The following is a 57,671-nucleotide window of genomic DNA, read 5'->3' as shown; positions in this document are numbered from 1 at the left end:
GTCCGCGTGGGTCACCTGGCGAAGGTTCCCGGACTGCGCGCGCTCGGCGTGGAGCCGTTGACCGCGGCGTTCTCGCCGGACCGCCTGCGCGCCCTGATCGCTGGCCGGCGCGCAACGCTCAAGGCGTTCTTGCTGCGTCAGGACTTGATCGCCGGCATCGGCAACATCTACGCCGACGAGATTCTATTTCAGGCGCGCCTGCACCCCGCGCGGATGCTGCGCACGCTGCGCCCGCCTCAGATTCGCGCCCTCCATCGCTCGATTCGCGCGGCGCTCCGCCGGGGGATCGCGGCGCTCTCGCGCCGCGGCGCGCCGGCCGGCGATCTTGTCGAAGCCCGAAGGCGGGGAGGGACCTGCCCCCGCTGCGGCGGTCTCCTGCGAACCGCGAAGATCGGCGGGCGGACGGCCTACTTCTGTCCGCGCTGCCAGCGCTGAGCGCCGGCGGGCGAGAGAGAGGGGCGGCCGCTCGGGCCGCCCCTCAATTTGTCCCAAGGACCGCTCGGCCCGTCTAGTGCCCGTGGAACAGATTCAGCGCCGATCCCTTCCGGAACCACTCCAGCTGCGAGGTGCTGTACGAGTGGTTGAGCCAGAGCGTCTCGGTCGTACCGTCGGCGTGACGGATCCGGCACTCCACCGGCTTGCCCGCCGCCATGGCCTCCAGACCGACCAGGCTCACGCGATCGTCCTCGCGGAAACGGTCGTAGTCGCCCGGCTCGGCCAGCGTGAGGGCCAGTACGCCCTGCTTCTTGAGGTTCGACTCATGAATGCGCGCGAAGGTGCGTGCGATCACGGCCGCGGCCCCCAAAAGGCGCGGCGACAGCGCCGCGTGCTCGCGGCTGCTACCCTCGCCGTAGTTGGAGTCGCCGATCACGACCCAGCGGAGCCCGCGCGCATTGTAGTCGCGCGCCACCGCGGAGACCGGCTGGCCGGCCTCCGCGGTGATGAGGTTGCGGACTTTGCCCGCCTCACCGGTGAAGGCGTTGATCGCGCCTGAGAACACGTTGTCGCTGAACTTGTCGAGATGGCCCCGGTAGCGCAGCCACGGGCCGGCCGGGGAGATGGCGTCGGTCGTGGTCTTGCCCTTCGCCTTTAATAGAATAGGCATGTCCGCAAAATCTTTCCCGTCCCACGCCGGCCAGGGTTCCATGAGCTGCAGGCGTTCGCTCTTCGGGTCGACCTTCAGCTCCACCGGGCTGCCATCGGCGGGCGGCGCCACGTAGGTGATGCGGCCGGGGTCGAAAGGCGTGGACGGCACCTCGGGCGCCGGGGCCGGGGCGCGCAGCCGGAAGGGCTTCCCGTCCGCGCCGGTCAGGGTGTCCGTGAGAGGATTGAACGACAGCCGGCCGGCGAGCGCGAACGCCGTGACCAGCTCCGGACTGCCGATGAAATTCATCGTCGTGGGTTGCCCGTCGTTGCGGCGGGGGAAGTTGCGATTATAGGAGGTCACGATCGTGTTCGGGACCGTCGCTTCCGCGCTGGCCCGCCGCCACTGTCCGATGCACGGGCCGCAGGCGTTCGCGAGGACCGTTGCCTTGATCTCGGTCAGTGAATGCATCTGGCCGTCGCGCTCGATCGTCGCCCGGACCTGTTCGGAGCCGGGCGTCACGAGGAACGGTACGGCCGCTTTGAGTCCGTGCGCGCGCGCCTGCTCCGCCACGTCGGCCGCGCGGCTCATGTCCTCGTAGGACGAGTTCGTGCAGCTGCCGATGAGCGCCGCGGAGATCTTGTCGAGGAACTCGTTCTTGGTGTCCCGGACTTCGGCGGCGAGCTTGGAGACCGGCCGCGCCCGATCCGGCGAGTGCGGTCCGACGACGTAGGGCTCGAGCGCCGACAGGTCGAGCCGGACCACCCGGTCGTAGTAGCGCTCGGGGTCGGCTTCCACTTCCGTGTCCGGTGCCAGCAGATGCTGATGCGTGCGGGCGGGGTCGACGAGCTCCGCGCGGCCGGTGGCCCGCAGATACGTCGCCATCCGCTCGTCGTACGGAAACATCGACGTCGTCGCGCCGAGCTCCGCTCCCATGTTTGTGATCGTGGCCTTGCCGGTCGCGCTGATCGTGCGCGCGCCGGGGCCGATGTACTCGACGATCGCGTTGGTACCGCCCGCGACGGTGAGCTGGCCCGCGACGTAGAGGATCACGTCCTTCGGCGCCGTCCAGCCGCTCATTTCACCGGTCAGGTAGACGGCGATGTGCTTCGGGTAGAGTACCTCCCACGGCAGGCCGGCCATCACCTCGACGGCGTCCGCGCCGCCCACACCCACCGCGCAGGCGCCAAGCCCGCCGGCGTTCGGAGTGTGCGAGTCGGTGCCGATGATCAGCTCGCCGGGAAACGAGTAGTGTTCGAGAACGACTTGGTGGATGATGCCGGCGCCCGGCCCCCAGAACCCCGCACCGTACTTCGCCGCCGCGGACCGGAGAAAGTCGTAGACCTCCGAGTTTTCAGCGATGGAGGCCTGGAGATCCGCCCGGCCTTCGACCCGGGCCTGAATCAGATGGTCGCAGTGGATCGTGGTCGGCACGGCCACGGCGCTGCGGCGTGTCTGCATGAACTGCAGCATCGCCGTCTGCCCCAGTACATCCTGAAGGACGACGCGGTCGGGCCGCAGCAGTAGGTAGCTGTGGCCCGGCCGCATCTCCTGCGAGTCGGGATCGTCGAGATGGCCGAGCAGCACCTTATCCGCCAGCGTGAGCGGCCGGCCGAGGCGGCGCCGGACCACGCCGAGCGTCCGTTCCATGCGTGCGTAGACCGCGGCCGCCATCGCGGCGGTCGACTCGATCGTGACCATGCGGAAAGCCCCCCAGATGGGATCCGAACCCAACAGAGCATAGCACTCTGCGCGCGGGGCGTCACCGCGGCCCCGTTCGCTCGTGTCTCGGCCGCATTCGCGGTCCTGCAGGGAGCCCCGCGTGATCGTCGAACGCGCTCGCCGTGAGCGAGCGCATCATCGCGCACGTCGACATGGACGCGTTCTTCGCGGCGATCGAGGTGCGCGACCGTCCCGAGTATCGCGGCCGGCCGGTCGTCGTCGGCGCCGGCCCGCATGCACGCGGCGTGGTGGCGGCCGCATCGTACGAAGCGCGGCGGTACGGCATTCACTCGGCGATGCCGTCGCGCCGCGCGTTCACGCTGTGTCCGAGCGCCGTTTTCCTCCCACCCGACATGGCGCGCTACCGGGCCGAATCGGCGCGGCTCTTTGATCTGCTCGAGACCTTCACGCCGCAGATCGAACCGATCTCGGTGGACGAAGCCTTTCTCGATCTGACCGGCTGCCCCGTGCCGGCCGCACCGGAGGATGCGCCGCACGGAGCGGCCGAGCAGACGGAGACAGGCGTGCGGTTCGGGCGCGCGATCCGGCGGCGGATCCGGGTGCGGCTCGGGCTGCCCGCGTCGGTCGGTGTCGCGCCGAACAAGTTTCTCGCGAAGGTCGCCTCGGAACTGGCGAAGCCCGACGGCGTGCGCCGGATCCCCGCGAGCGGCGTGCGGGCCGAGCTCGACCCGCTGCCGGTCGGCGTGCTGTGGGGCGTCGGGCCGGAGACGCGCGCGCGGCTCGAGGGCCGGGGCATCACGACGATCGGCGCGCTGCGGCGGACACCGGTCTCCGCGCTGCGGGCGATGCTGGGGTTTCCCGCCGAGCGGCTCGCGGCCCTCAGCCGCGGGGAGGACGACCGCCCCGTCGATCCGGGCGGCGAGGCGAAATCCATCGGCCGCGAAACGACCTTCGACCACGACACGCGCGACCGCGACCTGCTCGCGCGTACACTCCGCGCGGCGTGCGAGGACGTGGCCCACAGCCTGCGCGCCGAGGGCCTCGCGGGCCGCGTCGTCGTGCTCAAGGTGCGCTTCGAACCGTTCGACACCGTGACGCGGCGCCTCACGCTGCCCGCGGCGACGGACCACGGCGGCCGGATCTCGGAAGCGGTCACCGATCTTTGGAAGCGGCTCGGAACGTTGACGCGGCGCGTGCGTCTCGTCGGGGTGTCGGTCAGCGGCCTCGAGCGGCCCGCGGCGGCGCAGACCGATCTCTTCGGTGGGGCCGGCGCGGGGGGCGCGCGGGGGGCGGCCGAGCCGGCGCTCCGTAAGCCGGTGGATCACGTCGTCGATGCGATCAACGAGCGGTTCGGGGAGGGCACCGTCGGACCGGCGCGCGTGCTGGAGCCGGGCGCCGCTACCCCACGGGAGGACCGGAGGGCGCGGCGGCTGCCGCGGCGGCCAGCACCTCGTTCTTGAGCACGCCGATGAACGGCAGGTGGCGGTACCGCTCGCGATAGTCGAGGCCATAGCCGACCAGGAAGCGGTCCGGCACCTCAAAGCCGCGGTACCCGATGTCGAGCGTGTCGAGGATCCGGCGGTACGGCCGGTCGAGCAGCGTGCAGATGCGGAGGCTCGCGGGCGCGCGTGCCTGCAGGAGGCGCAGCAGGTAGCCCGCGGTCAGCCCCGTGTCGATGACGTCCTCGACGAGCACGACGTCGCGCCCGGTGATCTCCACGTCGAGGTCCTTGATCAGCCGCACAACGCCGCTTTGGGCTTTGGCGCCACCGTACGTGGTGATCGCCATGAAGTCGATCTCGACCGGCACGGCGAGCGCGCGCGTCAGGTCCGTGAGGAAGTACACCGCGCCCTTGAGGACCGACACGAGTAGGGGAGCGCGGTCTGCGTAGTCGCGGGAGATCGCCGCGGCGAGTTCGCGCACGCGGCGGGTGATTTGGTCTTCCGTGAACAGAACTTCCTGGATGTCGGCCTGAGGTCCGGTCACCGCGTCTACCGGGGCGCGAGCTGCGGTTCGCCGGCCGGCGCCAGCCCGTACTTCAGAAGCAACTGGCGGTAGTCGCGTCCGTAGAAGATCTTGACGTTGATGTGGGGGTAGAGCTCGCGCAACCGCCGCAGCTTGCGGTTTTTCTTGGTGACGAGGCTCTGCTTCAGCGTCGTCAGCTCGATATAAAGGTTGAGATCCGGGAGATAGAAGTCCGGATTGAAACTTTCGATTGCGCGGCCCCGGGCGTCCCAGCGGAGGGGGAAACTGCGGGGTTCGTATTCCCACCGGACCCCGTAAAAATCCAGTATTCGTGCGAACTCAGCCTCGCTGGCGTGGGCGAACCGCGGGTGCCCTTCGCCGGCGGGCAAACGGCTCCTCACCGAGCCCCGTGGTCCTCCCTGTCTTGGCGAGACCTCCGGCCGCCCTTCGGCGACCTCCTGCCGGCTACGTCGACCTTGAGCGATAGTATAGCCGCCGGTGTAAAATAAGGCAAGGAGAGGGTTTGGGGATCGGCGAACGTGTGTCCAACCCGAAGCATGTCCCTCTTGAGAGGGCCCGGACCGCGGCGTTCGCAAAACGCGAATGCGGCCGGCGGGCCGGGAGGCAGTGTGCGATGACGACACCCCCTGCGGGTGGCCGGCCGGAATCCACGGGATCCGAGCACGACGTTGAGCACTACATGCAACAGCTGCGCAGTGCCGACGTCACGCTTCGCAGTGATGCCGCCCACGCGCTCGGCAAGCTGGCCGACGAACGAGCGGTGCCGGGCCTGGCCGAGGCCCTCCACGATCAGGACGAGTATGTCCGGAAGAGCGCCATCATGGCGCTACGTCGCGTCGGCGGGCAGGCCGCGATGGAGGCGATGCGCCAGGCGCTCGGCGACCGGTCCGAGCAGGTCTGCGTGCAGGCGGTGAAGGGTCTCGGCGAGCTGCGTGACGCCGGCGCCGCGGAGGCGCTCATCAAGGTGCTCTCGCGCCGGGAGCGGTCGCTCGTGACCGCGGCGACGGACGCGCTGATCCGGATCGGGCCCGAGGCCGTCGGTCCGCTCATGGAGGCCTTCAAGGATCGGTACCTGCGGCGGCGGATCGGCGCGCAGGTCTGGCGGATCCTCACCGAGATGGGGCCGCGGAGCACCGACGCGCTGCTCGCGGCCCTCAACGACGAAAACTATTACGTCAAACTGACCGCGCTGACGATCCTCGGGCGCATCGGGGACAAGCGCGTCGTGGCGCCGATCATCAACGTGTTCTTGAGCGACCCGCGGCTCCAGGAGACCGCCGCGGGCACGATCGGCCGGCTGGAGGAACGGGTGGTGATCGCGCTCCCGCCGGGCGACCGCGAGGCGGGTTTGCCGCCCGAGGTCGTCCAGGCGCTGCAGCAGGGCGATCGCGACGCCGTGCTTCAGGCGCTCACCGGCGCCATGGAGAATCCGATCGGCAAAGTGCGGCGCTTCGCGCTCAAGGCGATGTTCGCGCTGCTGGGTGAGGCGTCGTTCGACAGGCTGCTCGGCTATCTCGCCGACGACGATCCCGACGTGAAGCGGCTCGTGGTGCGCCTCCTCGGGAAGTTGCGAGACAAGCGCGTGATCGAGCCGCTGATGGGCCTGCTGCTGAAAGACGGTGGCCAGGTGGAAGAAGCGGTGTGGGACACCCTCAAGGTGCTCACGAACCTGCACGAGTATGAAGAGTTGCGCAAGCGCGTCGCGCGGGAGAAGGCCGGAACTCGTCCGGCCGTGAAGACCTATAAGAAGAAAGATGTCTCTCCGGACTGGTGGCGCGACCAGGACTGACGCGCGGCCCGCGGGCGGCGGGGCTCCGCTTCACGTTCTTCTCACCAACGACGACGGAATCGCGTCGCCCGGGTTGCTCGCGTTGGCCCGGGCGATGAGCCGTGCGGCGTCGACGTTCGTCGTCGCGCCGGAGCACGAGCGCAGCGCCGCGAGCCACGCGATCACCCTCCACAAGCCGCTCCGCGCGACCCGCGTCGCGCTCGCCGGCCTCGACGTGCCGGCCTGGGCGACCAACGGCACGCCGGCCGACTGCGTGGCGCTCGGCATGCTCGAGTTGCTCGCTCAGCCGCCGGACGTCGTCGTCTCGGGCATCAACGTCGGCGCGAACCTCGGCATGGATCTCATCTACTCCGGCACCGTGTCCGGCGCGGTCGAAGGGGCGCTCTTCGGCGTCGCCGCCGTCGCGATGTCGGTCGCCGCGTTCCGCGACCTGTACTGGGAGCCGGCGGCGGACTTTGCGGTGCAGCTGGTCGCGCAGATTGCGCAGCACGGCCTGCCGTCCGATACCTTCCTGAACGTGAACGTCCCGAACCGCCCCGCGCTCGAGATCGGCGGGGTGGAGATCACGCGCCAGAGCACCCGCCGCTTCGCCAGCCGGCTCGAAAAGCGCGCCGATCCGCGCGGCCGCGATTACTACTGGCTGACCGGATCCGCGGAGGATGCGGAGAGCCCCGGGGGCACGGACGCCTGGGCGGTGGCGCAGGGGCGAATTTCGGTCACGCCGCTGCGGCTCAGCATGACCTACGAGGAGCTCGATCCGGTCCTCCGCTCCTGGAGGCTGGCGGTGCCGGGGCGCTGATGGGCATACGGATGCCGTGACCGGGGCGCGGACGTGGTGGCTGGGGGGCAATGGGAACCGGGCGGCGGACGCCGCCGGGGGCCCGATGGTCCGCTTCGCCTCGGTGCGCAAGACGTATCCGAACGGCGTCGAGGCGCTGCGCGATGTTTCGTTCGAGGTCGCACCGGGCGAATTCGTCTTCATCGTCGGGCCGACGGGGGTCGGCAAATCCACGCTGCTCAAGATGATCTACCGCGAGGAGCTACCGACCCGCGGGACGGTTCACGTCGGGGGCCGCGAAGTCACGCGGATGCCGGCGCGCGAGATCCCGTACCTGCGCCGGCGTGTCGGCGTCGTCTTTCAGGACTTCAGGCTGCTGCCGCGCAAGTCTGCCTGGGAAAACGTCGCGTTTGCGCTGGAGGTCACCGGCAGCGCGCCGCCCCACGCCGGCCGCCGGGTGACGGAACTCTTGGAACAGGTGGGGCTCGCCGCGCGGCCCGACGCGCTGCCGCGGGAGCTGTCCGCCGGCGAGCAGCAGCGCGTCAGCATCGCGCGCGCGCTCGTGCACCGGCCGCGCCTCCTGCTCGCGGATGAGCCGACCGGCAACCTCGATCCCGCCACCTCCTGGGAGATCGTGCAGTTGCTGCAGCGCATCAGCGCAGAGGGCACGACCGTGATCGTGACGACCCACGACCAGACGATCGTCGACCGCCTCCGGCGCCGGGTTATCGCCGTCGACCACGGCGCGATCGTTCGCGACGACGCCGAGGGTGCCTACGCCGGCCGTGGGGACTAGCCGGCGGAACGCGCCGGCCTCGCCCCGCGGGAGCGGGACCGGCCGCCGGCATGCTAAGGCGCCGCGGTCGGTGCGCCCGCTCGGCCTCCGCTATGCTCTCGCCGAGGGCGCCCAGGGCTTCTTCCGCAACGGGCTGATGAGCCTCGCGTCGGTCGTGATCACCGCGGTGACGCTCGTCGCGCTGGGAGGTGCGCTCGCGGTCGCGGGCGCGCTCAACCACGTGGCCGCCTCGCTCGAGCAGCAGCTCCAGGTCGTCGCGTACTTCCGCGTCGGGGTCACCACGGAGGAGGTCGCCGCGGCGCGCGGGCAGTTGGCGCGCGTTCCCGGCGTCGCGGGCATCGAGTACGTGTCCCCGGAGGCGGCACTGCGGCGCCTCGAGGCCCAGATTGGACCGCGGGCAAAGTTCCGGGATCTGCTCCAGCACAATCCGCTGCCGGGGTCCCTCGTCGTGACCGCGACGGCGAGCGACCAACTGCCGGTGATCGCGGCGGCGGCGCGGGATCTCCCCGGGGTCGAAGAGGTGCGCGACGGAGGCGAGGTGCTCGACCGGCTGCTCCGCGTGACCCGCGCCGTGCGCGTCGGCGGGACCGCGGCCGGCGTTCTGCTCGCGTGCGTGGCGCTCGTCGTGATCGCCGCGACGGTCCGGCTCACGGTGTTCGCGCGGCGCGCGGAGATCGAGGTGATGCGGCTCGTCGGCGCGACCGCGTGGTTCATCCGGTGGCCCTTCGTCGTCGAGGGCGCCGTGACGGGCGCGTGCGGCGCGGTGGCCGCCGCGGCCGCGGTGGCGGGAGGCTACGCGCTGATCGCCGGCGGCGCGACGCGGGCGCTGCCGTTCGTGCCCCTGCCGGGGGCGGGGGAGGTCGCGTTTGATGTCGTCTGGAAACTGCTCGTGTGGGGAGTAGTCATCGGCGTGACGGCGAGCCTGTTGGCCGTGCGCCGGTATGTACGCGTCTGAGAGTAGGAGGGGAGAGATTATGGCCAAAGCAGTGATGACGGCGCCGCGTGAAGACGCCTGGCAAGTCGCGCTCCGGCAGTTTCAGATCGCCGCGGACATGCTCGGCCTCAAGCGCGGCGTGCGGGAACTGCTCGCGCAGCCGAAGCGGGAATTGACCGTCAACTTTCCGGTCAAACTGGAGGACGGCTCCGTCCGGGTCTTCACGGGCTACCGCGTGCACCACACGACGGTCCCCGGACCCACGAAGGGCGGCATCCGCTACCATCCTGACGTGACGCTCAACGAGGTGCGGGCGCTCGCGATGTGGATGACGTGGAAATGCGCGGTCGTCGGGCTGCCCTACGGCGGCGCGAAGGGCGGCGTGATCTGCAATCCCAAGGAGTTGTCGCTGCAGGAGCTCGAGCATCTGACCCGGCGGTACGCTACCGAGATCTCGATGCTGATCGGGCCGGAGAGCGATATCCCCGCGCCCGACGTCGGCACCACGCCGCGCATCATGGCGTGGATCATGGACACCTACAGCATGCACCGCGGATACTCGGTCCCCGCGGTCGTGACCGGCAAGCCGCTCTCGATCGGCGGCTCGCAGGGCCGCGTCGAGGCAACGGGGCGCGGTTGCATGATCACCGCCCGCGAGGCGGCGAAGCACCTCGGGATGCCGCTGGCCGGCGCGCGCGTCGTCGTCCAGGGCTACGGCAACGTCGGCAGCATCGCGGCGATGCTGCTCCAGGAACAGGGCTGCAAGGTCGTCGCGGCCAGCGACAGCGGCGGCGGCGTCTACAACCCGAAGGGCATCGACCCGGCCGACCTGCTGCGCCACAAGGAGCATACCGGCAGCGTGACCGGCTACCGGGGCACGGACGCGATCACCAACGACGATCTCCTCGAGCTGCCGTGCGAAATTCTCGTGCCGAGCGCGCTGGAAGGCCAGATCACGAAGGACAACGCCGATCGGATCAAGGCCCGCATGGTCGTCGAGGGCGCAAACGGCCCCACCACGCCGGAGGCCGACGAGGTGCTGCGCGGCAAAAAAGTCTTCGTCGTCCCCGACATTCTGGCCAACGCGGGCGGCGTCGTCGTCTCCTACTTCGAGTGGGTCCAGGATCTGCAGTCGTTCTTCTGGACCGAAGAGGAGATCAACGAGCGGCTCGAGCGGATCATGGTGCGCAGCTTCCGCGAAGTGCTCGAGACGTCGCAGGAAAAGCAGGTCCACATGCGCACCGGCGCGCTGGTGCGCGCGGTGAGCCGCCTGAACGACGCGCTGTTGACGCGAGGAATTTACCCTTAGCGTTCCTTCGGTCGGCTTTTCTCGGGCTGTCCAGGTGGCGGCGGCCGCGCGACGCGCCGCGGCGACACCCACTTCTGCGGCGGGCGGCCCGCCGCTTCATCGCGGGCGAGCGCCTCGTCGAGGTGCTCGTCCTGCTTTGAGTTCCAGGAGGTTGCCCGACACGATGCGAATCGTACGGGCGTCCCTTTGCTCTGGGGGGGAAGCGACAGGGGAGGTGGGATCGTGAAACGGATTATCGCACTTGGCGCGATTCTGGCGGTTCTTGGATTCACCGCCGGCGCGGGCGGCCCGAGCGCCGGCGCGGCGACCCGGACGGTCAAGATCGGCGTGGATCTGCCGATGTCGGGCGGCGAGGCGCCGAACGGCGTGCCGACCAACAACGGCGTGCTGCTCGCGATCGACGAGGCCAACAAGGCCGGCGGGATGTACACGTTCCAAGAGGTGCTGAAGGACGACGCGGTCAACGGCGTCCACGATCCCGCGCAGGGCGCGAAGAACGTGCAGGAGCTCGTCGCCGACGCCGAGGTGATGGGCATCGTCGGCAACTTCAACAGCAACGTCGGCAAAGCGTCGATCCCGATCAGCAACGCGGCGGGCGTCGTCCAGATCACCCCGTCGCAGACGAACCCGTCGCTCACGAAGGGGGCGGACGCGAAGGCTCTGCGGGCGAAGGCGAACAACTACTTCCGGATCTGCGCGACGGATGACCTGCAGGGGCCCGTGGCCGCGGACTACGCGTTCAAGGCCCTGAAGGCACGCAAGATGGCGATTCTCGACGACACGGAAACCTACGGCAAGGGCATCGCCGACGAGGTTGAGAAGGAGTTCAAGCGGCTCGGCGGCACCGTGCTGAGCCACGACGGCATCCCGAAGGGCACTCAGGACTTCCACGCCATCCTGACCAAGATCAAGGCCGAGAACCCCGACATCCTGTTCTTCGGCGGCGTCACCACGACGGGCGGCGGGCTGATCCGCAAGCAGATGGCCGACGTCGGGCTCAAGGCCGCCTATGAGGGCGGGGACGGCATCGTCGAGGATGAGTTCCTCAAGGTCGCCGGCGACGCGGCGGACGGATCGTACGGCACGGTCGCGGCGATCGACGCGACGAAGATCGCGTCGGCGAAGGCCTTCCTCGCGGCGTACAAGGCGAAGTTCAACGACGATCCGGGCGCGTACAGCGCGAGCGCCTATGTCGCCGCGAAGATCCTCATCGACGCGGTGAAGGCGGTCGGGCCGGACCGCGCGAAGGTCCGCGCGTGGGTGGCCGCGCTGAAGGGTTACAAGAGCATTCTCGGCACCTTCGGGTTCGACGCCAACGGCGACACCACGAACCGCGTCATCAGCGTCTACGTCGTCAAGAACGGCAAATGGGTCTGGGCCGACCAGGAGATCGCGCAGTAGCCGCGCGGCCGCGCGGATAGGCATCGCGAGACGGGGCGGGGGCGGATCGCCGATCCGCCCCCCGACCCGCCTGCCGTGAACTGGGTTCTCTTCAGCCAGCAGCTCATCAACAGCCTGTCGCTGGGGGCGATCTACGCCGTCGTCGCCCTCGGCTACACCATGGTCTACGGCATCATCGAGCTCATCAATTTCGCCCACGGGGACGTGTACACCGCCGGCTCGTTCGTCGCCCTCACGGTGCTGGTGCTCATGGGCGCGACGCACCGCATGGCGGGGCTGGCGCTCGCCTTCGCGCTGACCGTGGTGTTTGTCGTGACCATGTTTGTGATGGGCGCCACGGGCGTGATCATCGAACGCTTCGCGTACCGGCCGCTCCGCGGGCGGCAGCGTCTGGCCCCGCTCCTGACGGCGATCGGGGTCTCGTTCAGCCTGGAGAACATTCTCCAGCTCTGGAAGGGTCCGTCGCCGGTGCCGATCCCGCAGATCATCCCCAACCCGTTCTTCGAGCTCGGCCCGGTCAGCGTGGGACAGATGCAGCTCGTCGTCATCTTCTCGTCGCTCGTGATGATGATCGCGCTCAGCCTGTTTGTGAACCGCACCAAGCTCGGCCGGGCGATGCGGGCGACGGCGCAGGACTGGGTAGCCGCAGAGATCATGGGCATCGACATCAACAAGACGATCGCGCTCACGTTCTTCATCGGCTCCTTGCTCGCCGGCGCGGCGGGCGTCATCACGGGCTTCTACTACGGCAACGCCTGGTTCGTCAACGGCTTTCGGGCCGGGCTGATCGCGTTTACGGCCGCGGTGCTCGGCGGCATCGGCAACACGACCGGCGCCGCGCTCGGGGGTTTTCTGATCGGGTTCATCGAGGTCATGACCGCGCAGTACGTCGGGTTCCAGTGGGCCGAGGTGACGATCTTCTCCGTTCTCATCCTGGTGCTGATCTTCCGGCCGACCGGCCTGCTCGGCCAGCAGCTGCCGGAGCGCACCTGAGCGTGATGGGGGGGCCGGGGCTCCTGGCGCGCGCCGGCCGCTACCGGATCGCCCTCGGGGTACTGGTCCTCTTCGTCCTGTATCCGCTCCTCGATCGCAATCCGGCCCACGTCAACGCCGCCGCCGACGCCGCCGTCTTCGTGCTACTGGCGCTCGGTCTGAACATCGTCGTCGGCTTCGCCGGGCTGCTCGACCTCGGCTACGCGGCCTTCTTCGCGATCGGCTCGTACACGTACGCGCTCGCGGCCTCGCCCTTCTACAACGTGCACATCCCGTTCTGGCCGATGCTGTTCCTCGGGGCGATCATCGCCGGGGTGTCCGGGGCGCTGCTCGGGGCGCCGACGCTGCGGCTGCGCGGAGACTACCTCGCGATCGTCACGCTGGGGTTCGGGGAGATCGTGCCGACCGTCTTTCTGAACCTGCCCAAGTACACGGGCGGTACGAACGGCGTGGTCGGGATCGACAAGCCGGTGCTGTGGGGCTACGGCAGCTTCGGGTTCAATCCGGTGCCGTACTACTACACGCTGATCGCGATCATCGTCTTCTCCGTGATCGCCGTCCTGCGCCTCCGGGATTCCCGCCTCGGCCGCGCCTGGCTGGCGGTGCGGGAGGACGAGATTGCCGCGGCCTCGATGGGCATCAACCTGACGACGACGAAACTGCTCGCGTTCTCGTTCGGGGCGTTCTTTTCCGGGTTCGGCGGCGCGCTGTACGTGGCCAAGCTCGGCGTCGTCAGTCCCGAGCAGTTCAACTTCACCGTGTCGTTCACGATCCTGGCGATGGTGGTGCTCGGCGGGATGGGCAGCGTCTTCGGCGTGATCGCCGGCGCCGGTATTCTGTACGAGTTTCAGACGCTGTTTCTGAACGACCTCACGCAGTGGGCGCACACGCTCGGCGCGGCGTGGCGGGTCGCGTTCCTGACGACGGTGAACTTCGTCGACCTCAAGTTTCTGCTGTACGGCCTCGGCTTGATTCTCTTGATGCTGCTGCGCCCGGAAGGGCTGTTCCCCGAGCGGCGGACCAAGGCGATCATCACCGAGCGCGTGGCGGCGGAGATTCCGCCGGAAGACGTCTCGGCCGCCGCGGGCGCGACCGGCGCGGCGGAGGCGCCTCCGGAGGGCGGCTCATGAGCGAGCTGCTGCTCGACGCCCGGGGCGTCACGAAGGCCTTTGGCGGCCTCACCGCCGTGAACAACGTGGACTTCACGGTCCCGGCGGAGAGCGTCGTCGCCCTGATCGGGCCGAACGGCGCCGGGAAGACGACCTTCTTCAACGTGGTCGCCGGACTGTACCACCCCACCGCCGGCCGGATCACGTTCGGCGGTGAGGACATCACCGGCCGCCGGCCGCACGAGATCGCGCGCCGCGGCATCGCCCGGACCTTCCAGAGCATCCGCATCTTCGCCAACATGACGTCGCTGGAAAACGTGCTGATCGGCCGGCACGCGCATCTGACCGCCGATCCGGTGCGAATCGTCCTGGGGACCCGGGCGATCGCGCGGGAGGAGGCGCAGGCACACCAGAACGCGCGCGAGTTGCTCACGTTCGTCGGCCTGCGCGGGCGCGACGACGAGATGGCCAAGAACCTGGCCTACGGCGACCAGCGGCGCCTCGAGATCGCGCGGGCCCTCGCGCTCGAGCCGCGCCTCCTGCTGCTCGACGAGCCCGCCGCCGGCATGAACCCGGAGGAGGCGCGGCGCCTCATGGAGTTCATCCGCCGGCTGCGCCGTGAGCTCCGCCTGACGGTGCTGCTGATCGAGCACCAGATGCGTGTCGTGATGGGCGTGGCGGAGCGGGTGACGGTGCTCGATCACGGGGAGAAGATCGCCGAGGGCACCCCCGACGAGATCCGGCGCGATCCGCGGGTCGTCGAAGCCTACCTCGGCAAGGCGGCGCTGGGGTGACCGCGTGGCCGGCCTGACCGTCGACGGCGTGCACGCGTTCTACGGGCACATTCACGCCCTCCACGGCGTGTCGATCACCGTGGAGGACGGCGAGATCGTGACGCTGATCGGCGCCAACGGCGCCGGGAAGAGCACGACCCTCAAGACGATTGCCGGGTTTCTCCGACCGCATCCCGGACAGATCCTGCTCGAAGCCCGGCCGATTCACGGGCTTCGGCCGCACGAAATCACCAGGCGCGGAGTGTGCCTCGTGCCCGAGGGGCGCCGCATCTTCCCGCGGATGACGGTTGCGGAGAACCTCCAGATGGGAGCCTTCTCGCGCTCCAACGCGAAGGAGATTCACGAGGACCTCGACCGCGTGTGCGGCCTGTTCCCCCGGCTCAAGGAGCGCCTCGCCCAGGTGGCCGGCACACTCTCCGGCGGGGAGCAGCAGATGCTCGCGATCGGCCGGGGGCTCATGGCGCGTCCGAAGATCTTGCTGCTCGACGAGCCTTCGATGGGCCTGGCGCCGGTGCTCGTCGAGCTGATCTTCAGGACGGTCCAAGAGATCAACGCGCAGGGCGTGACGATTCTGCTGGTCGAGCAGAACGCGCTGATGGCCCTGGCCATCGCGAAGCGCGGGTACGTGCTCGAGACGGGACGGATCGTGCTGACGGACCGCGCGGAGCGGCTGCGCGAAAGCGATCTCGTGCGGAAAAGCTACCTCGGTGAATCGCTGGAGTGAGGACCCCGCCCGCCGCCGCGGCGCGGGCGGATCAGTTCGCCGACGCCGGCGCCTTCTCTCGCTCGAGCGGCAGTGCGACCGAGAACGTGCTGCCCGCGCCGGGCCGGCTCGTCGCGGTCAGCCGTCCCCCGTGCGCGTCGACAATGTGCTTGGCGATCGCCAGCCCCAGTCCGCTGCCCCCGGCTTCCCGGCTCCGCGAGCGCTCGACCCGGTAGAACCGGTCGAAGATCCGCGGCAGATCGTCCGGGGGAATGCCCCGGCCCGAGTCCGCGACGGAGACCACCGCGTCGCCGTTGTCCCGGCGGAGGCTGACCCGCACCGTACCGCCCTCGGGCGTGAACTTGATCGCGTTGTCGATCAGGTTGGTGAAGACCTGGAGGAGGCGGTCGGCGTCCGCCTCCACGATCGCCGGCTCGCCGGCCGAGGTGCGCAGTTCGATGCGCTGCTGCGCGGCCTGCGGCCGGAGGCGGTTCGCCGCCGCCTCGACAAGCGCGTCGAGGCGCACCGGCGCGAGATCCATCGTGTCGGCGTGGGATTCGAGCCGGGAGAGGGCCATCAGGTCGTCGACCAGCGTCATGAGGCGCGTCGCCTCGGCGTCGATGATGGTGAGAAACCGCCGGCAGGCCGCTTCGTCCGCCCACGCGCCGGCGAGCAGCGTCTCGGTGAACCCCTTGATCGATGTCAGCGGGGTACGCAGCTCGTGCGAGATGTTCGCGGTGAGGTCCCGCCGCAGGCGCTCCGCGCGACGGAACTCCGTGACGTCACGGATGACCGCCACCGCGCCGGCCGTCCGACCGCCGGCCGCGCGCAGCGTCGTCGCGTTGAGATGAAACAGCCGCTCGTTGAGCCCGCTGCCGAGCGTAAACTCCTCCGCGGCGTCGACGCCGCGACGGGTCGTGCGATCGAGGGCCCGCCACACCGCGTGGTCGCCGAGGGCCGCCGCCGCCGGCCGGCCGACCTCGTCCGGCCGCAGGCCCAACAGATCCCGCGCCGCGCCGTTGAGGAGCAGGAGGCGTCCCTCGGCGTCGGTGGCCACGACCGCGTCGCTCATCGAGCTCACGATCGCCTCGATCTTGCCGCGCTCGTCGGTGAGGGCGTCGAGTTTCTGCCGCAGCTGCTCCGCCATCCCGTTGAACGACGCGGCGAGGTGGCCGATCTCATCCCGGCTCCGTACGGTCGCCCGGCTGGTCAGGTCCCCCGCCGAAATGCGCTCGGCCGTGAGCGCGAGTTCCTGCACCGGCGCCGAGAGCGCGCGGGCGCGCCACGCGCCGAGCAGCCAGGCCGCCGCGGCGCCGAGCAGCAGTGCCGTGCCGAGGGCGCTCCAGACCCGATTCAGCACGTTTTGGACCCAGAGCTGCGGCACGCTGACCTGGACCACGCCGGTCACCCGGCCGTTTGAAACGAGCGGCGCGGCCGCGAACATGCGCGTCTCGCGCATCACGGGATCGTGGCGGACGTCGACCGGCATCGGTTCTCTACGCAACGCAGCCGCCACTTCGCGCGGGACCGGCCCCGCTTCGGCGGAGGCCCACCGGCTGGTCGCGGGCGGATGTCCCGCCGCGTCCTTCACGCCGATGTAGACCTCGTTCCGCCAGGCGAGCCGGCTCGCGGCGTCATCCAGCGCCGAGAGCGTGAGGTTGGGATTCTCCGCCTCGTAGCGTTCGAGCGCGACCGCGGCCATGCGCGCCTGGCTCAGCACCGCGCGGGCGTACATCTCGGTCTGCAGCTGCACCAGCGCCGGGACAAGGTACGCGGCGACGAGGGCCAGCGAAAACACCACCAGCAGCAGATGGCTCGCGGTGAGCTTCCAGCGGAGGCTGCCGGTCATCCTCCCGACCTGTCTGGGCCTTCGGCCGCCCGGTCTCGGCCGCCTTCGCGGCCTTCCCGCGAGACCTCCGGCGCATTCGCGCCTCCTGCGTCGCGCTTGAGCTTGTAGCCGACGCCGCGGACGGTCACGATGAACGTGGGGGTGTTCGGATCGTCCTCGATCTTCTCGCGGAGCCGGCTGATGTGCATGTCGACGGTGCGCGTACTACCGAAGTACTCATAGCCCCAGATGTGCTCGAGCAAAAAATCCCGGGTGAACACTTGGTTCGGATGGCTCATCAGGAGACGCAGGAGGTCGAACTCCTTGGCCGTCAGGTCGATGACGCGGTCGCCCAGCCTGACCTCGTGCGTGACGGCGTTGAGCGCGAGACGTCCGGCGACGAGCGCCGCCTCCGCGCCGCGAACGTCGTCGCGCCCGGTGCGGCGGAGTATCGCCCGGACGCGCGCGACGAGCTCGCGCGGGCTGAACGGTTTCGTCACGTAGTCGTCGGCCCCGGACTCGAGGCCGAGCACGCGGTCGTGTTCGCCGTCCTTCGCGGTCAGCATCAGAATGGGCACGGACGTCTGGCGCCGCAGGTGCCGGCACACCTCCAGGCCGTCGACGTAGGGCAGCATGAGGTCGAGGATCACGAGGTCCGGCGGGGAGGTGCGCGCCTTTTCGAGCGCGTCGTGGCCGTCGTAGGCGACGTCCACGGCGAACCCCTCCTGGCTGAGGTTGTAGCGCACGAGCTCGACGATGTGCGGCTCGTCGTCCACGACGAGGATCCGTCCGCCGGGTTTCACCCGGCCCGGACTTTCGGGTTGCCAGTCGGACTTGACCGCCATACCGTCTGCCTCCATCCCGACCGCACCGGGAGCCCGTGTCGCTTCTCCGCGCCGGGTCCCTTCCCTCCAACGGCCCGCGGCGCGGCCGTCTGCCTCACATTTTCCGCATCGACGGTTGGGGCACCGTCACGGACGCGTCACGACTGCGTAACGGCGTACGGACGGTTCAGGAGGGGGGGCGGAGGACCGGACAGAAGTGACGGGTCTTGGTGCGTGGACCGTGTTGTCCGCGCCCGCAGTTTTCGCTTGGAGGAGGACCGCCGCTGGACCCGTTCACCTTTCCTCCTGCGTCAGACGCAAAGGCCCCCGAATGGCCCGGGACGCCGATCGGCGCCCGCAACACCATTACACGGACGAAGGGCCGCACCGCGGTCCACGACAAGACCATCGATCGGATCGAGGGCCGGCGCGACGAGTTGGTTTCGTCGGCCGTCGAGCACATCGTGCGGCACGCCGGTAAAGAGCCGCTGACCCTCCAGGATGTCGTGATCCACGGCGTGCGTGTCCGCGCGATCACCAACTCCGCGCATCTCTCGAACTTCTGGCGGACCAACTGGTACAGCCCGGACGAGTGGCGGGCGCAGACACGCCTTGAGCCTCCGGTCAAACCCCAGGTGACGGTGTACGCGCTCGGACGCGTCGCCGACCAGCAGGAGGCGGCCTACTACAGCCGGCGCACGAACACGGTGGTGTTCTTCAACACCTCCTACTACGGGCAACTCAAGTCGTGGGTCCTGGGCGCGGTCGGTCGCGTGCTCGCTGAAGAGTGGGGGATCCACAGCATCCACGGCGCCTGTGTCGAGAAGGGCGGGCGGGGCGTCCTCTACATCGCGCCGACCGGGACCGGGAAGTCCACGTCGTCGTACGGCCTGCAGGCGGTGTACCCCGACACGCGATTCCACTCGGACGACTGGGTGTACGTACGCTACGCGTACGCCACCCGCGGGGGCGACCGTCTCGCGCCGCTCGAAGTGTTGCCGGCGCAGGGCGCGCCGGTGCGCGGTTACCGCGTTTTCCGGTGGCTCGAGGAGCACCGGAACGCGCCCGGGCGGATCCGCGGCCTCGATCTCCGCAACGCGGAGAGGACGGCGCCGCTGGCCGACCTCGACCTCTCGCAGCCGCCCGAAGCGTACGCGTACACGAGCGAGAAGATCTTCTACCTGCGCACCAACCTCGTCGGCAACTTTCCCATCTCCGCGCACGAGATGTTGCGGTCGCCGCTCGAGAACGTGCCGGACGTGACCGCGACGTTTCTGGACGACCACGCGGCGGAGCTCGACGCGCTCGTCGACGACATCCTGGCCGTGACCGGCGGGGAAGATCAGTACGCCCGGGAGGCCGCGGCCCACCTCGGCGCGATGCCGCGCGAGGAGCTCAAGCGCCTGCTGGCCCGCATGATCGCGTTCGACAACAGCCGCACGATGCTTGACATCACGCGCATTCTGCCGGCATCGCGCGTCGTCACGAACCCGATGGAGCCGACGCCGCTCTCCAGCGTGATCTTGCTCAAGCGGAATCCGAGCGACAAGACGGTCCTCGAGACGCTGTCGCTCGGAGCGTTCATGGGCCGTCTGCTGCTCGGGGAGACGCCGGACCGAAAGCGCGAGATCGCCTACAACGCCTACCGTGCCGTCGACGACGAGACGGAGAAGGCCGTCATCGCCCGCGTCGAGGCGGAGGCGGCCAAGGACGGCGGCACGCCGGAGGCGCTTTACGCCGCGTTCCAGCGGCAGCACGGCCTGCCGGAGACGCTCGCCGAGGAGTTCGATCTGTTCCGGGTGCTGCATCAGGCCAGCCGGTGCTACGATCTCAATACGATTCTCGCGAATGATCCAAAGATCGCGGGCCTCAAAGAGGCGGTCGCCCGCACGATGGACCTCATCGGGTATGCGGTCGCGGCCCGCACGGGATCGATCCACCTGACCCTGGATGGGTATCGCGACGCGGTCGCCGCGGCGCGTGTCTCGACCTGACCCGGCGCCGCCTCGAGGCGGCTCGCATGACGGAGTCCCCGGACACGAACCCCCTCGCGTTTCTCGACGACGAGCTCGCCGCGTTGCGGGCGAAGGGCCTGTACCGCTGGCCCCGGCGGCTCACCGGCGAGCAGGCGGCGGTCTGCGTCTACGACGGGCGGCGCGTCGTTAATCTCTGTTCCAACAACTACCTCGGTCTTGCCAACGACCCGCTCCTCAAGGACGCGGCGCGGCGGGCGATCGGCGAGTACGGGGTGGGCTCGGGCGCCGTCCGCACGATCGCCGGCAACCTGGCGATTCACGAGCAGGTCGAGGCGCGGCTGGCCGCGTTCAAGCGCACGGAGGCCGCGCTGCTCTACCAGTCCGGGTTCACGGCGAACGCAGGCACGGTCTCGGCCGTGCTCGGCAAGGGCGACGTGGTCGTCAGCGACGAGCTCAACCACGCGAGCATCATCGACGGCTGCCGGCTCAGCGGGGCGGAACGCAAGATCTTCCCGCACCGCGACGTCGAGACGGCCCGGCGGCTCCTCGCCGAAGCGCGGGCCGGCGCCGGCGGCGCCGGCCGGCACGTGCTTTTGATCACCGACGGGGTCTTCAGCATGGATGGTGATGTCGCGCCGCTGCCGGCGCTCGTCGAGGCAGCCGAGGAGTTCGGGGCGATCATGATGGTGGACGATGCTCACGCGAGCGGCGTGATGGGCGCAGGCGGGCGGGGGACCGTCGATCACTTCGGCCTCCACGGCCGCGTCCACATCCAGGTGGGGACCCTCAGCAAAGCCTGGGCGTGCCTCGGGGGCTATGTCGCCGGCAGCCGCCCGTTGATCGAGTTCCTGATGCAGCGTGCGCGCCCGCTGCTCTTCAGCACGTCCCACCCCCCGTCGGTCGCCGCGACGGCGCTCGCCGCGCTCGACCGGATCGAGGCCGATCCCGGTCTCATTGACCGGTTGTGGGACAACACCAGATTCTTCAAGGCCGGCCTGTCGCGGCTCGGCTTCAACACCGGGACCAGCGAGACGCCCATCACCCCGATCATGATCGGTGACGAGGCGACGGCGATGCGCTTCTCGGACCGGCTCTTCGAGGAAGGGGTGTTTGCGCTGGGGATCGCGTTCCCGACCGTGCCCCGCGGCAAGGCGCGCGTGCGGACGATCGTGACCGCGGGCCACACGCGCGAGCAACTGGCGGAGGCACTCGAGGCGTGCGGACGGGTAGGGCGGGAGATGGGAGTGGTTACGGCGTCGTAAGGTGCTCTTACTCCACGTGGTGGTCGGGGCGAACCGCTACGGCTCCACTCCCAGGTAGCGACGGAGCGCGTCATCGACTTTGCCGAGCGCGTCCCGCCAGGTGTCGCGCCGCGTAAAGAGGTGCGACTCGCCGGGATAGTAATGCGTTTCGAACCGCTTCCCGTGGGCCACGCAGTCGCGCACGATCAGGTCGAGCTGCTCGAACGGCACCGCCTCGTCCCGGGTCCCGTGGAAGTTGACGAGCGGCGCCCGCATGCGCTCGACGAGCCGGCCCGGTGACGCGCCGTCCCACACCTCCGGTCGCTGCGCGCGTGCGCCGGCGCGTCCGAGGAAGTAGTCGTACGGCGGCCGGTAGTGCTCTTTCGCCCACGCCATCCAGTGATCGAAGTCCCAGATGCCGGCGATGTTGAGGCCGATGGCGAACGTCTCCGGTGAGCGCACGAGGGACGCGAGGGTGAGCCATCCGCCGTAGCTGAGGCCCCAGATGCCGACGCGCGCCGGGTCGACGAACGGCAGCGTCTTGACGTACTCGCCGGCGCGCACGCAGTCCTCGCACTCGAGCACGCCGAGACCGCCGCTGTTGCCCTGTTCGAACGTCTTCCCGTAGCCGATGCCGCCGCGGTAGTTGACGAGGTACGAGACGACGCCGCGGCCGGCCAGCCACACCGAGACCGCGTAGAAGAACGCGTAGGCCTCGAGCGGCGGGAAGCCTTCGCGCATCTGCCGCATGCCGCCGCCGTGCACGTACACGAGGGCGGGGTAGCGGCGGCCCGGGACGCGCGGCTCCGGCGTGAGCAGATATCCCGGGATCTCCCAGTCGTTCGCGCCGCGGGTGTGCACCAGTTCGGGAACGGGGAACCGCCCGGGATGCGCGTCGGCCGGCATGGCGCCCACCACGCGCCGCATATCGCCTCCGTTCCGTGACACGACCCAGATCTCCGGGGCGTGGCGGAGGGTGCTGTGCTTGAACGCGATACGGCGGCCGTCCGGCGACCACTGCGGTTCGACGCTCGTTCCGGCGCCGGGTGTGAGCTGCCGCGTGGCGCCGGTCTCGATGTCCGCCGCGAAGAGGTGCCGCTGCCCTGGATTGAGGCGGTTGCTCGAGAACACGATCTCGCGGCCGTCCGGGCTCACGCGCGGCGAGTCGACCGCGTGGCCCACGTCTTCGCACGCTCCGCCGCTCAGCGCGCGGACCCCGCCGCGCTCCACGTCGAGCAGGTACGGATGCCACCAACCCTCGTGCCGCAGCGTCAGCACGGCGCCGGTGCCGTCCGGGAGTGCCTGCGCCGCGAATGTGGCGCCCAGCCCTTCGGGCTCGTGCTCAGTCCAGACGAGGCGGCCGGCCCGGAGCCGTCGAGATCCAAGACCCACCAGCGGCGAGCCGTGTAGTCGGCGGAGGCCTGCGCGTACAGCAGGCGGTCGGCGCGAAGCCACGTCATGGGGCCTTCGAGCTCGTCCGTCTCCGAGCGCCAGACCACGTTGCCGCCGTTGCCCATCACGGCGACGTCCCATCGTCCGAGATGCTCCGTCGTCAAGGCGAGACGGCCGGCGTCCGGTGCCCAGACGAGTCCGGGCTCATGATAGAGCGCGCGGACGCGGGTCGGCACGCGGAGATCCCGGATCGACGGCCCGGCGAGATCGACAATCCACGCGCGGCCGCCGCTCGCGCAGGCGAGTGCGCGCCCCGTCGGCGCCCAGGCGAACTCCGTGACGGGTTCCCGCGGATCGTAGAGCGCCACGCTCTCGGTCGGGCGCCCGGCGTCGGGCGGCCCTGCAAGAAGCAATCGGCCGCCCTGAACGTAGGCGATCTCGCCGGCGGGGCCCCAGGCGAAGGCGCTGACCGGGGCGTCCCCCGCCGATACCTCGCCGTCGGCGCTGCCATCGACGTGTTGGACGCGGAGCGAGAAGCGTCCGCCGTCGTCGTGGATGAACGCGATCCGCGACCCGTCCGGGGACCACGCGTGCCCCGACGTGTAGGTGATTGCCAGGACCTGCTCGAGCGTGAGCGCGTCGTGTGAGACGGGCCTCGCCTCCGTTCCTAGGGAGTGGTGCGGGAGGTTGCACCGGCGCCGTCCATACTTACATCCTCGCGGTCCGCGTCCCTGGTGTCGATTGCACGTCGGCCGGTCGGGCGGCGGTGCTATACTCTAGGTTGCCATGCCAGGATTTACGACGTTGTCGACCCCCCGAGAGGCCAAGGAGCGGTTCGCGCGCGCCTATACGCCGCGTCCCCGCGGCGGCGAGCGCGTGCCGCTCACCGAGGCCTACGGCCGCGTGCTCGCGGAGCAGGCGGTCGCCCGCGAAGATCTGCCGCCGTTCGACCGTTCCACCGTCGACGGGTTCGCCGTGCAGGCGGAGAGCGTCGCGCAGGCCGGCCCCGATCGTCCGGCGGCGCTGCGCCTCGTGGACGAGGTGGAGATGGGCGAGACGGCGTCGGTGCCCGCCGGGCGCGGCGAGGCCGTGCGCATCCCGACCGGGGGGATGCTGCCACCCGGCGCGGACGCCGTCGTTATGCTGGAAGACGTCGACGAATCTCAGGGCCGGCTCGCGGTGCGGCGCGCGGCGCGGCCCGGCGACAACGTGATCCGCCGGGCGGAGGACGTGCGCCGGGGCGACGTGGCCCTGCGGCCGGGCACCCGCCTCAGGCCGCAGGACGTCGGGCTGCTCGCGGCGATCGGCGTGACCGAGGTTCCGGTCTTCGTCCGGCCTCGGGTGGCGATCATCGCGACCGGCGACGAGATCGTGCCGGCGGACCGCACGCCCGAGGGCGGCCAGGTGCGCGACGTCAACACCTACACGCTCTCGGCCCTCGTGCGCCAGGAGGGCGGCGTTCCGCAGATCGTCGGGATCGTGGAGGACGTCTACGACGTCCTGCTGCGGACGCTGCGGGACGCGCGCGCCGGAGCGGACCTCGTGCTCGTGAGCGGCGGGAGTTCGGTCGGCGCCAAGGACGCGGTCGCCCGCGCGATCGGGGAACTCGGCCGTCCCGGCGTGATCGTGCACGGGGTCAGCATCAAGCCGGGGAAGCCGACGATCCTCGCCCTGGTCGACGGGACGCCGATGATCGGCCTTCCCGGACACCCCGTGAGCGGTATGGTGATCTTCGACGTTTTTGTGCGCGACGTGCTGCGCGGCCTGGCCGGCCGCGGCGACGGCCGGCCCTACGGCCGGGTGGTGCGGGCGAGGCTGGCCCGGCCCATTCCCGCCGCCGGCGTCCGGGAGGACCACGTCCGAGTGTACCTCGAGCGCCGGAACGGCGAGCTGCGGGCGGTGCCCGTGCTCGGCAAGTCCGGCATCATCACGACGATGACGCGGGCCGACGGTGTCGTCGTCGTGCCCATCGGGCAGCGGCTGCTCGACGAGGGCGCGGACGTCGACGTGGAACTGTTCGAGCCGTGACGGCTCCCGCGAGGCCGAGAACGCGCCTCACGCACGTCGGCCGCGGCGGCGCCCGCATGGTGGACGTCGGCGCGAAGGCGGAAACCGTCCGTGAAGCGGTGGCGCGCGGCGAGGTGGTGATGCGCGCGCCGGCGCTGCGCTCGATCATGCGCGGCGAGGGCCGCAAGGGCGACGTGCTTACAGTCGCACAGATCGCCGGGATCGCGGCGGCGAAGCGGACGTGGGAGCTGATCCCGCTTTGCCACCCCATCCCGCTCACCGGCGTGGACGTCACGCTCGAGCCCGACCCGGCGCGCGGTCGGGTGCTCATCGAGGCGCGGGTGCGGACGCGCGGGCGGACCGGTGCCGAGATGGAAGCGCTCGTCGCGGTCGCGACGGCGGCGCTCACCGTATACGACATGATCAAGGCGGTCGAGCGGGGCGCCGCGATCGAGGGCGTCCGGCTGGTGCGCAAGTCCGGCGGCAAGTCCGGCACGTACCAATGGAACGGCGCGCAGCCGCCGCGCGGCTCGTGAGCGCGGAGGGCCGGCTGCGCGGGATCCGCTGCGGCATTCTCACCGCGAGCGACTCGGTGAGCAAGGGGCGGGGCGAAGACGGCAGCGGAAACTACCTCGCGGAGACGCTGCGGGCCGAGGGTGCGGAAGTGCTCGCCCGCGTCGTCGTCCCAGACCACCTCGAGACGATCGCCGCCTCGCTGACCGAGATGGCCGACCGGCTCGGCGTGGACCTGGTGCTCACGACGGGCGGGAGCGGGGCGGCACCGCGTGACGTGACGCCGGAGGCCACCCTGCGGGTGGTGGAGCGGCAGATGCCCGGTATTCCCGAGGCCGCCCGGATCGCGACGGCCTCGCGCACGCCGCTGGCGATGCTGTCGCGCGCCGTCGCCGGGATCCGCGGGCGGACGCTGATCGTCAACCTGCCCGGCAGCCCGAAGGCGGTCCGGGAGTGGATGGACGTCATTCTCCCGGTGCTCCGCCACACGGTCGAGCTCTTACACGACGGAAAACTGGAGTGGGGCCGGGAGCACCGGCCGTAAGACCGCTTCTGCGAGGCGCAGGGATGCCGCTGGTCAGCGCTGTCAATCTGACGAAATCGTACGCGGGCGTGTCCGTGCTCGCCGCGGCGTCGTGCACCCTCGAGCCGGGGCAAAAGGCCGGGCTCGTCGGCCGCAACGGCGCCGGGAAGACTACGCTGCTCCGCATCGTCGCCGGCCTCGAGAGCGCGGACGACGGCCAGGTCGTGTTTGCGCCGGGCGCCACGGCGGGGTATCTGCCGCAACTGCCGGTGGTCGATGAGAGCCGCACACTGTGGGAAGAAGCCGCTTCCGCGTTTGCGGCCGCGCGCGGCGCCGAGCGCCGGCTGCGGGAGGCCGAGCACCGTCTCGCGCTGCCCGAGGTACACGGCGACGAGGCCCAACTGGCGGCTGCGCTCGAGGAATACGGCCGCCTGCGCGAGACCTTTGAGCGCGCCGGAGGCTTCACGTACGAGGCGGAGATCCGCCGTACCCTCGCAGGCCTGGGCTTTCAGGAAGAGCAGTGGGCGCGTCCGCTGGCGTCGATGAGCGGGGGCCAGCGCGCGCGCGGCGCGCTGGCGCGCCTCCTGCTGACCGCGCCCGACCTCCTGCTCCTCGACGAGCCGACGAACCATCTCGACCTCGACGCGCTCGAATGGCTGCAGGGGTTTCTGCAGAGCTTCCGCGGCGGGGTGCTGGTCGTGAGCCACGACCGCTATCTGCTCGACGCGGTCACGAGCCACACGTTCGAGCTCGACGCCGGGCGCGTCGAGGACTATCCGGGCGCCTACACCGCCTACGTCGCCGAGCGCGAGGCGCGCCGGATCCGGCAGCAAGCGCTGTTCGAGCGGCAGCGCGAAGAGATCGCGGCCCTCGAAGAGTACATCCGCCGCAACCGCGCGGGCCAGAAGAGCCGCCAGGCCAAGTCGCGCGAGAAGCGGCTCGAAAAGATGGTGCGGCTCGAAGCGCCCCGCAGCGCGCGGGGGCCCGCGTTCCGGCTGGAGGCGCCGCGTCGCGGTCCGCAGGTCGTTGTGCGTCTTCGGAATCTCGGCAAGCGCTACGGGGAGAGCATGGTCCTGTCCGGCGTGTCGCTCGAGATCCGGCGCGGCGAAAAGGTCGGCGTGATCGGCCCCAACGGCGCCGGCAAGACGACCTTGCTTAGGATCATCGCGGGGCTCGAGCCGCCGAGCGGCGGCCTCGCCGAACTCGGCCCGGGCGTGCGGGTCGGGTATTTCGCGCAGCACGCCGAGGAGACGCTCCCTCTCGACCAAGCCGTGCTCGACGCGGTGCTCGGCGACCGCGCGCTGTCTCCGGAGCAGGTGCGCCGCGTGCTCGGCCGCTTTCTCTTCTCTGGCGATACCGTCTACAAGCGCATCGGCGATCTGAGCGGCGGGGAGCGGCGGCGCGTCGCGCTGGCCCGGCTCGTGCTCGACCGGCCCGACCTGCTGCTGCTCGACGAGCCCACGACGCACTTCGACCTGCCTTCGCTTGAAGCGCTGGAGCAGGCGCTCGGGGCGTTCGAAGGCGCGATGCTGCTCGCCTCGCACGACCGGTATCTGCTGGACCACGTCGCGCGGCGGCTGTTGATCGTCGACGCCGGCAGCGTGCGGGACGTCGCGGGTCCGTACCACGCGTACCGCGAAGCGCTCACCGGCGGCCCGGCGGCCCAGGTGGCGGCTAAGCCGGCCCCGGAGCCTCCGCCGGTTTCCACGGCGCCGGTGCGCCGGGCGGACGATGCGCCCCGCCGCCGGATCGCGCACGCACGGGCGGGGACGCTCGACGTCGACGCGCTGCTCGAACGCATCGGGGCGCTCGAGCAGGAGCAGAAGGACCTCAGCCGTCTGATGGGCGATCCCGAGTTGTACCGCGACGCCGCGCGCGCCCGCGACACCGTGCGGCGCTACGAGGAGGTCAACGCGGAGCTCGAAGCGCTGTACGCGCGCCTCAGCGCCGCGGAGCAGGACGCCGGTGGATAAGTCCGCGCCGCTTCGGGGCGCCGGGACCTGCTTCGCCTGCGGCCCGGCGAATCCGATCGGCCTGCGCCTCAGGTTCGAGCTGGAGGGCGACGACGGCATCCGCGCCGAGTTCACGCCCGGCCCGCAGTACCAGGGCTACGAGGGCGTGCTGCACGGGGGTATCGTGGCCGCGGCGCTCGACGACGCGATGGCCAACCTGTTCCACCTGCGCGGGCGCGAAACGGTGACGGCGCGGCTCGAGATCCGGTACCGTCGCGAGGCGCCGATCGGGCAGCGCCTCGTCGTGACCGCGCGGACCACCGGAGAGCGCGGCCGGTTCTTCACTGCCGAGGCGACCCTCGCGCTCCCCGACGGCACGTGTCTGGCCGAGGCGCGCGGCACGCTGGCGCGGAGTGCGTAGGGCGTGGCGCAGAAGGCCGCCGGCGAGGACGTGCGGACCGTCGCGACGAACCGGCGGGCGCGCCACGAGTACTGGATCGAGGAGACGCACGAGGCCGGGATCGCGCTGACCGGGACCGAGGTGAAGTCGGTGCGCGCCGGGCACGTGATTCTTGGCGACGCCTTCGCCCGCATCGACCGCGGCGAGGCGTGGCTGCTGCACCTGCACATCGGCCCCTACGAGCAGGGCAACATTCAAAACCACGATCCGATGCGGACCCGCAAGCTGCTGCTGCATAAGCGCGAGATCGAGCGCCTCGGCGCGCGCGTGCAGCAGCGCGGGTACACGCTCGTGCCACTGCGCATCTACTTCCGCAACGGCGTGGCGAAGGTTGAGCTTGGCCTCGCCCGGGGGCGTCATACCTACGACAAGCGCGAACGGATCGCCGAGCGCGACGCGCAGCGCCGCATCGAGCGGGCGCTCGGCGCCCGGGAACGGCGGGAGCCGCCCCGCCGCGGTCAGTGATGCCGGCCCCGGCCGCGCTTGCGCTCTACCTTCCGGTGGCGCTCGTCATGGCGTTTACCCCGGGCCCCGCGACGCTCTTCGTGTTGAGCCGGGCCTCCGCCCTCGGCCCGCGGGCGGGGCTGCTGTCGGCCGCCGGACTGTTGAGCGGAACCCTCGTCCTCGTCGCCCTGGCCGCGCTCGGCCTGACCGGCGTTCTCGCCGGAGCGCCGCTCGTGTTCGAAGGCATCCAGATGGCCGGCGCGGCGTATCTGGTCTACCTGGGCCTTCGCACCCTGGCCTCGAAGCCGCGTCCACGGGCCGCCGCCATCCGTGCCGCGTTTGAGCCCGACCCCGACGGCCGCACGAACCTCCGGCTGTACCGGGACGGGGTCGTGACCGAGCTGTTCAATCCCAAAGCCGCGCTGTTCTACGCGTCGGTGCTGCCGCAGTTCGTGGACGCGCGGCGTCCGGACGTCCCGCTGCAAATGTTTGCGCTCGGCGCGGTCTTCGTCGTTTTCGGCGCCGTGTCACTCGGACTGATCGCGATCTTCGCGGGCGCCCTGCAGGCGCGCCTCCGCCGGAGCGCTGCCTGGGCGGCCGCCGCCCGGTGGGTCTCCGGCGGCGTCCTGGTGGCCCTCGGCCTGCGCCTGGCCGTCAGCCGCGCTCGTTAGACTACCGCTCGTACTCGACCGAGTACCTGATCGGCGCCGTTTTGGCGCATTGAATATTCCCCCCGCAATCGCGTTATCTATAGGTAGGGCATTTCAGCCCGGCGTGTGATGCCGTTCACAGCCTGGGAGGGAGCTTCCGCCCTATGCTGTGGCCAGCGCACCCATACAGGAGAAGGACGCGGAAGATGCAGGGAGGCAGCGCGAATTACAAGCGGCACGCCGTGATCGCGGGCGTACTGGTGGCCGTTGTCGGCCTCGCCGCGGCGCCGGCGGCCGCGCAGCCGTTCGGCGCGCCCAGTGTGGCTATTCTCGACGTCGGAGTTGCCGGGTCGATTCTGCGCGTCACCATGGCGGTGTCGGGCCTCGAGGACGCCCGAACGGACCCGGCGACCGTGACGGTGTCGGTGTGGCTCGACGGCGTCCCCGCGGAGGCCGCGCTGCCGCTGATCCAGATGCCGCCGCGCTTCGCGATGGAGTTCGATCTCGCCGCCGGCGCCGTTCTCGTCGGCGGTGTCTCGGTCGGGCGCTTTACGCCGCTGCCGAGGTTCACGGAGAATATGCGCTTTCCGGTCGAGGTGACGATCCGGCGCGGAGCCCATGTTGCCACGGCGCGGCGCGAGGTGATCGTGCCGCTGCCCGCGGTTATCGTGCCCGGCTTCCTCAACGAGCACGATGGACCGAGCGAAACGGTCCTCGCCGCTTTCCGGCGCCACGGGTACACGGACGCCGGCTCCGGCCGCAACGTGTTCTGGTTCACCTACGCGTCGAAGGATCTTACGCTGCCGCGGGCGGCCGAGGCGCTCGCGGCCTACGTCCGCCGCGACGTCCTGCCCGCCACGTACGCGTCAAAGGTCAACGTCGTCGGGTACAGCCTCGGCGGGCTCATGGCACGGTGGAACGTTGCCTACGACGTCGACGGATGGGGGACCCTCGTCAACCGGCTCGCGCTCGTGGGCGTTCCCAACGAGGGCATCGTGCAGGCCTATGTTGCCAATCATGCGCCATCCGCGTTGCCGTTTGCCGGTCTCGGCCGGACCGTGGCGGCGCTGGCCTTCATGCCGACGTTTCCGTTCTGGCGCCCCGCGCCGGCGCAGGCATGGGCGATGCCGAGCGACGCCGGGAATGCGCTGCTCAATGACCTCAACACGCGTCCGATTCCGGCGGGCATCCGCCTCTCGGTTTTCTACGGGAGCCACGATCCCCGCGGCACCGGCGGACCGCAGACGTCGGCCGGTATCACGGGACTGCTCCCGGAGGCCGAGCTGGCGTATGCGCCGGGGGACGGGATGGTTCTCGCGGCAAGCGCCCAGGGGCTGCCGATCCGGGGCGGGAACGGGGTGCCCGCGCTCCTGGAGCGGCCGGTCCTTCGCGTCGATCTCGGCCCGGTCTACCACACACGGCTGCTCGAGGTCGGCGCCCGCCGCATCGCCGATATGATGCTCGACCGCTTCGCCTCCAGGGTGGACGAGTAGTTTCTGGAGAACAGCCTGGACGCCGGTGATACAATGGAGTTGGTTGGAACGTGCGACGCGCGGGTGAGCTCCGCGCGCCTCTCAGTCTTGGGGGCGACAGGTCTCGACTGGGCTCGCAGAAGCAGGGTTGCGCGCCGAGGTGGTCCGGGCCCTCGTTAAACAACCGGACGGCGCATACACGCCGATACACAGCTCGCACTCGCTGCTTAGTTAAGTAGCGACGCTCCCCCCGCAGCGCCGGCGGGCGGGGAGTGGGCGTCAGCAAGCCGGCTGCTCCGGGCCTCTTCGCTCCGGGAGGACCGGCTAAGACCTAGAGAGCTAGCGGGACCGGGATCCGGTCTGCGGGAGACCGGCTTCGCGAATCCAAAGCGCAGGCTACGCGCGTAGACGCCCTGCCCTCGCGGCTCTAGGACGCGGGTTCGATTCCCGCCGCCTCCACCATGCCCTCGGTTGCACTGAACTGCACAACGATGCCAGAAACGGCGTCAGCATTGGGTTTCAGCCATTCTCGCTGCTGCACGCGACTGCACGCCGCAGCGTCCCGCAGAGCGCTGTCCAAGGGCAAATTAAGGGCACGCTCAAGCCCCTCGGGGAAGACGAGCTCGTCGATCCACTCGACGTAGCGGGTGGGGACGGAGTCCATTAGGTGCCCGTAGACGGTGAGCGTGAAGCCTGGGCTATGGTGCCCCATCTGGCGCGACACGTAGAGCGAATTCTTACCCGCCGCGATCAGCAGTGAGGCGAAGGTGTGGCGCGCGGTGTACGGCGATATGGGCCGGACCTTGGCCTCGGTGATTGTCTCCTCCCAGGCCCGCCGCATATTGGTCCGAGGGAGCATCGCCCCACTCGTCGCCGGGAAAACCCAGGCGCCGGCCGCACGGCTCGGTAGGGCCTCGAGGACCTGACGCACGATCGGCACCATGTCCACGTCGCGGACAGAGCGGTCCGTCTTCGGGGCGCCGAGAACTTTCGATCGGGCCTCATAGGATGCCGTGACGCGGATTTTGTTAGCCGCGAAGTCCGGCCAATTCTGCCCGGTCCACCGCATCGCCTGAATTTCCCCAGGGCGAAGCCCGGTGAATACTGCGACGATGAACACGGAACGCCACGGCTCCGGGGCGACAAGCAAAAAACCGGCGGATCTCGCGCGGGGTCCACAGCGCCAGCGAGGGCCGCGGCACGCGCAATTTCTTGAGTTTGGCGATAGGCGATATCGGCAAATAGCCCCAGTCCACCGCCGCGTCGAGCAGCTGCTTGAGGAGTGCGGTCGCGTGGTTTACGGTCTTGGGCGCGAGCCCCGATTCCAAGGCATCTGTCCGGAACGTCTCTACCGCCGACAGTGTGATGGTCGAAAGTGCGTGTGTGCCGAAGTGAGGCAGTAGCTGGTGGGTCAGCAGCTCCCGGTAGCGCTTCGCCGTCGACGCCCGTACGCGCGCCAAGTGCTTGTCTTTCCAGTCGTCGGCGAAGGTCGTGAACGTCGTGCGGGTGCGTCTGGCTAGGATGGGATACTTGCCGAGGCGTGACTCATACAGACGCTGATGCAAAACGGTTTCAGCTTCTTTGCGGTTCGGGCCGACGGCTTCCTCGTGCTGGTGGCCGTCCGGGCCATAGTAGCGAATGTGGAAGGACTTGCCGCGCCACCGAATCGACACTCAGCGCCTCCCAGGGGCTCCTTCGCGACTCGTATTCTCCTCTGGAGGGTGGTGGAACTTGGCCCGCCACGCTCGTATTTCCTCCGGGTCGAACCGCAGAGATGTCCCGAACCGATAACTCGGGATCTCGCGCCGCCGGGTGCGCTCGTGCACCCATCGTTTCGACACGCCGAGGTACCGGCAGAGATCCTTGATCTTCCACATCGCCGGGGGCATGCCGCCCTCCACGTGCGCGGTGATTTCGAGCGGGCGACGTGCGTTCACGTTTGTGCCTTTGGTGCCTCATGCTCGCCATGTGCGCCACGTCCGCAAGGGTCAGAGGGCTGGCGAGCATGGGAGTTTTGGCGAGCATGAAGACTCCAGACATAGATGGCACGCGGACCGAATCCCTGTCGGCGCGTCACCACCCCGGCTCGCAGGCGGGCCCGCTCAAGTGTCCGCTCCGCGATACCGGCTCGCCGGGTTGCGGCTTCCAGCGCCTCGCCTGGACACCTGCGGTCCCTTGGTACCGCAGGCTTCGGGGCTTCGGGTGGAAAAGGGAAAGGACATGGCCGATATATCGCCCGATGTGTTCATGGACGCGGTTCTCGCCTATCAGCAGACCGCGGCGATCAAAGCTGCTCTCGAGCTCGACCTGTTTACGAAGATCGCGAAGGGCAATGCTACGGCCGAGAGTCTTGCGCAGACAACCGGAGCGGCGGTTCGCGGTATCCGCATACTCTGCAATTACCTCACGGTCCGCGGCCATCTCGAAAAGCATGGCAACCAATTCCGACTCACTCCATCTACGGCCGCGTTCTTGGACCGAAACGCCCCGTTGTGGATGGGCGACGTTGTCGAGTATCTGGCCGCGCCCGAGATGATGGACCTCTTCCTGAGCAATCCCGCCGCCTATGTCCGAAACGGCGGCTCAGTCGGGTTGGCGAACAATGCGCCGGACCATCCGATCTGGGTGAAGTTTGCGCGGGTGATGGGTTCGTCAAGGGTTCCCCTCGCAAGAAAGATCGCGTCCGAGCTTGCGGTCTCCTATCCCCGCAAGGTGCTGGATGTTGCCGCGGGACACGGCATGTTCGGCATCGCGATCGCTCAAGCCGTGACGGACGCGCAGATCACGGCGATCGACTGGAAGGCCGTCCTTTCAGTGGCACGAGAGAACGCCGAGGCAGCGGGCGTATCCGGACGCTATCACACGTTGGCGGGGAGTGGATTCGACACTGACTGGGGTAGCGGGTTCGATCTGGTGCTGCTGGCCAACTTCCTCCACCAACTCGATCGTGATGCCTGTGTGGTCCTTCTTCGCAAGGCTCGCAACAGTCTCGTCTCCGGCGGGCGAGCTGCGGCGGTCGAGTTTTTGACGAACGAGGACCGGGTGTCTCCGCGCTTCCCCGTCATGTTCGCTTTTCAGATGCTTGGTTCGACGCCGCACGGTGATGCGTACACGGCCCGGGAGTTCGAGGAGATGGGCCGCGCGGCAGGATTTGCAGGAGTGATCGTGAAACCGCTGCCACCCACTCCACAGAGCCTCGTTCTGTTCGAGCAAGCGTGACCCGGCAGGTGGTACAGGATTCTGGATCGATGCCGCAGCTCCCGCTACGATGCCCTCCGACAGCGAAGAATCGCTCTAGGAGGGATTCTACGTGGGCGATTAGATCCTAGAGTAGCGTTTGGCAGTAGCGCCCGAACGGTGCGGTTCGCTAACGCCGTGTTGCGCGATAGCGAGGGCACAAGGGCAGGACAAGGGCACGGCGGCGGCTCATATTTCCGAACCGCGGCTGGAATCCTTGTCATTTGCGGGTTTGGCGGGATCGGCAGAATTGGCCTGCGCGGGTTCGATTCCCGCCGCCTCCACCACAAATTCTGGATGTATTTCGCGCCCCCGCCGCAGAGTCTGGTCCGAAAACCACCGCCGGGTCACCTTCACTGCTTCTGGTGGGAGAAACAACCAGCGGCATCCGGAAATAAATGGATCAGGGGTCTAAGCCGCCTATTGCGTAGCTGAGGGCTTCCCTTGGGTGACACTTCGCGCAGAGGACCGAACTGAATATTTCCGATCTGTCGAGACGGCTCAGGTCGGAGACGACCCAATGCCATTCGCGAGATTCTTGCTCAGATACCTTGAGCAGGCAACGTCGGTCGAAAGAACTGGTCGGTCCTTAGGGCCAGAAGGAGTGCCAACAGCACCAACGCCGCGAAGGGGACGAACATCACGATCGCCATAACGAGGGTAAGGACCACGATCAGGAGTAGGGGGACGAGGAGCAGGACCAGGATGATAAGCGGATGAGGACGATGAGCGGGATGAGGACCGCGACCGAAGTCAAAGAGAACGGTGATCTCTGGCAGTCTACCTTCGGACGCGTTATGCTACGCTGCGTCAAACACCTATCGTCTACAGGGGCGGTTTGCCCGGGTATCGGCTGAAGCGTGTGCTTGACTACACCGCGGACAACTTAACAGAGAATCTCAGCCTGTCGCAACTTGCGACGGAGACTCGTGGGTAGCAGACACACGGTCAAGTAGACGACATCACGGTCGGGTCCGCTAGCCGAGAGTAGCCGTTTGTTCCACGGCGCGACCGGCGTAGGAGTGGAGGAGTCGCTTGTGCAGACCGTTCGTGCTGCTGGAACAACTACGGGATCGGTAGCTGGCAAGACGCGCCGGCTCGCGCGAATCGGGGTGCTGGTGGCCGCGACCGCGGTAGCCGCGCAGGTCGCGATCCCGCTGCCCGGGAGCCCTGTCCCCGTGGTGCTTAGCAATCTCATGGCCGTGCTGGCGGGACTGCTCCTCGGCCCCCGCGACGGCGCAGTCGCGATGGTAGTGTACGTGCTGGTCGGCCTCGCCGGCGTGCCTGTGTTCGCCGCAGGGCATGCCGGAGCCGGCGTGCTGGTCGGGCCGACCGGCGGCTACCTCGTGGGATTCATCGTCGCGGCGTTTCTGGCGGGCGCCGTGCGACGGCGCAATGTATGGCTCGCGACGGCGGCCGGGATGGCGGTTATTTACGTCCTTGGACTGCCCTGGCTGGCCTGGACCGCGCACCTCACGTGGAAGCGCGCGATCTTGCTCGGCGCGGTGCCGTTCCTGCCCGGCGATGCGCTCAAGACGATTGCGGCCGCGGCGGTCGCGCGCGCTGTTCCTACGCCTCGAGGGTAAACGATCGCATATCCTCTACGGGCAGAACCGATGGCGCGCTGGTTCGGCAGGGACAGACAGTCTTACCGCTGCGCTCAGCGGTCAAGAAGCCGGTCTCCCTGCTCTGGACTCGCGCGGGATTGGAACGATCTTCGTGCGATCATCCGACGCGCGGGCATGCTCGAATGCGCCGCGCCGATCCGAGCCCCTCGGTTTCGGGTAATGCGCTGAGCTACGGCTTGTATCCCGCTGGCCAGACAATGAACGCGCCCACCTGGCCGAGCGAGGCATGGTTGTTCTGCTCGCACAGGAAATTGAATTGCCCCGGCGTCTGCGGGACAAACGTTATCTCGGCGGTCTTGCCGTTATCGATTAGGATATACTTCCATCCGTCTGCCTTCGCTACGCCTTGTTGCGCCTCACCGCTCACGGTGTAGTTCAGGCTCTGAAAGAACGGAGAGGCGATGCTGTGCGCCCGGCCCGGATGGTCTTTGTCGTTATTGGTGACCTGCAGCGTGACGCGGTCTCCGACGTTCATCGTGATGACGCTGGGATCGAACTTGAACGACATCGTCGAAATCTTGATGACTCGTGTGGGCGCCGTCTGCGCGGACGTCATTAGTCCTGTGCCCAGCAGCAAGGCCAATCCCAGGCACACGCCCACGGTTAGCCGCGTTTTCACCCGCATTCCTCCTTGACGATCGTTTGCCTGTTACTTCTCATGCAGGCGGCGACCTCCTGGTAGAAGCGATGTGACGGTCGCGTAACAAATCGGACGCGGGACACCATCGCCAAATGACATCGTGCTTCGGTGCTTCCGTTGAGCGGCGCCCGATCGCGCGTCGATGCGCCGAGTTCCGCCGCGAAGACGTCACCGTTTGGCAGGCACCCAGGCCACATCCGCAGTGAAGGAGGAGTGGGGCCGGGGTGGGCCGAAGGGCACTTCCAAAGAGAAAACGCTGTCGCTTCCGTCCTTCACACCACCTCTACCACACGATTCGCACTCCTTCGACACGACCGGACCTCACGGCGGCGCGGAAGCGGCCCTTTCGGACGCGATGATCTCCCGCCCATAGATGGTCGCCTGGGCGGTGGGGAGCGAGTGGCGAACCCGGCCGAAAGCAGTGGCCGGGTTTCTGCTTTTCGTAAGGCGGTCGCAGAAGACGGCGAGCGGGGGGACGTCCATGAGGCTGCCACGGGAACGACTCCAGGCGCAGGTGGACGAAAGGGCCTATGCGACGCGGTTGCGGGCGCTCGTCGTGGCCGTGCGGCAACCCGAAGGAGACCGGACGGGGCCGGTGTTGAACACGATCAAGCCCTACTGGTACGACGGGGCGTGGGTGTTCGACGATCTGACGCGGAGACTGTGGACCAAGCCGCTGGTGGCGCGGGCCCCGGCCGTCGTCGATCAAATCCTCCGGGAAGCGGGGTTGCCGCCGCGGCAGCCTTTTGCACTCACTTTCAGCGACCGCGACGCCTTTCGGCTAGGGTATAGGTTCGTCCTGGAATGGGTGCGCGATGACCGCGAGGGCACCTGGTACCGGTGGAGCGGGACGGAAGCGCTGTGGCCGGGACTCCTCCGGTACTTCGACGCGCCCCTCGCGCGGATTCACTGTCAGGTTAGGGCGCGGAGGACGCCTTTCTCAATATTCCACACGCAGCGGGGCGAGAGGCCGCAGGATTCGAGTGTTGAGGCGAAAGAAACGCCCATACTCCTGGCCGGTCATCGACCAAAGGAGTGGTGAGACGTGGTCGGCTGGTTCCGGAAGATGAAACCGGTGGAACTCGTGCAAGTCGACGAGGATCTCGGTCCCCCGCCGCCTGAACCGTCCGGCCTCTCGCCTGAAGATCGCGCCAGTCTCATGACCGAGGGCGCGTCGACCGACGAACTTGGCTGGATTGACGCTTGGCTGCGGAATAGACCGGGGCGCACTCTAGAGGACCTCAGGCAAGAAGAGGACCGTTTGCTTGCGGAGTTGCGACGGTATGTCGATCTCTTTGATCACATCGGCAAATCGACGTTGCTCGGTCTTGAACGAGACGAACGCCTCAGAGAAGGGCGGAAGACGACGACCGCCGCGCTGTCGAAGGTCGACCGAGACGTGCTCGCGCGCGGCTTGAGGGAGATTTCGGCAAGCGAGAGGATGACATCGGCCCACAAGAATATCGAGATAGGACTGATAAGAACGGCACTGGCCTTGGAAACCCAGAGCGGTGATGCCCGGTCGCCTACCTAATCGCAGGTATTACGAACGATAGGGTCACGATTGCCCTGAGCTCGGATCCCATTTAGTTGGTGTCCTCCAGGGCAATCACCACGATTGAGACCGGGATCCCCAATTCATCACTTCCTCACAATTCGTTTCATAGAATCTTCCGTTCGTCCAGGTAGCGTCGTTCTTGAGGGCGAGCGTCCACGCTCCCGGTCGTCACCCAAAATAAGCAGTGAACCGTCGGTTGGGAGGGTCCGCGCCCGTATCTTTGGACCGGAATTTGGAGGGGTGACGCTCGTGCCAGTCTATCGGGACCGCACGATGTGGCGGCCCGGAGTACCAAAGTACGACCTCACGACCGAAGCCCCGTGTCGAGAACTGACCGAAACCGCGATTCATTCGTAGGAGAGGGGGGACACAGCGTGCTACTTCTGCTGCTGCTGTTCGGTCTCGTCTTGGCAATGACCGGCCACATGATTTTGCGCTAAGCGGGCGCAGGATCCGGACATTTCGGCCGATAGCCGTAAAATGTCCGTAACAATCCGGACGGTACTTTGCGATAGCCGTGCTCGCACGGGTAAAGGCGTCCTGGGGCGCCCATGACGCGGGCGCTCGAAGGAGGACAGGCTCATGCGGCAACGACTCGTCGGTGTTGGGCTTGCGACCGTGATCGCCATCGTGGGGTCCGCGGTGCTGACGGTTGGGGCGACTCCAAGCCCAAATGGACACGGCCAGCCCGGCGCACCCAACACAACGTGTCAACAATTTACGCAGACTCCGGGTAGTTCAGGGGCGTCTGCCGGAACGCCATTTAACCCAAGCGGCACGGCTGGAAATCATTACGCCGGCAACCCCGGAACGGCATCGGCCAACAATTCGAACAGTTCAACCGCTGTTTCGCAGTACGATATCGCCTGCTTCCAGCAGACAACGCATTAACTATCGCCCTCAGCATCCGTTCGTTACGCAGCCAACGCCATAGGTTCGCTCGGGGACTCAAACAGCCGGTCCCCGAGCGGACCCACGCGCAGGTCGGGCCGGCCGTGCGAACCTCCCACGCCCTCACGGCGCGCGCATCCCTTAACCGCGGTCCGGCCGGGAGGGGCCCGGCATGGAAAAGCGAGGGCGAGCCAGAATTCTTGACCTGCTCTCGCGCGATTGGGATAGCGGAGGTGTGGAATGGGGGGCCCCGATTTCCATTTCGGCTCGATGGTCCGGGACGGCAAGAAGGGAATCCGGGCGTTACTCGGCTTAGGACTGGCGGCGATCTTGACCGTGGTGATGGTTCCGGTCAAGGCTTCCGCGCAATCCAACGTGAGGTATACCGTCGTGGTGAATAACCAAGCCCCTGCGGTTACGTATACGATCCAGGGCGTGTACTGGCCGACAAATTCAGAGTTTTTTTCCCAACCGGGCGGCGGCGTGCTGGAGACCTGGAACTCGCAGTTGTACGGCATAGACTTCCGCGTAGACACCCGGTCGCACTGGGGGATTCACCTGAATGGCGTGACCGGCAGCCAAAGCAATTGGGGGTTTGGCGGCGCCGCACCCGTTGGACTGTCGTTGAGCGGCACGGATACGATTTGGACCGCCGATGTGTCGTACTTGGTCCAGCAACCTCTTCCCGAGAACCCCCTTCAACTCGTGACGTTTCGCGCGTTCCTCGGCTACGGCGACGCGAAAGGGAATCTGTTTTCGTCGAATCTCTCCGGCCTGGGCCCCGCTTCGCTGACCGCCGACAGCACCGGCTTCCGCGTCGGGTTTGACTTCTCGTACCCGTTCGCGGCGAGCGCCTGGTCGCTCAACGCCGGGGTCGCTTACGCGCCCTCCATGACGACGACGATTTCCGGTACAGCCAATGCGATGACGCAAACGGCGAGTGCCGGCGGCACCGGCTGGGACGGGCAAGCCAGTGTGCGCTATACCGCGCCCGGCCACTGGAACGTCGAGGTTGGTTACCGCTATGTGCGGGAAGAGCAAGGCGCGCTGAACATGTTCGGCGCTGCCGTGTGCCCCTGCCATACGCTGAGGCAGGGACCGTTTGTGGCCGCGGGCGTCAGCTTCTGAAAAGAGAGCCGGCGGCGGACGCGCCGGCGGCGCATGAATCGTCGCCGCGGATTGTCGCTTAGCGCAACTTGGGAATCACCTCGGCCGCGATCCGCTCGAGGACCGGGAGCTGCTCGCGGCGCGGCTGATCGATGATGAACTCGTTGATGCCGGCCTCGCTGTACCGGCCGACGACGTCCTGGAACGCGGACACGGTCGACCACGGGTCGGGCAGCCCCTGGCTCGCCATCTGGCTCGCCCATCCGTAAAACGACCGCCGGATGTCCTTGGGATCCCGCCCGATCGCCGCGCAGTGCTCATCCAGAATCCGGTTGCGCTCGCGAATCTCCTCCACCGTGCCGAACGAGTTCCAAGCGTCCGCGTACTCGGCGCAGATCCGAAGCATTCGCGGCCCGTGGGCCCCGAGCGTGAGCGGCGGCCGCGGCCGCTGCACCGGCCGCGGCCGCACATGGGCCTCCTGAAGCCGGTAGTGTTTGCCGGCGAAGGTCGTCGTCTCGTTGCGCAGGAGGCTGTCGAGCACCTGCACCGCCTCGCGGAAACGGACGACCATCGCGGCGCTCGGCGGAAAGGGGATGCCGAACCGCTCATGCTCGGGGACGAACCATCCGGCCCCGAAGCCCAGCTCGAGCCGGCCGTTCGAAATGTGGTCGACCGTGATCGCCTCTTGGGCCAGCAGGCCGGGGTGGCGGAAGGTGTTGCAGCTCACGAGGACGCCGACGCGGATCCGTTCCGTGCGCGCCGCCAGGGCGGCGAGCAGCGTCCATCCCTCGTAGTAGGGGCCGGTAGGGTTGCTCGGCTGGTTCAGGTGGTCGCAATCCCAGACACTGTCGAAGCCGAGGCGCTCGAAGTGCTGCCAGCGTTCGACGAGCGTAGGCCACGGCAGGTTCTGGTCTGTGCAGATGCCGAAGCGCGTCTTGGGGGCCATGCCGACCTCCGAGCGATGAGTGGCGAATGAGGCTGAATTTCAGTCCTGCGCTGCGCACTCCTTCGATCACTGCCGACCCTCGAGAATATGGAGGAGCCAGCTGAACTACCGCGAGCGATTCCGAGTGGCGCCGGGAACCCGGGTGAAGCTGAACGAGATCGACCCCGCGTTCAAGGACCGCTACGCGCACCGTCGGGACGCCGCCGACGAACTCGAACACTATCGGAAACGGTTGCGCGAACTTCAGGACCTGCTGTACGCGGAACGCCGCCGCTCGCTCCTGATTTGTCTCCAGGGGATGGATACCGGAGGCAAGGATGGAACGATCAATCACGTGCTGAGCGCGATGAACCCGCAGGGCTGCCGGGTAGCGGTCTTTCACGCGCCCACCTCCGAAGAACTGGCGCACGATTTTCTCTGGCGGATCCACCGCGCGGTCCCCGCCCGGGGGGAGGTCGTCGTCTTCAACCGCTCCCACTACGAGGATGTGCTGGTGGTGCGGGTCCACAACTTGGTGCCGAAGGACGTCTGGTCCGTTCGTTATGACCGGATCAACGCGTTCGAACGCGGCCTCGCCGACCAGGACACCCACATTCTCAAGTTCTACCTGCACATCTCGAAGGAAGAGCAATTGGCGCGATTCCAGGACCGCCTGGACGATCCGGCCAAGCGGTGGAAGATCAGCGAGGCGGACTATGCGGAGCGCAAATTCTGGGACGACTACATGGCGGCGTATGAGGATGCCTTGTCCCGCTGCAGCACCGAGTACGCGCCGTGGTTCCTGGTTCCCGCCGGCCACAAGTGGTTTCGGAATCTCGCGGTCGCCCGGATTGTGGTGGAGCATCTGGAGGACCTTCGGATGGGCTACCCTAAACCGGCCGTCGATATCGAACACATACGCCGCGAGTATCACGCGGCAAAGAAAGAGTAAAGAGCCCGCCGGACGATCCGAGCTATGCCGAGCCCGGCCGCGGACTGAGGGAGCGCCGTGACGTGGTCATTCCGTCGGGAGGAAGGGTGGTGCGGAACATGGTGCACACACCGGACGGCAGCGCGTTGGAGATTGCGGGCAGCGGCATGAACCGCATCGGCCGGGTCCAAATCAGATGAGCGAGCGCCTCGATGGACGCCCGTTCACGATTGCAATCGCCCAGGTGGACGACGCGCAGTTCCGGTACGACACGTTGGGCGATTGGGAGTACGAGGAGCGTCCGGACGGCGTGGCCGTCCGCATCAGCGTACCGAAATTCGGCGGGGAAGCCAACTACGCGGCGTGGCTCATCGCCATTCACGAGCTCGTCGAGCTGTTCTTGTGCGTTCGGCAAGGCGTGACCCAGCGGGCGGCGGACGAGTTTCACGCCGCCCATCCGGACAGCGACGAGTACGGCGACGAGCTCGATTGTCCGTACTACGAGCAGCACCAGGTCGCGGACGCGGTTGAGAAACTGCTGTGCCGCGCGATCGGGGTCGCGTGGAAGGAGTACTTCGCGATGTCGAGCCGCCGGTGCGACGAAATCATCGCAGCGCGCGCCGGCGGCGCCCGTGGGCGCTAGCGGGGACGCGCCGCCGCCGTGACGTCTTCGTAGCGTTCCGGGGCGAACCGGCGGGCCAGCAGGCCCGTCGCCCGGTTCAGATCGATCCGCCGGACCAGCACGCCTTCGTCGCCGTACGGCAGATGGCCCTCGCACTCGCCGTCGGGTCCGATGAGGCTGGTCGCCGACTCCTGGAATCGCACCGCGTAGTTGACGCTGGCGAAGTAGATTGTGTTCTCGAGCGCGCGCAGCATCATCGCCTTCTCGTAGTAGGGGGCGCCCGGATCGCCCCAGCGCGTCAGACGGACGCCGGCGCGCTCGGTGCCGGTGTGTTGCGGGTGAAAGACGATCTTGGCGCCGCGGACCGCGGCCCACCGGACCGTCTCGGGGTAACGCCACGCCTCGTGACAGATGGCCACGCCGAACGCCGTCCCGTCGGCCTCGAACAGCTGCCGCCCGGCACCCGGCACGTAGAAACGGTCCTCGCTCGGGTCGAGCTGGGTCTTCGTCTGACATCCTTGAAGGCGGCCGTCCGCGCCGATGACCCGGGCGGCGATCTGCCGGCCCGCGGCGCTCACGTGTTCCATGCCGAGGATCGTGGTCAGGGCAAACGTCTTGGCCCAGCCGGCGACCGCGCTCAGCATCCGTGCCTCGGCTGCCGCATCGAACGGCGCCACCTCGAAGTCCTGACCGCGGAGCCCCGGAAGATACGCCTCGGGGAAGCAGACGACGCGGGCGCCCTTCGATGACGCGTCCGACATCAGGCGCCGGACCCTCTCCAGCCCGTCCTCGAGCGTCGACGCGGGACGCGGCGACGCGAGCGCGATGATCATGGGTGCCTCTTAGCCGCGCGGACGCCGACCGCCTTCCGTGCGCGGCGCCGTCAATCCGGGGCGCCGTGCCCCGACGCCACGCGGAGGACGCCCCGGCAGATGTCGCGGAACGCCTCGTCGAAGCTGACGCCCTTCGTTCTCCACGCATAGTCCGAGCCGTGCCACCGCCAGCGCCAGGATCCGACCCACCCCGGCAGCGACTCGTCGAAGCGGAGGGTGCCCGCGACGCGCGCTTCGTTTGGGGCGGTGGCCGCCGGGGGCGCGGGGAAGCCGGTGGTCCCGACGCCCCAGGCGGCGAAATCGGCCTCGCTCGGGAACCGCACCGTCAAGTCGAAGTCGCGTGCCATGTCGGCAAAGGACGCCCGCTGCTCGGTCCCGTGCTGAGTCTCAGCGCTCAGCCGATACGACGTGGGCCCGATCGCGACGGCGAGGACGGGCACGACCACCGGCCGTGCCCCGGTCCAGGCATGCTGTCCGAGGTCCCCGAGCATCTTGTCGACCCGCGCCGGGACAAACTTCACGGTGAGGTTGAAGGGCCGGTCGCGGGTGCCCTGTTCGTCGTGAACCGGCCGGCCCGCCATCCGGTCGATGTAGGAGAATGAGGCCACGGCCGCGCCGGCGCGCGCGGCCATCGCCGAGACCCTCGCGTCGTCGTGCAGGCGCGGCTCGCCGGTGAGATTGACGAGTACCTTGCGCAGCGCTTCCGCGAAGCCGATCGGCCGGCTGCGCGCGTCCTTGCCCGTGACGATGACCGTCGCCTGATAGAGGTCCGGGCCCGGCTGGGCGGACGCCGGCGGTCCCGCCGCCGCCGCCGCGAGAGCCGCGGCGGCCAAGAGCATCTTCCAACGGTGCCGGCGGAATCCCATGCTACGCCCCCGCGTCGTGACCGAGTAACCGATGTTTCGAAGTCGATGGTTACTCTCCCTGCGGAGCCACGAGCCTCAGGAATGTGCGCTCCTCCCGTAGGACGAAGCGCTGCTCCTCGGCGAACCGGAGGTTCGCCGCGGCGTCGCCGTCGGCGCGGAGGCGCGCCCGGTACGCCTCGTACGCCGCCAGGCTCTCGAACGAGATCAGGCCGTAGGCGACGTCGTTGGTCCCCTCGTGCGGCATCCAGTAGCCGACGAGGTCGCCGCCGCATTTCGGGATGAGCGAGAGCCAGCGCCGCGCGTATGCCTCGAACGCCTCCCGCTTGAATGGATCGAGTCGGTAGCGGATGAACACGGTAATTGTCATGCGCGCCTCCCCACGGGGTGACCCGTTCCGTCTCCGCGCCGCATTGTACCGGAGCGACGGTACACCGCCGGATGAAGTGTGGCGCGCGGCCGGGCCTGGAGGCGCGACGTGACGGGCGAGGGGGAGCGGCTGCAGTTTTCGGTTCCCGACGGTAGGGTCTCCGCCGTGTGGACGCCCGCGGCACAGCCGGTCGCCGCGGCGGCGGTCGCCCACGGCGCCGGAGCCGGCCTCACGCATCCGTTCCTGGCCGGTACGGCGGCGGCGATGGCGGACGACGGTGTCTCTGTCCTGCGGTTCAACTTCCCGTACATGGAGGCCCGCCGGCGTGTGCCGGACCGGACGCCGGTCCTGCTCGGCGCATGGCGCGCGGCGATCGATGAGCTCTCGCGCCGCGGCGCCGGTCTGCCGATGATCACGGCGGGCAAGTCGATGGGCGCGCGGATGGCCTCTATGCTCGCGGCCGAGGACGGGCCGGCGTTTTCCGGCAAGGCGCTCGTCTTTTTCGGCTATCCGCTGCACCCCCCGGGGAAACCGGAGCGGCTCCGGGACGCACACCTCCCGCAGATCCGGGTGCCGGTGCTCTTCATTCAGGGGACGAGGGACGCACTGGCCGAATTCGCGCTCATCGAGGACGTGGTCCGGCGGCTGGGGCCGCTCGCCCGGCTGCACGCGGTCCCGGACGCCGACCATTCCTTTCACGTGCGCGGTACCCGCCGCTCCGACCTTGAGATCGGCCGGGACCTGGGACATGTCGCCGCCGCGTTCGTGCGGCGGATCGCCGCCGCCTAACCCGCCGCGGCGCAGGCTGGAGAACCCACGCGGGCGGGCCGCCGTGCGGGCGGGTATCATCGTGCTGTGAATGTCCCCAACCCTTCCGCGTTTCCGATCGCGCCGCCGGTCGAGCCGATGCTGGCCGCGTCCGCCGGGACGCTGCCCGATGGGTCCGGATGGCTGTACGAGCCCAAGTGGGACGGCTTTCGCGCCCTCGTCTTCCGCGGTGCCGACGAGGTCTTCATCCAGAGCCGCGATCTGCGGCCCCTCGACCGGTACTTTCCGGAGCTGCGCGAGGCATTTCTCGCCCAACTGGGCCCGGGGTGCGTGCTCGACGGCGAAATCGTCATCGTGACGGTCCGCGGACTGGATTTCGAGGCGCTGCAGCTGCGGCTGCATCCGGCTGCATCCCGCGTCGCCATGCTGGCGACGGTCACGCCCGCGGCGTTCGTGGCGTTTGACGCGCTCGCGGCCGGCGGCCGCGACATCCGAACGGCGCCGCAGGCGGATCGCCGCGCGCAGCTCGAGCGGCTCCTCCGCGCCGCGGCGCGGCCGATCTACCTCACGCCGGTCACACGCGATCGCGAGACGGCGGCCGTGTGGCTGCGCGAGTTCGAGGGGGCGGGTCTCGACGGCGTCGTCGCCAAGCCGGAGCGGGGGACCTATCAGCCGGGCAAGCGGGCGATGGTCAAGGTCAAGCACGCCCGGACCGCGGACTGCGTCGTGGCGGGCTTCCGCTGGCACAAGAGCGGCGTCGGCGCGGTCGGCTCGCTGCTGCTGGGCCTCTACGACGACAGCGGAGCGCTGCACCACGTCGGCGTCACGTCCGCGTTTCCGATGGCGACGCGCCGGCGGCTTGCCGAGGAGCTCGCGCCGCTGCGCCGGGAGGCCCTCGCGCAGCATCCGTGGCGCGAGTGGGCGAACCCGGACCCGGCAGAGTTCGTGCGCATGCCCGGCGGGCAGAGCCGGTGGAGCGCCGGCAAGGATCTGTCCTGGGAGCCGGTGCGCGTCGAGCGCGTGTGCGAGGTCAAGTACGATCACCTGCAGGGCCGACGGTTCCGGCACGCGGCCCTGTTTCTGCGCTGGCGGTCCGACAAGCGGCCGGCGGAGTGCCGGTACGATCAGCTCGAGGTCGCGCCGCCGTTCGAGCTGGAGAAGGTGTTCGGCGCCCGCGGACGTTAGGCGGGGCCGCGGGTGTCTAGCGCGGCGCCGGCGGGCGCCCCGGCCACGCCGGGACTTCGTCGGGATCAGGGGGCTCGTGCTCCGGGCGCAGTGTTTCCGGCACGTGTCTCAAATTCAGCCGGATGCGCGTCCACGTGGTCGAGCGGCCCCGCATCGCGTCGACGAGAATGTCGTCGGGCGCAAGATACGCCGCGGCGCCGGGATGGCGCGCCCGCCAGCGGTCGAGCCCCGCGGCGGCGTCGTCCTTGCGATACGCTCGCGCGATCTCGATGAGCGGGAACACCGGCGCGCGGCGGCGGGATGGCTGCGCGCGGACGGGCTCCCCGGCCTGCTTGCGATAGTGCGGGGGCCACGGCGCGTCGCCGAGCCCGTCGCGCTCGTGGCGGGCGGACAGCTCAAGGAGGGCGGAGAGCGGGCATGGCGACTCGTCGATGCCGGCGTGCGGGTCGCCGACTGCGGCGAAGCGCCGCGGCATCGTGGCCAGCGTGAACTCGCCCGGATCGCAGCCGTCGACATCGGCCCACGACAACGGCGCGGAGACGCGGGCATCGGCGGTGGGCCGCACGGAGTACGCCGCGGCGACCGTGCGGTCTTTGGCGTTCTGGTTGTAGTCGATGAAGACGCCGTGGCGCTCTTCCTTCCACCACTTGCTGGTCGCGAGCGAGGGCGCGCGGCGCTCGACGTCGCGGGCCAGGGCCAGGGCGGCGCGGCGGACCTCGTCGAAGGTCCAGCGGGGCTCGAGCCGCACGAGCACGTGCATCCCGCGGCCGCCGGACGTCTTCGGCCAGCCGGTCATGCCGAAGTCCTCCAGCGCGCCGCGCACCACCCGGGCCACGTCGCGGACCTGCGGCCAGCCGACGCCCGGCATCGGGTCGAGATCGATACGCAGCTCGTCGGGGTGCTCGAGGTCCTCGGCCCGCACCGGATGCGGGTGGAGCTCGAGACAGGCGAGGTTGGCCATCCACGCGAGCGCCGCGGCGTCGCGCGGCACCACCTCGTCGGCGGAACGGCCGGAGGGAAAGCGGAGAGAGACGACCTCGATCCAATCCGGCCGCGACCGGGGGGCGCGCTTCTGGAAGAAGAACTCGCCGCCGACGCCGTTCGGGTAGCGCACCAGCATGTTCGGCCGGCCGCCGGCCGCGCGCAGCGCGCCGCCGGCGACGGCCAGGAAGTACCGCACCAAGTCCAGCTTGGTGTACCCTCTACCGGGAAAAAGGATTTTCCGCGGGTTGGAAATCGCGACCGTACGGCCGCCGGCGGCGATCGTTTCCCGTTCCGGGGCGGTGGACATGGGGTCGCTACAAACTTACCCCGCCGGTTCCATCTCCGGAGCGCGACCGCTTAGGACCGTCCGGCGGGAGTGCCGGCGGGCACCTCGTCCCGCTTCGGCCGCCGGTTGGCCCGCAGGACCCGTTTTCTCAGGCGCAACGCCGCCGGCGTGATCTCGACGAATTCGTCGTCCGCGATGAACTCGAGCGCCTGCTCGAGGTTCAGCGCGCGCGGCGGGACAAGGCGGACCGCGATGTCGGCGGTGGACGACCGGATGTTAGTGAGCTTTTTCTCGCGCACCGCGTTGACGTCGAGATCGTTGTCGCGCGCGTGCTCGCCGACGACCATGCCCTCGTATACCTCGGTGCCGGGGCCGACGAACAGGTCGCCGCGCTCCTGCAGGTTGTAGAGCGCGTAGGCGGTGGTGACGCCCGGGCGGTCGGCGACGAGCGCGCCCGTGGGGCGGCGGGGAATGTCGCCGCTCCAGGGGACGTACCCGTCGAAGAGTGAGTTCATGACGATCGTGCCGCGGGTCTCGGTCAGCAGCTCGCCGCGCAGGCCGATCAGGCCGCGGCTCGGAATCCGGAACTCCAGCCGCGCGCGCCCGGATCCGTGGTTGCGCATGTTGACCATGACCGCCTTCCGCGGGCCGAGCTTCTCGACCACGGCGCCGACGAACTGCTCCGGCACGTCGAGGAAGAGCAGTTCCACCGGCTCCATCACCCGGCCGTCCACCACCTTCGTCACGATCTCCGGCCGTCCCGCCATCAGTTCGTAGCCCTCGCGGCGCATCGTCTCGATCAGGATCGAAAGCTGCAGCTCGCCGCGCCCCATCACGGCGAAGGTGTCCGGCGACCCGCCTTCCGCGACCCGCAGCGCGACGTTGGTGAGGAGCTCCTTGTCCAGCCGCTCGCGCAGGTTGCGCGACGTCACGTACGCCCCCTCGCGCCCCGCGAACGGCGACGTGTTGACGCAGAACTGGATCGCGATCGTGGGTTCGTCGATCGCGACGCGCGCCAGCGGGGCCGGCGTGTCCGGGTCGGTGATCGTGTCGCCGATCGCGATCCCCTCGACGCCGGCGACCGCGACGATGTCGCCGAGGTCGGTCGTCTCGATGTCGATGCGATCCAGCCCGCTGAACGAGAACAGCTTCGTGATGCGGGTGCGGATGACGCGGCCGTCCACCTTCGCGATGCCCGCGTCGGCGCCGGTCCGCAGGGTGCCGTTGAAGACGCGCGCGATCGCAATGCGGCCGAGGTAGTCGCTGTAATCGAGGTTGGCCACCAGCACCTGCAGCGGCCCCGCGGCGTCGCCGGCCGGCGCCGGCACGGTCGAAACGATCGCGTCGAAGAGGGGCCGCAGATCGATCCCCGGGTCCGCCGGAGCGCGCGAGGCGGTGCCGGCGCGGGCGTTCGCGTACAGGACGGGGAAGTCGAGCTGAGCCTCTACCGCGTCGAGGTCGATGAACAGATCGTAGATTTCGTTCAGCACCTGCGGCGCCCGCGCGTCGGGCCGGTCCATCTTGTTGATGACGACGACCGGCGGGAGCCCTGCCTCGAGCGCTTTGCCGAGCACGTACCGCGTCTGGGGCAGCGGCCCCTCGCTCGCGTCGACGAGCAGCATCACCCCGTCAACCATCTTGAGCGCGCGCTCGACCTCGCCCCCGAAGTCGCTGTGCCCCGGGGTGTCGACGATGTTGATCTTGACGCCCTGATAGAACACGGCGGTATTCTTCGCGAGGATGGTGATACCGCGTTCGCGCTCCAATTCGTTGGAGTCGAGCACGCGGTCCACCACGGTCTCGTTGGCGCGGAACGTGCCGCTCTGCCGCAGCATCGCATCCACGAGCGTCGTCTTGCCGTGGTCGACGTGCGCAATGATCGCGATGTTTCGGATGGCCTGTGCCACGATCGCCTTACCATCTCACGGACCGGCCTCGCGGTCAAGCGCCTTCACGCCCGGCGCCGCCTGCGCGGCCGGGCGTTTCGCGTCCGGCACGAAAAGCAGCGCCGCGTTGGCCACAAGCACTGTCGCGGCGATGACGTAGAAGATGGACAGCAGCCCGTAGCGGTCGCCCAGATACCCGCCGATGATCGGTATGGCCGTGGGGAGCAACGCCTGGGTCGTGAACAAGATCCCCACCGCCGTGCCCTCGTACTCGCGCGGGACGACCGCGATCGCCCAGCGGAAGATCGCCGGCCGCATCGAGTACGTGAAGAACCCCAGCACCGCGAGGGCGGCGACGAAAGCCGGGCCGAGGTTGAGGGCCGCGAATCCGAGCAGCGCGACGCTCGTGCTGAACATGCCGATCGTCGCGACCCGCTTCGGCCCGAGGCGATCGGACAACGTTCCGGCGATCGGCGTGGCGATCATGCCCGACCCTTGGACGACGGCGAGGTAGAGGCCGATCAGCGCCGCCGGCAGGTGCTGCACGTTCAGCAGGTAGAGGGGGAGAAAGGTGCTGAGGCCGAGCTGCGTCATGGACCGGACGCCCGAGATCATGGCGAGCGCGAGCAGCCTGGCGTTGCGGGCGAGCAGCGCGAGGCCGGCCACGTAGTCCCGGATCGGCAGCGCGCGGGCCGGGGCGCCGCCGTGCCGGCGGTGCGCGTGGCTCATGACGCGCGTGATCACGAGCGTCAGCAGCAGGCCCGCGGCGACCACGATCAGCATGACCTGCCGCCAGTTGAACGCGGCCAACAGCAGTCCCGCGGCCAGCGGAGTCAGGGTGTCGCCGAGGTTGGCGCCCAGCTCGTGCAGGGCGAGGCCGTAGCCCCGGCGGAGCGGATACATCTCCGACAGCGCGGTGATTGCCGCGGGATGCCAGAGGAAGCTTCCGGCGCCGACGACGCCGACCGCGAGCAGGATCGCGGTGTAACTCTTGGTGAGCCCGACGACGAGGTACGGTAGGGACGCCCACGCGAGCGCCGCGCTCATGAAGAGGCTGCGCCGGCCGATCGTGTCGACGACGGCGCCCGCGGGGAGGTTGATGAGGGTGCTCATCAGCTGCCGCAGCGAAATGATCAGGCCGACCTGGCTGTAGGACAGCCCGAGATCTTTGGCCAGGAACGGCAGCAGCACGTAGAACGCCGCGGAGTAGGCGTGCGTCATGCCGTGGCCGGCCCCGATCGCCCACATCCCGGCATTGGACCGGTCCGGCCGCGGGATCGATCGCCACGCGGCCGCGCGCAGCGCGTTCACGGGACCAAGTCTTTGGTGCGGTTAGACCAGGCCCCTCCGAACGGCGAAGGCCGCGGCGTGCGCGCGGTTGCGGAGGTCGAGGCGGCTGTACAGCGCGCGCAGGCAGTTCTTGACGCGCGACTCGGACACGGCCAGTTTGACCGCGATCTCCTTGTCGCTCATGCCGAGGGCGACTTCGACGAGGATGTTGATTTCGCGCGGGGTGAGCCGGTGCGGCCGCCGCGGCGCGCCGACTGCCGCGGCGGCCTCGTCCCGGGCGAGACCCTCGACCATCTGCCGGGCCAACACCGGGTTGATCATCGTGGCGCCCGACTGCACGGCGCGAATCGCGTTGGACAGGTTCGTGGCGGAGATGTCTTTCAACACGTAGCCGACGGCGCCCGCGGCCGCGGCCTCGCGAAACACTTCCTGGTCCGACTGCGCGGTCAGCACCAGCACCTGCGCGTTCGGGCAGCGGGCTTTGATCGCGCGAATGGCGCCGATCCCGTCCGCGGCCGGCGCCGGAATGTCCATCAGGACGACGTCGGGCTTTGCGGCCGCGACATCGTCGATCGCCCCCGCCGCCGCCCCGGCCTCGCCGACGATGTCGATGTCGCCCTCCGAACCGAACAGCAGCCGGAGGCCGTGGCGGAGCAGCACTTGCGGATCGATCAGAAACACCCGGATCGGATCCGGGCGCGGCACGGCCCGAAGGCGCGGCTTTAGCGCATGCAGGCCGAACTTGGCATGGTCCATCAGGTGAGGTGTGCCCACGCGCCGCGTTTCGCAGACGCGGCGTACACACGTACGTGCGGACAGACCGCCGTCGCACTTGCGCCAAATCTCCCGCCGATTACTCAAACGGGCGGGGCGGATCGCTCAAACGAGGCGGCCGGGCCGGTCCGAAATGGTCGCGGGGCGGCGCGGACGAACGCAGGCCGGGGACGGGCGTGTTCCCAATTATCCTGGCGTGATCGGAACGTCGCTGCGCGGCGATAGGCGGGAAGCGGGCGCAGCGCCGACTTCGGAAGGCAACGGAGGCGATGTGTATGAAACCTCAGAATGATCGCGTGGTGCGGGAGTTTCAGGCGGCCTACGCGGCGCTCCGCCGCGCTGAGTGCGATGACGCGCACGTATCGCTGCCCTACGCGCCCGTGCTGCCGCGACGGGATCTGAGAAAGCCGCTCGGATCCGACGTCTGGCTGTCGCGCCGGGCGGCGCCGGCCGCGTCGGTGCAGTTTGCCCGGATGCGGGCCGCGTGGGAATTGCTGCCCGATGCCGCGCGGGCAAAAGCCCACCTGATCTTGGCCGTCGAGCGGGCGGGGTAAGCAGCCGGATCGACCGGCCGTCGAAAAAGGGGTGACGGCTACGAAGTCCGTCGGCCGTCCAATTCTCATCAAAGCCTGCCTCAACGGCGGCCGGCGGCGCGCCGATCACGACGGCGTGCCGCTCACACCGGAGGAGACGGCGCGCGATGCGCGTGCGGCCGTCGCCGCCGGCGCCGCGGCCCTCCACGTCCACCCCCGCGATCGTGCCGGCGCGGAGACCCTCGACGCCGGAGCGCACGCCGCCGCGCTCGCCGCGATCCGGGCGGCGTGTCCCGGCGTCCCGGTGGGGGTCAGCACCGGCGCATGGATGGCGCCCGATCCCCGGGCCCGCGTTGCGCTCGTCGAATCGTGGACGGTGCTCCCCGATTTCGCGTCGGTCAACTTCTCCGAAGCCGGCGCCGCCGACGTGTGCGCGGCGCTGATTCGCCGCGGGATCGGCATCGAAGCCGGGCTGTGGTCCGTCGAGGACGCCCGGACGTTCGGCGCGAGCGGGCTCGCGGCCTGGTCGCTGCGCATCCTCGTTGAAGCCCGGCCGCTCGAGCCGGCGCGGGCGCTGGACGATGCGGCGGCCATCGATGCGGAACTCGATCGCGCCGAGATTTGGCTCCCCAGGCTGCATCACGGCGAGGGCGTCGCGACGTGGGCGGTGCTCGACGCGGCGCTCAACGTGGACCGGGACATCCGGGTCGGCCTGGAGGATACCCTGCAGCTGGTGGGCGGCGGCCGCGCTCGAGACAACGCTCAGTTGGTCGCATCGGCCGTGGAGATGGTTCGCCGTCACGGCCACAGGCAGGTCGTCGCGCTAAGCGACCGGCCCTGAGACACGGCCGGTTTCGCTGCGCGCTTGACATCGATTCTGTAGTGCGCCGCGGCCGGCACCCACCCCCATCGGGGTGCGTACCCTGACGCCCCTCAGATTCGCGCCCGATTGACCCGCCAGCAACACCGGCACGAGGGCCGGTACCGTGAGTTTGGGCGGGAGCCGCGCCACAGCGGTGCCGCGGCAGTCTACGGGGCCTCCGCGGCGGGCAGAACCCCCAAGTGGGGGGGCTGCGTAGTCGATGAGCCGGATCCGCAACCTACGTCGCCGGTCTTCACGTAACGAACCGGCGGTCGGTGCCGCCAACGCGCAGAGCGCGAGGGGCTTCTTCACCGGAGCTTCCGCGCCCAGCCGTTCCTTCGAAGGCTTCGTGGTCCTCGCGGCGGTCGCGGCCGCCGCGGGCCTATACCTCACGCCGCCGTTGGTGGCGCGCGGCGCGCTCCCGACCGTTGCCGCCGGCGCACCGGCCGGCGTGGCGGCCCTGCTGATCGCCGCCACGATTGCCGTCGCGCTCGGCGGCATCTATCACCTTCCGCTCGGTCGGAAGGTCTTCCTCGCACTCGGCAGCGGCGCATCGTTCGCCATCCTGCTGAGCTTCCCGGTGCATCTCGCGCTCATTCCCACGACGGCCGGCACCGTCGTCGCGCAATTCGTCAGCCGGCGTCGCCGTCAGCTCAGCGCTCCCGCGATTATCTTCAACGTGGCGCAGTACGTGGTGACGTGGAGTCTCGTCATCATCCTATTCCACCGTCTGTGGGCGGACTTGGGATCGCTGCCCGCTCAGGCCAGGTTGTCGCTCGCCGCGATAGGTGCGGGCCTCGTCCATATGCTGGTCAATACCTGGCTCGTGTCGACGTGGTCGGCGCTGCGCAGGCGGACGGGTGCCTTCGAGCTTTGGCTGCAGATTTTGCGAGAGAGCTCCGCCGGGTACGCCGTCACGCTGCTGCTCGGCGCGGTGGCCGGGCTGCTCGCGACCATCCACCCGTTCTGGGTCATCCCGCTGCTGATCTCCGTCTTGGTGATCTTCTGGGGTCAGACGCGGATGCTCGGCAGGCAACGGCGGCAGATCACGACGATACTCTCGTCCCTCGTCGAGACGAACGAGGGGCTGTCTCCGTTCATGCACGAGCAGTCGGAACGTGTCGCCTGGTGGGCGGAGCGCCTCGCGCGGCGGATGGGCCTGTCCGAGTCTGAAATCGAACTCGTCTGGCTCGCGGCGAAGTTGCACGATCTCGGCATGATGCTGCTGCGGCGCGACCTCGAAGCGACGCCGGACGTGCTGTCCGACGCGCAGGAAGCGTTGATAAAACGGCATCCCGCGCTCGGCGCCGCGGTGATCGAGCGGCTGCCCGGCATGGGCCGCGTCGCGCAGTGCGTACGCTCCCACCACGAAGACTACGACGGACGCGGGTATCCCGACGGCCTGAAAGACGATCGGATCCCGGTCGGCGCACGGATCATTCGTGTCGTCGACTCCTACGACGACCTCTGCTCGGCGCGGCCACACCGGCCGGCGTTCACGCCCGAAGGCGCGCTCACGCGGATACAGGCGCGGGCCGGTCGGGACTACGACCCGAAGATCGTGCAGGCGCTCGGGCAGATCATCGCCACCACGGACGCCGTGCCGTTGTTCGTCAAACTCTTCGGCGCGTCGATGCGGCCGCAGCCCGCCCTCGCGGCGGCTCCCGCCGGCAACCCGGCGTGGGAGGCGTGGAAATCGCGGCTCCCGGTGGGCGGCGGGACGTCGGCGCCTCTCTCGGACGATGAGGAGACGCGGTCTGTGGACGCGCCGGCGCAGGCGACGCCGTCGGTCTCCGAGGCGATCCCGTACCTTGTGGCGATTCAGGAAACGGAGCGCCGGCGGATCGGGCGCGAGCTACACGATGAGATCGGCCAGGCGCTGACCGGACTGAAGCTGACCCTCGACGCGCTGCCGGTGCAGGCCGAGAGGCGCGTGGAGGAGAGCTTGCAGAACGCACGCGACGTCGTGTCGGACCTGATGATGCGCGTGCACGACATCTCGCTGCAGCTGCGTCCGGCGGTGCTCGACGATCTCGGGCTGCTGCCCGCGCTACAGTGGCATGTCGAGCGGTACCAGGCACAGACCGGCGTCGGCGTCGCCTTCACTCAATCTGGGCTGAACCGGCGGTTCGGCGCCGGCGTCGAGACGGCGGCCTACCGCATCGCACAGGAAGCTTTGACCAACGTCGCGCGGCACGCCGGCGTCTCCGAGGTGACGCTGCGCGTCTGGGCGGTGGGGGGTGCGGTGTCGGTTGAGGTCGAGGACGGCGGCCGCGGCTTCGACCCCGGTCGCGTGGAATCGAACGGTCTTGTCGGCATGAAGGAACGGGCGTTGCTCGTGGGCGGGCGCCTGACCGTTGAAACCGGCCGGGGTGCCGGGACACGGATCACCGCCACGCTGCCTACCACGACCGCCGAGGTGCCGTGACAAGCGCACTGACGCCTGTCACGATCGTCCTCGCGGATGACCACCACGTCGTCCGTCAGGGCCTCCGGGCCGTCTTGGAGGCCGAACCGGATTTTTCAATCCTCGGCGAGGCCGGAGACGGCCTCGAAGCCGTTGACCTCGTCGCGCAGTCGAGGCCCCGCGTGCTGATCGCGGACCTCATGATGCCCGGCATCACCGGGCTCGAGGTCACACGCCGTGTCCGCAAAGAGTACCCCGACACGCAGGTGGTCATCCTCTCGATGCACGCGAGTGAGCCGTACGTGCTGGAAGCGCTTCGCAACGGTGCCGCGGCGTACGTGCTCAAGGCGTCGCAGTCGGCGCACCTCGTCGAGGCCGTGCGTGCGGCGGCGGCCGGCCATCGTTATCTCAGCCCTTCGCTGTCCAGCCGTGCGATCGCGGTGTACGCCGACTCCGCCCCTGCCGATCCCGGGCCGTCGGATGGGTACGCTACGCTCACGAATCGGGAGCGCGAGGTACTTCACCTCGCCGCGGAAGGACACGGCCACCGCGCGATCGGCCAGCGCCTCGGCATCAGCCCCCGCACCGCCGAAGTGCACCGCGCCAACCTCATGCGCAAACTGGACTTGCACAACCAGACCGATCTCGTCCGCTACGCGATCCGGCGCGGCATCGTCACGGAAGCGTAAGGCCTCACAAACCGAGCGTCGTGCTTCGGGGGGAATGCTCGAAGCGACGGCGGCCGGACTAGCGCGCGATCTTCGCGAGCGTCCAGACGGCCAACCCGATCGACGAGGCCCCCAGCACCCGCGCGAGCGCCGCCGAGACGCCCGACTCGGGTAAGACCAGATCGGCCGCCAGCCCCACGATCAGCACGCCGGCGACGGCGATACCCAACACTCCGTTCGGCAGCCGCATGGCACGGTTATTTTGCCCCGGACTCGGCCCCGTATGACGGGCGCCGCGCCCAAACGGCCACCCCTCAAAACGGGAAAAAAGCGCAGGAGACACTGCGCCTGCCATGTGCGACGCAGCGACGGCGTAACCTATGGCGATCCACAACAACGAGCCGGCGTTCGATGGGCCGCTCCCCGGGGCGGGCGCCTGCGGCCGGGAGCCGCGCGTGCTCGACCGACGGTTCGAGTTGCGCGAGGTCATCGGCACCGGCGGCATGGCCACGGTCTACCGGGCCTGGGACCGCGCCCACAACCGTCCCTGCGCCGTAAAAGTGCCGGCCGAGCACCTCGCGCGCGACGAGGAATTCCGGCAACGGTTTCGCCGGGAGGCGGAGGCGGCGAGCGCGCTCGTGCACCCACGCATCGTGCGAGTGTACGGGCACGGCGAGGCCGACTCGACGCCCTACATCGCGATGGAGTTCTTGGACGGCGGGACGCTTCGCGAGTTGGTGAGCCGGCGGGAGCAGCTTCCGGAGGGAACCGCGGTCCGCATCGCGGCAGAAGTGGCCGACGCGCTTGCGTACGCCCACTCCCGCCGCGTCGTCCACCGCGACATCAAGCCGCACAACATCCTCCTGACGGCGGACGAGCACGTCAAGGTCGCGGACTTCGGCATCGCCCGTTCGCTCGATTCGACGTCACACACACGCGCCGGGATCGTGCCCGGGTCCACGCAGTACATCTCGCCCGAGCAGGCGGCCGGGCAGCAGGCGGGCCCGGCGTCGGACCAGTACTCGCTCGGCGTCGTCCTGTACGAGATGCTGGCCGGACGTCTGCCGTTCGAGGAAGCCGAGACCCCGGTCGCTATGGCGCTGCGGCACATACACGAGCCGCCATACGACCTGCACTGGATCCGTCCGGGTCTATCCGAAGCCACCGTGGCGCTGGTGCGCCGCCTGCTGGTCAAATCGCCGGAGGAGCGCCAGGTGTGCGCGGCCGAGCTCGCGTCGAACCTCCGGCGGATCTACGCGCGGCTCGGCCGTGACGCGTCGAAGACCGTCCCGCTGCCGATTCGGGCCGGCGGGCAGCCGCGCGCGGCGGGGGCCGAGCGGGACGGCGCGATCGCCCGCGACGCGACGGCCCGTCTCGCGACGCTCGGTCGCGGGCGCGTGTTGTCGGACACCGCACGAACGCCGATCTTGTCGTCGCGGCACCGTCGCCAGGCGATCGCGCCGCAGCTTACGATCGTCCTCGTCGGGTTGGTCGGCTTATGGTTCTTCGCCTTCGCGGCTTACCAGGGCTACCAGTCCGCGAACCGTCGCGGTCCGGCGGCGCAAACCGCGGCCGCCATCCGGGCGCCGGCTCTCGTGGGCCGGACGCTGGCGGCCGCGCAGGACGTCGCGGCGTCCAACAAGATCAGGCTTGCCGTCACGGGCAGACAGAACGGGACCGTGGCCCCGGACGTGATCCTGGCGCAGGATCCGCCCCCGGGAACCGCGCTCGCGCAGGGCGCGGCGCTCAACGTGGTGGTCAGCCAGGGGTCGGGGGTCGTGC

55 protein-coding genes, 1 other RNA gene and 1 riboswitch (2 of these 57 cut by a window edge) are annotated in these 57,671 nt (G+C 69.1%); of the genes, 37 read left to right on the top strand and 19 right to left on the bottom strand.

Going from position 1 to position 57,671, the window contains the following annotated elements; genetic code table 11:
- A protein-coding gene (mutM, locus tag VFL28_01080) for a bifunctional DNA-formamidopyrimidine glycosylase/DNA-(apurinic or apyrimidinic site) lyase (GenBank protein HET7263232.1) crosses the window boundary here: on the top strand, positions 1–435 show its 3' portion. The gene continues 354 nt to the left of window position 1, outside the view; 435 of the gene's 789 nt are visible here — the last part of the coding sequence; its start codon lies off the left edge, out of view; its stop codon occupies positions 433–435.
- A 73-nt stretch (positions 436–508) separates the two neighbouring features.
- Here mutM and VFL28_01075 read toward each other — a convergent pair whose 3' ends face one another.
- Positions 509–2,758: an aconitate hydratase gene (locus tag VFL28_01075; GenBank protein ID HET7263231.1), complete on the bottom strand. Its 2,250-nt coding sequence runs from the start codon at positions 2,756–2,758 to the stop codon at positions 509–511.
- Between the two features lie 170 nt (positions 2,759–2,928).
- On the opposite strand from VFL28_01075, the gene dinB reads away from it, so the two are divergent.
- Positions 2,929–4,227, top strand: a complete 1,299-nt coding sequence (dinB, locus tag VFL28_01070) for a DNA polymerase IV (GenBank protein HET7263230.1) — start codon at positions 2,929–2,931, stop codon at positions 4,225–4,227.
- Here dinB and hpt read toward each other — a convergent pair.
- The gene (hpt, locus tag VFL28_01065; protein HET7263229.1) at positions 4,166–4,753 is read right to left on the bottom strand and encodes a hypoxanthine phosphoribosyltransferase; all 588 of its coding nucleotides are present in this window, start codon (positions 4,751–4,753) and stop codon (positions 4,166–4,168) included. The genes dinB and hpt overlap by 62 nt on opposite strands.
- A 5-nt stretch (positions 4,754–4,758) precedes the next feature.
- A complete protein-coding gene (locus VFL28_01060; protein HET7263228.1) occupies positions 4,759–5,133 on the bottom strand; it encodes a hypothetical protein in 375 nt (124 codons plus the stop codon).
- 233 nt (positions 5,134–5,366) lie between these two features.
- Here VFL28_01060 and VFL28_01055 point away from each other — a divergent pair, with 233 nt between their 5' ends.
- From VFL28_01055 to VFL28_01010, 10 genes are all read left to right on the top strand, one after another.
- Positions 5,367–6,542 (top strand): HEAT repeat domain-containing protein, encoded by a 1,176-nt coding sequence (locus tag VFL28_01055; protein ID HET7263227.1) that lies wholly within the window; start codon positions 5,367–5,369, stop codon positions 6,540–6,542.
- Positions 6,508–7,341, top strand: a complete 834-nt coding sequence (surE, locus tag VFL28_01050; protein ID HET7263226.1) for a 5'/3'-nucleotidase SurE — start codon at positions 6,508–6,510, stop codon at positions 7,339–7,341. The genes VFL28_01055 and surE overlap by 35 nt, the downstream gene beginning before the upstream one ends.
- A gap of 85 nt (positions 7,342–7,426) precedes the next feature.
- Positions 7,427–8,116, top strand: coding sequence for a cell division ATP-binding protein FtsE (gene ftsE / locus VFL28_01045; protein HET7263225.1), 690 nt, complete (start codon positions 7,427–7,429; stop codon positions 8,114–8,116).
- A gap of 70 nt (positions 8,117–8,186) precedes the next feature.
- On the top strand, positions 8,187–9,071 hold the full coding sequence (gene ftsX, locus VFL28_01040) for a permease-like cell division protein FtsX (protein HET7263224.1): 885 nt from the start codon (positions 8,187–8,189) through the stop codon (positions 9,069–9,071).
- A gap of 34 nt (positions 9,072–9,105) precedes the next feature.
- Positions 9,106–10,359, top strand: a complete 1,254-nt coding sequence (locus tag VFL28_01035; protein ID HET7263223.1) for a Glu/Leu/Phe/Val dehydrogenase — start codon at positions 9,106–9,108, stop codon at positions 10,357–10,359.
- Positions 10,360–10,581: 222 nt separating this feature from the next.
- On the top strand, positions 10,582–11,760 hold the full coding sequence (locus tag VFL28_01030; GenBank protein ID HET7263222.1) for a branched-chain amino acid ABC transporter substrate-binding protein: 1,179 nt from the start codon (positions 10,582–10,584) through the stop codon (positions 11,758–11,760).
- A gap of 75 nt (positions 11,761–11,835) precedes the next feature.
- Positions 11,836–12,753 (top strand): branched-chain amino acid ABC transporter permease, encoded by a 918-nt coding sequence (locus VFL28_01025; GenBank protein ID HET7263221.1) that lies wholly within the window; start codon positions 11,836–11,838, stop codon positions 12,751–12,753.
- A 5-nt stretch (positions 12,754–12,758) separates the two neighbouring features.
- Positions 12,759–13,883, top strand: coding sequence for a branched-chain amino acid ABC transporter permease (locus VFL28_01020; GenBank protein HET7263220.1), 1,125 nt, complete (start codon positions 12,759–12,761; stop codon positions 13,881–13,883).
- Positions 13,880–14,656, top strand: coding sequence for an ABC transporter ATP-binding protein (locus VFL28_01015; protein HET7263219.1), 777 nt, complete (start codon positions 13,880–13,882; stop codon positions 14,654–14,656). Before VFL28_01020 ends, VFL28_01015 begins: the two co-directional genes overlap by 4 nt.
- 4 nt (positions 14,657–14,660) lie before the next feature.
- Positions 14,661–15,380, top strand: coding sequence for an ABC transporter ATP-binding protein (locus tag VFL28_01010; GenBank protein HET7263218.1), 720 nt, complete (start codon positions 14,661–14,663; stop codon positions 15,378–15,380).
- A 31-nt stretch (positions 15,381–15,411) separates the two neighbouring features.
- Here the strand turns inward: VFL28_01010 and VFL28_01005 are convergent, their stop codons facing one another.
- Both VFL28_01005 and VFL28_01000 read right to left on the bottom strand, forming a co-directional pair.
- Positions 15,412–17,208: an ATP-binding protein gene (locus VFL28_01005; protein HET7263217.1), complete on the bottom strand. Its 1,797-nt coding sequence runs from the start codon at positions 17,206–17,208 to the stop codon at positions 15,412–15,414.
- Positions 17,205–18,032 (bottom strand): response regulator transcription factor, encoded by an 828-nt coding sequence (locus VFL28_01000; protein HET7263216.1) that lies wholly within the window; start codon positions 18,030–18,032, stop codon positions 17,205–17,207. Before VFL28_01000 ends, VFL28_01005 begins: the two co-directional genes overlap by 4 nt.
- Before the next feature lie 206 nt (positions 18,033–18,238).
- Here VFL28_01000 and VFL28_00995 point away from each other — a divergent pair, with 206 nt between their 5' ends.
- The gene (locus tag VFL28_00995; GenBank protein ID HET7263215.1) at positions 18,239–20,005 is read left to right on the top strand and encodes a hypothetical protein; all 1,767 of its coding nucleotides are present in this window, start codon (positions 18,239–18,241) and stop codon (positions 20,003–20,005) included.
- Positions 20,006–20,031: 26 nt separating this feature from the next.
- The gene (locus VFL28_00990; protein HET7263214.1) at positions 20,032–21,249 is read left to right on the top strand and encodes a glycine C-acetyltransferase; all 1,218 of its coding nucleotides are present in this window, start codon (positions 20,032–20,034) and stop codon (positions 21,247–21,249) included.
- Between the two features lie 36 nt (positions 21,250–21,285).
- On the opposite strand, the gene VFL28_00985 is transcribed toward VFL28_00990, so the two are convergent.
- A complete protein-coding gene (locus VFL28_00985; GenBank protein ID HET7263213.1) occupies positions 21,286–22,506 on the bottom strand; it encodes a prolyl oligopeptidase family serine peptidase in 1,221 nt (406 codons plus the stop codon).
- On the bottom strand, positions 22,500–23,033 hold the full coding sequence (locus VFL28_00980; GenBank protein ID HET7263212.1) for a hypothetical protein: 534 nt from the start codon (positions 23,031–23,033) through the stop codon (positions 22,500–22,502). The genes VFL28_00985 and VFL28_00980 overlap by 7 nt, the downstream gene beginning before the upstream one ends.
- A 391-nt stretch (positions 23,034–23,424) precedes the next feature.
- Here VFL28_00980 and glp point away from each other — a divergent pair, with 391 nt between their 5' ends.
- The 9 genes from glp to ssrA all read left to right on the top strand — a co-directional run bounded on the left by glp (position 23,425) and on the right by ssrA (position 31,103).
- On the top strand, positions 23,425–24,648 hold the full coding sequence (glp, locus tag VFL28_00975; GenBank protein HET7263211.1) for a gephyrin-like molybdotransferase Glp: 1,224 nt from the start codon (positions 23,425–23,427) through the stop codon (positions 24,646–24,648).
- On the top strand, positions 24,645–25,163 hold the full coding sequence (gene moaC, locus VFL28_00970) for a cyclic pyranopterin monophosphate synthase MoaC (GenBank protein ID HET7263210.1): 519 nt from the start codon (positions 24,645–24,647) through the stop codon (positions 25,161–25,163). The genes glp and moaC overlap by 4 nt, the downstream gene beginning before the upstream one ends.
- Complete coding sequence (locus VFL28_00965; protein ID HET7263209.1) at positions 25,130–25,684, top strand: MogA/MoaB family molybdenum cofactor biosynthesis protein; 555 nt, start codon at positions 25,130–25,132, stop codon at positions 25,682–25,684. The genes moaC and VFL28_00965 overlap by 34 nt, the downstream gene beginning before the upstream one ends.
- 23 nt (positions 25,685–25,707) lie before the next feature.
- Positions 25,708–27,636 (top strand): ABC-F family ATP-binding cassette domain-containing protein, encoded by a 1,929-nt coding sequence (locus VFL28_00960; GenBank protein ID HET7263208.1) that lies wholly within the window; start codon positions 25,708–25,710, stop codon positions 27,634–27,636.
- Positions 27,629–28,036: a PaaI family thioesterase gene (locus VFL28_00955; GenBank protein HET7263207.1), complete on the top strand. Its 408-nt coding sequence runs from the start codon at positions 27,629–27,631 to the stop codon at positions 28,034–28,036. Before VFL28_00960 ends, VFL28_00955 begins: the two co-directional genes overlap by 8 nt.
- A gap of 3 nt (positions 28,037–28,039) precedes the next feature.
- Positions 28,040–28,540, top strand: a complete 501-nt coding sequence (gene smpB, locus VFL28_00950) for an SsrA-binding protein SmpB (GenBank protein ID HET7263206.1) — start codon at positions 28,040–28,042, stop codon at positions 28,538–28,540.
- On the top strand, positions 28,540–29,190 hold the full coding sequence (locus VFL28_00945) for a LysE family translocator (protein ID HET7263205.1): 651 nt from the start codon (positions 28,540–28,542) through the stop codon (positions 29,188–29,190). The genes smpB and VFL28_00945 overlap by 1 nt, the downstream gene beginning before the upstream one ends.
- A 185-nt stretch (positions 29,191–29,375) precedes the next feature.
- A complete protein-coding gene (locus VFL28_00940; protein ID HET7263204.1) occupies positions 29,376–30,662 on the top strand; it encodes a hypothetical protein in 1,287 nt (428 codons plus the stop codon).
- Positions 30,663–30,751: 89 nt separating this feature from the next.
- Positions 30,752–31,103, top strand: a transfer-messenger RNA (tmRNA) gene (gene ssrA, locus VFL28_00935).
- Here the strand turns inward: ssrA and VFL28_00930 are convergent.
- Together VFL28_00930 and VFL28_00925 are read right to left on the bottom strand one after the other, a co-directional pair.
- Positions 31,069–31,761 carry a site-specific integrase gene (locus tag VFL28_00930; GenBank protein ID HET7263203.1) on the bottom strand — a complete coding sequence of 231 codons (693 nt, stop codon included), beginning with the start codon at positions 31,759–31,761 and terminating at the stop codon, positions 31,069–31,071. The genes ssrA and VFL28_00930 overlap by 35 nt on opposite strands.
- Positions 31,670–32,314, bottom strand: a complete 645-nt coding sequence (locus VFL28_00925; GenBank protein HET7263202.1) for a hypothetical protein — start codon at positions 32,312–32,314, stop codon at positions 31,670–31,672. The genes VFL28_00930 and VFL28_00925 overlap by 92 nt, the downstream gene beginning before the upstream one ends.
- A gap of 547 nt (positions 32,315–32,861) precedes the next feature.
- Here VFL28_00925 and VFL28_00920 point away from each other — a divergent pair.
- Both VFL28_00920 and VFL28_00915 read left to right on the top strand, forming a co-directional pair.
- Positions 32,862–33,860 carry a class I SAM-dependent methyltransferase gene (locus VFL28_00920; protein ID HET7263201.1) on the top strand — a complete coding sequence of 333 codons (999 nt, stop codon included), beginning with the start codon at positions 32,862–32,864 and terminating at the stop codon, positions 33,858–33,860.
- A gap of 1,055 nt (positions 33,861–34,915) precedes the next feature.
- Positions 34,916–35,464 carry a biotin transporter BioY gene (locus VFL28_00915; protein HET7263200.1) on the top strand — a complete coding sequence of 183 codons (549 nt, stop codon included), beginning with the start codon at positions 34,916–34,918 and terminating at the stop codon, positions 35,462–35,464.
- Between the two features lie 211 nt (positions 35,465–35,675).
- Here the strand turns inward: VFL28_00915 and VFL28_00910 are convergent, their stop codons facing one another.
- The gene (locus VFL28_00910; protein ID HET7263199.1) at positions 35,676–36,125 is read right to left on the bottom strand and encodes a cupredoxin domain-containing protein; all 450 of its coding nucleotides are present in this window, start codon (positions 36,123–36,125) and stop codon (positions 35,676–35,678) included.
- Between the two features lie 360 nt (positions 36,126–36,485).
- A riboswitch (cyclic di-GMP riboswitch) is annotated at positions 36,486–36,569 on the top strand.
- A 58-nt stretch (positions 36,570–36,627) separates the two neighbouring features.
- Between VFL28_00910 and VFL28_00905 the strand changes: the two genes are divergently transcribed.
- The 3 genes from VFL28_00905 (at position 36,628) to VFL28_00895 (ending at position 39,723) form a co-directional block, all read left to right on the top strand.
- Positions 36,628–37,188, top strand: coding sequence for a hypothetical protein (locus VFL28_00905; protein HET7263198.1), 561 nt, complete (start codon positions 36,628–36,630; stop codon positions 37,186–37,188).
- 3 nt (positions 37,189–37,191) lie between these two features.
- Entirely contained in the window at positions 37,192–37,680 is a 489-nt protein-coding gene (locus VFL28_00900; GenBank protein HET7263197.1) for a hypothetical protein, read from the top strand.
- Between the two features lie 1,155 nt (positions 37,681–38,835).
- Positions 38,836–39,723, top strand: coding sequence for a hypothetical protein (locus VFL28_00895; protein ID HET7263196.1), 888 nt, complete (start codon positions 38,836–38,838; stop codon positions 39,721–39,723).
- Positions 39,724–39,781: 58 nt separating this feature from the next.
- Here the strand turns inward: VFL28_00895 and VFL28_00890 are convergent, their stop codons facing one another.
- Positions 39,782–40,648, bottom strand: a complete 867-nt coding sequence (locus VFL28_00890; protein HET7263195.1) for a TIGR03560 family F420-dependent LLM class oxidoreductase — start codon at positions 40,646–40,648, stop codon at positions 39,782–39,784.
- Positions 40,649–40,748: 100 nt separating this feature from the next.
- Here VFL28_00890 and VFL28_00885 point away from each other — a divergent pair, with 100 nt between their 5' ends.
- Both VFL28_00885 and VFL28_00880 read left to right on the top strand, forming a co-directional pair.
- The gene (locus VFL28_00885; protein HET7263194.1) at positions 40,749–41,579 is read left to right on the top strand and encodes a polyphosphate kinase 2 family protein; all 831 of its coding nucleotides are present in this window, start codon (positions 40,749–40,751) and stop codon (positions 41,577–41,579) included.
- A 175-nt stretch (positions 41,580–41,754) separates the two neighbouring features.
- Positions 41,755–42,201, top strand: coding sequence for a hypothetical protein (locus VFL28_00880; protein HET7263193.1), 447 nt, complete (start codon positions 41,755–41,757; stop codon positions 42,199–42,201).
- On the opposite strand, the gene VFL28_00875 is transcribed toward VFL28_00880, so the two are convergent.
- Genes VFL28_00875 through VFL28_00865 form a run of 3 tightly spaced genes read right to left on the bottom strand, consistent with a single transcriptional unit; the run spans position 42,198 to position 44,246 of the window.
- A complete protein-coding gene (locus VFL28_00875) occupies positions 42,198–43,013 on the bottom strand; it encodes a carbon-nitrogen hydrolase family protein (protein HET7263192.1) in 816 nt (271 codons plus the stop codon). The two genes, VFL28_00880 and VFL28_00875, sit on opposite strands and share 4 nt — an antisense overlap.
- A gap of 50 nt (positions 43,014–43,063) precedes the next feature.
- The gene (locus VFL28_00870) at positions 43,064–43,879 is read right to left on the bottom strand and encodes a DUF2066 domain-containing protein (protein HET7263191.1); all 816 of its coding nucleotides are present in this window, start codon (positions 43,877–43,879) and stop codon (positions 43,064–43,066) included.
- A gap of 49 nt (positions 43,880–43,928) precedes the next feature.
- Positions 43,929–44,246 (bottom strand): NIPSNAP family protein, encoded by a 318-nt coding sequence (locus tag VFL28_00865; protein HET7263190.1) that lies wholly within the window; start codon positions 44,244–44,246, stop codon positions 43,929–43,931.
- Positions 44,247–44,354: 108 nt separating this feature from the next.
- Here VFL28_00865 and VFL28_00860 point away from each other — a divergent pair, with 108 nt between their 5' ends.
- Positions 44,355–45,035 carry an alpha/beta family hydrolase gene (locus VFL28_00860; protein ID HET7263189.1) on the top strand — a complete coding sequence of 227 codons (681 nt, stop codon included), beginning with the start codon at positions 44,355–44,357 and terminating at the stop codon, positions 45,033–45,035.
- Positions 45,036–45,101: 66 nt separating this feature from the next.
- Positions 45,102–46,199 (top strand): ATP-dependent DNA ligase, encoded by a 1,098-nt coding sequence (locus tag VFL28_00855; GenBank protein ID HET7263188.1) that lies wholly within the window; start codon positions 45,102–45,104, stop codon positions 46,197–46,199.
- Between the two features lie 16 nt (positions 46,200–46,215).
- Here the strand turns inward: VFL28_00855 and ligD are convergent, their stop codons facing one another.
- From ligD to VFL28_00835, 4 genes are read right to left on the bottom strand one after another with little or no spacing between them, the layout of a single operon-like run.
- On the bottom strand, positions 46,216–47,490 hold the full coding sequence (ligD, locus tag VFL28_00850; GenBank protein HET7263187.1) for a non-homologous end-joining DNA ligase: 1,275 nt from the start codon (positions 47,488–47,490) through the stop codon (positions 46,216–46,218).
- A gap of 50 nt (positions 47,491–47,540) precedes the next feature.
- Positions 47,541–49,376, bottom strand: coding sequence for a translational GTPase TypA (typA, locus tag VFL28_00845; protein ID HET7263186.1), 1,836 nt, complete (start codon positions 49,374–49,376; stop codon positions 47,541–47,543).
- A 15-nt stretch (positions 49,377–49,391) separates the two neighbouring features.
- Positions 49,392–50,666, bottom strand: a complete 1,275-nt coding sequence (locus VFL28_00840; GenBank protein HET7263185.1) for an MFS transporter — start codon at positions 50,664–50,666, stop codon at positions 49,392–49,394.
- Between the two features lie 21 nt (positions 50,667–50,687).
- Positions 50,688–51,419, bottom strand: a complete 732-nt coding sequence (locus tag VFL28_00835; GenBank protein HET7263184.1) for a response regulator transcription factor — start codon at positions 51,417–51,419, stop codon at positions 50,688–50,690.
- Between the two features lie 275 nt (positions 51,420–51,694).
- On the opposite strand from VFL28_00835, the gene VFL28_00830 reads away from it, so the two are divergent.
- From VFL28_00830 to VFL28_00815, 4 genes are all read left to right on the top strand, one after another.
- Entirely contained in the window at positions 51,695–51,973 is a 279-nt protein-coding gene (locus VFL28_00830) for a hypothetical protein (protein HET7263183.1), read from the top strand.
- Between the two features lie 31 nt (positions 51,974–52,004).
- Positions 52,005–52,793 (top strand): 3-keto-5-aminohexanoate cleavage protein, encoded by a 789-nt coding sequence (locus VFL28_00825; protein ID HET7263182.1) that lies wholly within the window; start codon positions 52,005–52,007, stop codon positions 52,791–52,793.
- 370 nt (positions 52,794–53,163) lie between these two features.
- Positions 53,164–55,242, top strand: a complete 2,079-nt coding sequence (locus VFL28_00820; protein HET7263181.1) for an HD domain-containing phosphohydrolase — start codon at positions 53,164–53,166, stop codon at positions 55,240–55,242.
- Entirely contained in the window at positions 55,239–55,910 is a 672-nt protein-coding gene (locus VFL28_00815) for a response regulator transcription factor (protein HET7263180.1), read from the top strand. Before VFL28_00820 ends, VFL28_00815 begins: the two co-directional genes overlap by 4 nt.
- Before the next feature lie 58 nt (positions 55,911–55,968).
- Here VFL28_00815 and VFL28_00810 read toward each other — a convergent pair whose 3' ends face one another.
- Entirely contained in the window at positions 55,969–56,139 is a 171-nt protein-coding gene (locus VFL28_00810) for a hypothetical protein (protein ID HET7263179.1), read from the bottom strand.
- Between the two features lie 130 nt (positions 56,140–56,269).
- Between VFL28_00810 and VFL28_00805 the strand changes: the two genes are divergently transcribed.
- Positions 56,270–57,671, top strand: the 5' portion of a protein-coding gene (locus VFL28_00805) for a protein kinase (protein ID HET7263178.1). Its footprint extends 536 nt past the window's final position; only the first 1,402 of its 1,938 coding nucleotides appear in the window; it begins with the start codon at positions 56,270–56,272; its stop codon lies beyond the right edge, outside the window.

The organism is bacterium (assembly GCA_035691305.1).
Lineage (GTDB): Bacteria > Sysuimicrobiota > Sysuimicrobiia > Sysuimicrobiales > Segetimicrobiaceae > DASSJF01.
Note: the sequence above shows the minus strand (reverse complement) of the source record. Positions and strands in the feature narration are given on the sequence as shown.

Coding starts and splice junctions, on each gene's coding strand:
- VFL28_01075 (HET7263231.1), bottom strand. CDS start 2,758: ATGGCGGCCGCGGTCTACGCACGCATGGAACGGACGCTCGGCGTGGTC.
- VFL28_01055 (HET7263227.1), top strand. CDS start 5,367: ATGACGACACCCCCTGCGGGTGGCCGGCCGGAATCCACGGGATCCGAG.
- surE (HET7263226.1), top strand. CDS start 6,508: ATGTCTCTCCGGACTGGTGGCGCGACCAGGACTGACGCGCGGCCCGCG.
- ftsE (HET7263225.1), top strand. CDS start 7,427: ATGGTCCGCTTCGCCTCGGTGCGCAAGACGTATCCGAACGGCGTCGAG.
- VFL28_01035 (HET7263223.1), top strand. CDS start 9,106: ATGACGGCGCCGCGTGAAGACGCCTGGCAAGTCGCGCTCCGGCAGTTT.
- VFL28_01020 (HET7263220.1), top strand. CDS start 12,759: ATGGGGGGGCCGGGGCTCCTGGCGCGCGCCGGCCGCTACCGGATCGCC.
- VFL28_01015 (HET7263219.1), top strand. CDS start 13,880: ATGAGCGAGCTGCTGCTCGACGCCCGGGGCGTCACGAAGGCCTTTGGC.
- VFL28_01005 (HET7263217.1), bottom strand. CDS start 17,208: ATGACCGGCAGCCTCCGCTGGAAGCTCACCGCGAGCCATCTGCTGCTG.
- VFL28_01000 (HET7263216.1), bottom strand. CDS start 18,032: ATGGCGGTCAAGTCCGACTGGCAACCCGAAAGTCCGGGCCGGGTGAAA.
- VFL28_00990 (HET7263214.1), top strand. CDS start 20,032: ATGACGGAGTCCCCGGACACGAACCCCCTCGCGTTTCTCGACGACGAG.
- VFL28_00965 (HET7263209.1), top strand. CDS start 25,130: ATGGAACGGCGCGCAGCCGCCGCGCGGCTCGTGAGCGCGGAGGGCCGG.
- VFL28_00960 (HET7263208.1), top strand. CDS start 25,708: ATGCCGCTGGTCAGCGCTGTCAATCTGACGAAATCGTACGCGGGCGTG.
- VFL28_00945 (HET7263205.1), top strand. CDS start 28,540: ATGCCGGCCCCGGCCGCGCTTGCGCTCTACCTTCCGGTGGCGCTCGTC.
- VFL28_00940 (HET7263204.1), top strand. CDS start 29,376: ATGCAGGGAGGCAGCGCGAATTACAAGCGGCACGCCGTGATCGCGGGC.
- VFL28_00920 (HET7263201.1), top strand. CDS start 32,862: ATGGCCGATATATCGCCCGATGTGTTCATGGACGCGGTTCTCGCCTAT.
- VFL28_00905 (HET7263198.1), top strand. CDS start 36,628: ATGAGGCTGCCACGGGAACGACTCCAGGCGCAGGTGGACGAAAGGGCC.
- VFL28_00895 (HET7263196.1), top strand. CDS start 38,836: ATGGGGGGCCCCGATTTCCATTTCGGCTCGATGGTCCGGGACGGCAAG.
- VFL28_00890 (HET7263195.1), bottom strand. CDS start 40,648: ATGGCCCCCAAGACGCGCTTCGGCATCTGCACAGACCAGAACCTGCCG.
- VFL28_00880 (HET7263193.1), top strand. CDS start 41,755: ATGAGCGAGCGCCTCGATGGACGCCCGTTCACGATTGCAATCGCCCAG.
- VFL28_00875 (HET7263192.1), bottom strand. CDS start 43,013: ATGATCATCGCGCTCGCGTCGCCGCGTCCCGCGTCGACGCTCGAGGAC.
- VFL28_00870 (HET7263191.1), bottom strand. CDS start 43,879: ATGGGATTCCGCCGGCACCGTTGGAAGATGCTCTTGGCCGCCGCGGCT.
- VFL28_00865 (HET7263190.1), bottom strand. CDS start 44,246: ATGACAATTACCGTGTTCATCCGCTACCGACTCGATCCATTCAAGCGG.
- ligD (HET7263187.1), bottom strand. CDS start 47,490: ATGTCCACCGCCCCGGAACGGGAAACGATCGCCGCCGGCGGCCGTACG.
- VFL28_00830 (HET7263183.1), top strand. CDS start 51,695: ATGAAACCTCAGAATGATCGCGTGGTGCGGGAGTTTCAGGCGGCCTAC.
- VFL28_00810 (HET7263179.1), bottom strand. CDS start 56,139: ATGCGGCTGCCGAACGGAGTGTTGGGTATCGCCGTCGCCGGCGTGCTG.